At 70.4% G+C, this 57,049-nt stretch carries 49 protein-coding genes and 4 pseudogenes (2 of these 53 cut by a window edge); 19 read left to right on the top strand and 34 right to left on the bottom strand.

From position 1 onward, the window contains the following. Both ABZ873_RS07295 and ABZ873_RS07290 read left to right on the top strand, forming a co-directional pair. Positions 1–1,651 carry the 3' portion of an acyl-CoA dehydrogenase gene (locus ABZ873_RS07295; RefSeq protein ID WP_360866543.1) on the top strand. Its footprint begins 314 nt before the window's first position, so 1,651 of the gene's 1,965 nt are visible here — the last part of the coding sequence; the start codon falls outside the window, past its left edge; it ends in the stop codon at positions 1,649–1,651. A gap of 1,154 nt (positions 1,652–2,805) precedes the next feature. Continuing rightward, positions 2,806–4,326, top strand: a complete 1,521-nt coding sequence (locus tag ABZ873_RS07290; RefSeq protein WP_360866542.1) for a catalase — start codon at positions 2,806–2,808, stop codon at positions 4,324–4,326. Between the two features lie 1,055 nt (positions 4,327–5,381). Here ABZ873_RS07290 and ABZ873_RS07285 read toward each other — a convergent pair. The 4 genes from ABZ873_RS07285 to ABZ873_RS07270 all read right to left on the bottom strand — a co-directional run bounded on the left by ABZ873_RS07285 (position 5,382) and on the right by ABZ873_RS07270 (position 7,099). Further along, positions 5,382–5,585, bottom strand: a complete 204-nt coding sequence (locus ABZ873_RS07285; RefSeq protein ID WP_360866539.1) for a hypothetical protein — start codon at positions 5,583–5,585, stop codon at positions 5,382–5,384. A gap of 293 nt (positions 5,586–5,878) precedes the next feature. After that, the gene (locus tag ABZ873_RS07280; protein WP_360866535.1) at positions 5,879–6,037 is read right to left on the bottom strand and encodes a hypothetical protein; all 159 of its coding nucleotides are present in this window, start codon (positions 6,035–6,037) and stop codon (positions 5,879–5,881) included. 490 nt (positions 6,038–6,527) lie between these two features. Then, positions 6,528–6,791 (bottom strand): hypothetical protein, encoded by a 264-nt coding sequence (locus ABZ873_RS07275; RefSeq protein WP_360866532.1) that lies wholly within the window; start codon positions 6,789–6,791, stop codon positions 6,528–6,530. Continuing rightward, positions 6,788–7,099, bottom strand: coding sequence for a DUF6247 family protein (locus ABZ873_RS07270; RefSeq protein ID WP_360866529.1), 312 nt, complete (start codon positions 7,097–7,099; stop codon positions 6,788–6,790). Before ABZ873_RS07270 ends, ABZ873_RS07275 begins: the two co-directional genes overlap by 4 nt. A 177-nt stretch (positions 7,100–7,276) precedes the next feature. Here ABZ873_RS07270 and ABZ873_RS07265 point away from each other — a divergent pair, with 177 nt between their 5' ends. Beyond that, a complete protein-coding gene (locus ABZ873_RS07265; RefSeq protein ID WP_360866526.1) occupies positions 7,277–7,474 on the top strand; it encodes a hypothetical protein in 198 nt (65 codons plus the stop codon). Between the two features lie 2,657 nt (positions 7,475–10,131). Here the strand turns inward: ABZ873_RS07265 and ABZ873_RS07260 are convergent. Continuing rightward, complete coding sequence (locus ABZ873_RS07260) at positions 10,132–11,916, bottom strand: NlpC/P60 family protein (protein ID WP_360866523.1); 1,785 nt, start codon at positions 11,914–11,916, stop codon at positions 10,132–10,134. Positions 11,917–12,871: 955 nt separating this feature from the next. Between ABZ873_RS07260 and ABZ873_RS07255 the strand changes: the two are divergent. After that, positions 12,872–13,415 (top strand): annotated as a pseudogene (locus ABZ873_RS07255) (transposase); the annotation flags it as partial. A gap of 212 nt (positions 13,416–13,627) precedes the next feature. Continuing rightward, the gene (locus ABZ873_RS07250) at positions 13,628–13,804 is read left to right on the top strand and encodes a hypothetical protein (RefSeq protein WP_360866521.1); all 177 of its coding nucleotides are present in this window, start codon (positions 13,628–13,630) and stop codon (positions 13,802–13,804) included. Positions 13,805–13,967: 163 nt separating this feature from the next. Here ABZ873_RS07250 and ABZ873_RS07245 read toward each other — a convergent pair whose 3' ends face one another. After that, positions 13,968–14,393: a helix-turn-helix domain-containing protein gene (locus ABZ873_RS07245; RefSeq protein ID WP_360866518.1), complete on the bottom strand. Its 426-nt coding sequence runs from the start codon at positions 14,391–14,393 to the stop codon at positions 13,968–13,970. Between the two features lie 32 nt (positions 14,394–14,425). Between ABZ873_RS07245 and ABZ873_RS07240 the strand changes: the two genes are divergently transcribed. Both ABZ873_RS07240 and ABZ873_RS07235 read left to right on the top strand, forming a co-directional pair. Further along, positions 14,426–15,160 carry an NAD(P)-binding domain-containing protein gene (locus ABZ873_RS07240; RefSeq protein ID WP_360866515.1) on the top strand — a complete coding sequence of 245 codons (735 nt, stop codon included), beginning with the start codon at positions 14,426–14,428 and terminating at the stop codon, positions 15,158–15,160. Between the two features lie 255 nt (positions 15,161–15,415). Beyond that, on the top strand, positions 15,416–15,760 hold the full coding sequence (locus ABZ873_RS07235) for a hypothetical protein (RefSeq protein WP_360866512.1): 345 nt from the start codon (positions 15,416–15,418) through the stop codon (positions 15,758–15,760). Between the two features lie 168 nt (positions 15,761–15,928). Here ABZ873_RS07235 and ABZ873_RS07230 read toward each other — a convergent pair. Beyond that, a pseudogene (locus tag ABZ873_RS07230) lies at positions 15,929–16,162 on the bottom strand (mobilization protein); the annotation flags it as partial. Positions 16,163–17,694: 1,532 nt separating this feature from the next. Here ABZ873_RS07230 and ABZ873_RS07225 point away from each other — a divergent pair. The 3 genes from ABZ873_RS07225 (at position 17,695) to ABZ873_RS07215 (ending at position 20,059) form a co-directional block, all read left to right on the top strand. After that, positions 17,695–18,078 (top strand): hypothetical protein, encoded by a 384-nt coding sequence (locus ABZ873_RS07225; RefSeq protein WP_360866508.1) that lies wholly within the window; start codon positions 17,695–17,697, stop codon positions 18,076–18,078. A 180-nt stretch (positions 18,079–18,258) separates the two neighbouring features. Then, the gene (locus ABZ873_RS07220) at positions 18,259–18,459 is read left to right on the top strand and encodes a hypothetical protein (RefSeq protein ID WP_360866505.1); all 201 of its coding nucleotides are present in this window, start codon (positions 18,259–18,261) and stop codon (positions 18,457–18,459) included. Between the two features lie 1,111 nt (positions 18,460–19,570). Further along, positions 19,571–20,059: a hypothetical protein gene (locus ABZ873_RS07215; protein ID WP_360866502.1), complete on the top strand. Its 489-nt coding sequence runs from the start codon at positions 19,571–19,573 to the stop codon at positions 20,057–20,059. A 556-nt stretch (positions 20,060–20,615) separates the two neighbouring features. Here the strand turns inward: ABZ873_RS07215 and ABZ873_RS07210 are convergent. After that, entirely contained in the window at positions 20,616–21,095 is a 480-nt protein-coding gene (locus tag ABZ873_RS07210; protein WP_360866499.1) for an SRPBCC family protein, read from the bottom strand. A gap of 78 nt (positions 21,096–21,173) precedes the next feature. Here ABZ873_RS07210 and ABZ873_RS07205 point away from each other — a divergent pair, with 78 nt between their 5' ends. Further along, positions 21,174–21,764, top strand: coding sequence for a TetR/AcrR family transcriptional regulator (locus ABZ873_RS07205; RefSeq protein WP_360866496.1), 591 nt, complete (start codon positions 21,174–21,176; stop codon positions 21,762–21,764). Positions 21,765–21,807: 43 nt separating this feature from the next. Here ABZ873_RS07205 and ABZ873_RS07200 read toward each other — a convergent pair whose 3' ends face one another. After that, positions 21,808–23,745 (bottom strand): AfsR/SARP family transcriptional regulator, encoded by a 1,938-nt coding sequence (locus ABZ873_RS07200; protein WP_360866493.1) that lies wholly within the window; start codon positions 23,743–23,745, stop codon positions 21,808–21,810. Positions 23,746–23,857: 112 nt separating this feature from the next. On the opposite strand from ABZ873_RS07200, the gene ABZ873_RS07195 reads away from it, so the two are divergent. Together ABZ873_RS07195 and ABZ873_RS07190 are read left to right on the top strand one after the other, a co-directional pair. Continuing rightward, positions 23,858–24,742: an alpha/beta hydrolase gene (locus ABZ873_RS07195; RefSeq protein ID WP_360866490.1), complete on the top strand. Its 885-nt coding sequence runs from the start codon at positions 23,858–23,860 to the stop codon at positions 24,740–24,742. A gap of 38 nt (positions 24,743–24,780) precedes the next feature. Continuing rightward, positions 24,781–25,107: a hypothetical protein gene (locus ABZ873_RS07190; RefSeq protein WP_360866487.1), complete on the top strand. Its 327-nt coding sequence runs from the start codon at positions 24,781–24,783 to the stop codon at positions 25,105–25,107. Here ABZ873_RS07190 and ABZ873_RS07185 read toward each other — a convergent pair. The 4 genes from ABZ873_RS07185 to ABZ873_RS07170 form a co-directional block, all read right to left on the bottom strand. After that, positions 25,092–29,111, bottom strand: a complete 4,020-nt coding sequence (locus tag ABZ873_RS07185; RefSeq protein WP_360866484.1) for a hypothetical protein — start codon at positions 29,109–29,111, stop codon at positions 25,092–25,094. The two genes, ABZ873_RS07190 and ABZ873_RS07185, sit on opposite strands and share 16 nt — an antisense overlap. Positions 29,112–29,470: 359 nt before the next feature. Beyond that, positions 29,471–30,757, bottom strand: a complete 1,287-nt coding sequence (locus ABZ873_RS07180; protein WP_360866480.1) for a hypothetical protein — start codon at positions 30,755–30,757, stop codon at positions 29,471–29,473. Between the two features lie 71 nt (positions 30,758–30,828). Next, positions 30,829–31,728: an AraC family transcriptional regulator gene (locus ABZ873_RS07175; protein WP_360866477.1), complete on the bottom strand. Its 900-nt coding sequence runs from the start codon at positions 31,726–31,728 to the stop codon at positions 30,829–30,831. A gap of 134 nt (positions 31,729–31,862) precedes the next feature. Continuing rightward, entirely contained in the window at positions 31,863–32,396 is a 534-nt protein-coding gene (locus tag ABZ873_RS07170; RefSeq protein WP_360866474.1) for a YbhB/YbcL family Raf kinase inhibitor-like protein, read from the bottom strand. Positions 32,397–33,119: 723 nt separating this feature from the next. On the opposite strand from ABZ873_RS07170, the gene ABZ873_RS07165 reads away from it, so the two are divergent. Together ABZ873_RS07165 and ABZ873_RS07160 are read left to right on the top strand one after the other, a co-directional pair. Next, positions 33,120–34,316 carry an ALF repeat-containing protein gene (locus tag ABZ873_RS07165; RefSeq protein ID WP_360866471.1) on the top strand — a complete coding sequence of 399 codons (1,197 nt, stop codon included), beginning with the start codon at positions 33,120–33,122 and terminating at the stop codon, positions 34,314–34,316. A gap of 743 nt (positions 34,317–35,059) precedes the next feature. Beyond that, complete coding sequence (locus tag ABZ873_RS07160) at positions 35,060–35,485, top strand: hypothetical protein (RefSeq protein ID WP_360866468.1); 426 nt, start codon at positions 35,060–35,062, stop codon at positions 35,483–35,485. A 34-nt stretch (positions 35,486–35,519) separates the two neighbouring features. Here ABZ873_RS07160 and ABZ873_RS07155 read toward each other — a convergent pair whose 3' ends face one another. From ABZ873_RS07155 to ABZ873_RS07140, 4 genes and pseudogenes are all read right to left on the bottom strand, one after another. Then, complete coding sequence (locus ABZ873_RS07155; protein WP_360866464.1) at positions 35,520–35,969, bottom strand: hypothetical protein; 450 nt, start codon at positions 35,967–35,969, stop codon at positions 35,520–35,522. 1,260 nt (positions 35,970–37,229) lie between these two features. Beyond that, positions 37,230–37,543, bottom strand: a pseudogene (locus ABZ873_RS07150) (hypothetical protein); the annotation flags it as partial. A gap of 295 nt (positions 37,544–37,838) precedes the next feature. After that, positions 37,839–38,504: a response regulator transcription factor gene (locus ABZ873_RS07145; protein WP_360866461.1), complete on the bottom strand. Its 666-nt coding sequence runs from the start codon at positions 38,502–38,504 to the stop codon at positions 37,839–37,841. Next, on the bottom strand, positions 38,486–39,691 hold the full coding sequence (locus ABZ873_RS07140) for a histidine kinase (protein ID WP_360866458.1): 1,206 nt from the start codon (positions 39,689–39,691) through the stop codon (positions 38,486–38,488). The genes ABZ873_RS07145 and ABZ873_RS07140 overlap by 19 nt, the downstream gene beginning before the upstream one ends. A 153-nt stretch (positions 39,692–39,844) precedes the next feature. On the opposite strand from ABZ873_RS07140, the gene ABZ873_RS07135 reads away from it, so the two are divergent. Continuing rightward, complete coding sequence (locus ABZ873_RS07135; RefSeq protein WP_360866455.1) at positions 39,845–40,405, top strand: VanZ family protein; 561 nt, start codon at positions 39,845–39,847, stop codon at positions 40,403–40,405. 283 nt (positions 40,406–40,688) lie between these two features. On the opposite strand, the gene ABZ873_RS07130 is transcribed toward ABZ873_RS07135, so the two are convergent. From ABZ873_RS07130 to ABZ873_RS07105, 6 genes and pseudogenes are all read right to left on the bottom strand, one after another. Further along, positions 40,689–40,994, bottom strand: coding sequence for a hypothetical protein (locus tag ABZ873_RS07130; RefSeq protein WP_360866452.1), 306 nt, complete (start codon positions 40,992–40,994; stop codon positions 40,689–40,691). Positions 40,995–41,046: 52 nt separating this feature from the next. Continuing rightward, positions 41,047–41,429: pseudogene (locus ABZ873_RS07125) on the bottom strand (transposase); the annotation flags it as partial. Between the two features lie 344 nt (positions 41,430–41,773). Next, positions 41,774–41,932, bottom strand: coding sequence for a phage DNA packaging protein J (locus ABZ873_RS07120; protein ID WP_360866672.1), 159 nt, complete (start codon positions 41,930–41,932; stop codon positions 41,774–41,776). Positions 41,933–42,151: 219 nt separating this feature from the next. After that, positions 42,152–42,448 carry a helix-turn-helix domain-containing protein gene (locus tag ABZ873_RS07115; protein ID WP_360866449.1) on the bottom strand — a complete coding sequence of 99 codons (297 nt, stop codon included), beginning with the start codon at positions 42,446–42,448 and terminating at the stop codon, positions 42,152–42,154. A gap of 226 nt (positions 42,449–42,674) precedes the next feature. Next, positions 42,675–43,115, bottom strand: coding sequence for a DUF6003 family protein (locus tag ABZ873_RS07110; protein WP_360866446.1), 441 nt, complete (start codon positions 43,113–43,115; stop codon positions 42,675–42,677). 525 nt (positions 43,116–43,640) lie between these two features. Then, positions 43,641–43,802: a hydrophobic protein gene (locus ABZ873_RS07105; protein ID WP_069918507.1), complete on the bottom strand. Its 162-nt coding sequence runs from the start codon at positions 43,800–43,802 to the stop codon at positions 43,641–43,643. Between the two features lie 232 nt (positions 43,803–44,034). On the opposite strand from ABZ873_RS07105, the gene ABZ873_RS07100 reads away from it, so the two are divergent. Further along, positions 44,035–44,208 carry a CsbD family protein gene (locus ABZ873_RS07100; protein WP_360866442.1) on the top strand — a complete coding sequence of 58 codons (174 nt, stop codon included), beginning with the start codon at positions 44,035–44,037 and terminating at the stop codon, positions 44,206–44,208. Between the two features lie 247 nt (positions 44,209–44,455). On the opposite strand, the gene ABZ873_RS07095 is transcribed toward ABZ873_RS07100, so the two are convergent. Together ABZ873_RS07095 and ABZ873_RS07090 are read right to left on the bottom strand one after the other, a co-directional pair. Continuing rightward, positions 44,456–44,866 (bottom strand): hypothetical protein, encoded by a 411-nt coding sequence (locus tag ABZ873_RS07095; RefSeq protein WP_360866439.1) that lies wholly within the window; start codon positions 44,864–44,866, stop codon positions 44,456–44,458. Between the two features lie 113 nt (positions 44,867–44,979). Next, a complete protein-coding gene (locus tag ABZ873_RS07090) occupies positions 44,980–45,627 on the bottom strand; it encodes a hypothetical protein (RefSeq protein WP_360866436.1) in 648 nt (215 codons plus the stop codon). 203 nt (positions 45,628–45,830) lie between these two features. On the opposite strand from ABZ873_RS07090, the gene ABZ873_RS07085 reads away from it, so the two are divergent. Next, on the top strand, positions 45,831–46,025 hold the full coding sequence (locus tag ABZ873_RS07085; RefSeq protein ID WP_360866433.1) for a hypothetical protein: 195 nt from the start codon (positions 45,831–45,833) through the stop codon (positions 46,023–46,025). Positions 46,026–46,127: 102 nt separating this feature from the next. Here the strand turns inward: ABZ873_RS07085 and ABZ873_RS07080 are convergent, their stop codons facing one another. The 6 genes from ABZ873_RS07080 to ABZ873_RS07055 all read right to left on the bottom strand — a co-directional run bounded on the left by ABZ873_RS07080 (position 46,128) and on the right by ABZ873_RS07055 (position 52,414). Continuing rightward, positions 46,128–47,273, bottom strand: a complete 1,146-nt coding sequence (locus ABZ873_RS07080; protein ID WP_360866430.1) for a hypothetical protein — start codon at positions 47,271–47,273, stop codon at positions 46,128–46,130. An 836-nt stretch (positions 47,274–48,109) separates the two neighbouring features. After that, complete coding sequence (locus ABZ873_RS07075; protein WP_360866427.1) at positions 48,110–48,661, bottom strand: hypothetical protein; 552 nt, start codon at positions 48,659–48,661, stop codon at positions 48,110–48,112. Positions 48,662–49,429: 768 nt separating this feature from the next. Further along, positions 49,430–49,696: a hypothetical protein gene (locus ABZ873_RS07070; RefSeq protein ID WP_360866425.1), complete on the bottom strand. Its 267-nt coding sequence runs from the start codon at positions 49,694–49,696 to the stop codon at positions 49,430–49,432. 508 nt (positions 49,697–50,204) lie between these two features. Next, positions 50,205–50,405 (bottom strand): hypothetical protein, encoded by a 201-nt coding sequence (locus ABZ873_RS07065; RefSeq protein WP_360866422.1) that lies wholly within the window; start codon positions 50,403–50,405, stop codon positions 50,205–50,207. A gap of 336 nt (positions 50,406–50,741) precedes the next feature. Then, entirely contained in the window at positions 50,742–51,743 is a 1,002-nt protein-coding gene (locus ABZ873_RS07060) for an RNA-binding protein (protein ID WP_360866419.1), read from the bottom strand. A gap of 83 nt (positions 51,744–51,826) precedes the next feature. Next, positions 51,827–52,414: a TetR/AcrR family transcriptional regulator gene (locus ABZ873_RS07055; protein ID WP_360866417.1), complete on the bottom strand. Its 588-nt coding sequence runs from the start codon at positions 52,412–52,414 to the stop codon at positions 51,827–51,829. A 165-nt stretch (positions 52,415–52,579) separates the two neighbouring features. On the opposite strand from ABZ873_RS07055, the gene ABZ873_RS07050 reads away from it, so the two are divergent. Continuing rightward, positions 52,580–53,551 carry a chlorophyllase gene (locus ABZ873_RS07050; RefSeq protein WP_360866414.1) on the top strand — a complete coding sequence of 324 codons (972 nt, stop codon included), beginning with the start codon at positions 52,580–52,582 and terminating at the stop codon, positions 53,549–53,551. A gap of 69 nt (positions 53,552–53,620) precedes the next feature. On the opposite strand, the gene ABZ873_RS07045 is transcribed toward ABZ873_RS07050, so the two are convergent. The 3 genes from ABZ873_RS07045 to ABZ873_RS07035 all read right to left on the bottom strand — a co-directional run. Continuing rightward, complete coding sequence (locus ABZ873_RS07045) at positions 53,621–54,352, bottom strand: hypothetical protein (protein WP_360866411.1); 732 nt, start codon at positions 54,350–54,352, stop codon at positions 53,621–53,623. A 236-nt stretch (positions 54,353–54,588) separates the two neighbouring features. Beyond that, entirely contained in the window at positions 54,589–56,880 is a 2,292-nt protein-coding gene (locus ABZ873_RS07040) for a GAF domain-containing SpoIIE family protein phosphatase (RefSeq protein WP_360866408.1), read from the bottom strand. A 74-nt stretch (positions 56,881–56,954) separates the two neighbouring features. Then, positions 56,955–57,049: the 3' portion of an STAS domain-containing protein gene (locus ABZ873_RS07035; protein WP_360866405.1), read on the bottom strand. The gene runs 277 nt beyond the window's last position; the window shows 95 of its 372 coding nt (coding positions 278–372); its start codon lies off the right edge, out of view; it ends in the stop codon at positions 56,955–56,957.

Raw genomic sequence — 57,049 nt, 5'->3', positions numbered from 1 at the left:
CGATCTGTCGGTCCTGGTGAAGGTCGGCGTGCAGTTCGGTCTCTTCGGCGGCGCGATCCTGCACCTCGGCACCCGGCGCCATCACGACGCCCACCTGCCCAGGCTGATCACGGGCGAGCTGATGGGCTGCTTCGCGATGACCGAGACGGGGCACGGCTCCAACGTCCAGGCGCTCGGCACGGTCGCCCGGTACGACGCCGCACGCCAGGAGTTCGTCATCACCACGCCCGGTGACGAGGCGCGCAAGGACTACATCGGCAATGCCGCCCGCCACGCCGAGCTGGCGGTCGTCTTCGCGCAGCTGGAGGTGGCCGGAGAGTCCCACGGCGTGCACGCCTTCGTCGTGCCCGTCCGGGTCGGCGGCGAGCCCGCGCCCGGCGTCCGCATCGAGGACGACGGCCGCAAGATGGGGCTCAACGGCGTGGACAACGGCCGGATCCGGTTCGACGACGTGCGGGTGCCGCGCGAGGCGCTCCTGAACCGGTTCGCCGACGTCAGTCCGGAGGGCGTCTACGAGAGCTCGATCGACGACCCCCACCGGCGGTTCTTCACCATGCTCGGCACGCTGGTGCAGGGCCGGGTCAGTGTCGGCGGCGCCGGCATCAGCGTCGCCAAGGTCGCCCTGGCGGTCGCCACCAAGTACGCCGTGCGGCGGCGGCAGTTCTCGGCGGCCCCGGACGCCGAGGAGCAGGTGCTGCTCGACTACGGCCTGCACCAGCGCCGGTTGCTGCCGCTGCTCGCCCGGACGTACGCGCTGCACTTCGCCCAGGACGTGGTCCGCTCACAGCTGCACGAGGTCTTCTCCGGCATCACGGACGACGCCGAGGAGCGGCGGCGCCTCGAGTCCCGCGCCGCGGGGCTGAAGGCGCTCGCGACCTGGCACGCCACGCGGGTCGTCCAGGAGTGCCGCGAGGCATGCGGCGGCGCCGGATACCTCGCGGTCAACCGGTTCGCCGCGCTCAAGGCCGACAGTGACGTCTTCACCACCTTCGAGGGCGACAACCACGTTCTTCTGCAGCTCGTCGCCAAGGGGCTGCTCACCGATCAGGCGAGCGCGTTCGAGGACCTCGACCAGGCGGGCATGGTCCGCTTCGTCACCGGCCTCGCCGTCGAGACGCTCCTGGAGCGGACCTCCGTCCACAAGTTGCTCGAACGCGTACGCGATCTGCTGCCCGGCGGCGACGAATGGGACCGGGAGGCCGGACTGCTCGACTCCGACTACCAGCTCGCCATGGTCCGCTTCCGGGAGGAGCACATGCTGGCCGGCCTCGCCCGCCGGATCAAGAACGGGACCGACCAGAAGCGCGACCCGGGTGCGGTCTTCTCCCAGGTGCAGGACCATGTCGTCGCGCTCGCCCGCGCCCACGTCGAGCGGCTGGTGACGGAGGCGTTCGTCGAGAAGGTCCGCGCAATGCCCGAGGGCGGCCAGAAGGCCGCGCTGGCCTTGCTGTGCGACCTGTTCGCCCTGTCGACGATCGAGGCGGACCGGGCCTGGTTCATGGAGCACGGTCGGCTGACCGTGCAGCGCTCGAAGGCGATCAGCCGCGAGGTGAACGATCTGTGCGGCAAGGTCCGACCGCTCGCGCCCGACCTGGTCGACGCGTGGGGCATCCCGCCGGAAATGCTGCGCGCGCCCGATCTCCTGGGCTGAGCCGAGCGGGCCCGCGGCGCTGCGGCCGGGCCTCACGGGCTCGGTGCGGTTCCGGCGGGCGATGATCCTGCGCCCGGTGGCCTCCGCCTCGGCGGAACACCCGTCGCCCGTCCGCACGCGGGCCGTCGCCCACCCGATGCGGGTTGCGATCCGCTCCAGCACGACGACGGCCCACAGCACGGCCGGCGGCGGCTCCGGGTCGTGGCGGTCGGGGCTCAGCGACCTCGGCCAGGAGGGCGGCCTGCGGCTCGGGAAGCGGTACCGCCTTGTCGGGGACGAGGGACAGGTGCGCGCTCCGGTCCGTCAGCGGCAGATCGACGTCCGCCTCGTACGACGGCCGCCTCGTGCGACGGCCGGTCACCGACAACATCCCGGTCCAGCGGGTACTCGGCGACACCGCTGCACCCGCACGCACGAGCCGCCCGGAGCGCCTCGGCGCGCGGAGCGCGGAGCCCGGGCCGGGGGTGCACCGGCGACCACCAGGAGCACGAGGAACTGCACGCCATCGGTCCCCCAGGTTCGCGGCCCCGGCTGTGCGGCGTACCTCTGGCACTGTCGCTCGGCGCGGCGGCGGGCGAACTCGGCGGCGGCCTGCGTGCGCTCGACCTCGACGGCCGCGCTCTCGGCGTCGGTCGGTTCGGCGGTGGCGGCGCGAGCGGCGGCCTGCCATCTTCGCGGGGGCGCCGTAGTCGGTGCCATGGACCAGGCCGAGGCCGTCCGACACGGCGATGGCGGCGTGCAGGATGTCGGCCCGGCCAGGCGGTGTGGTCGTCCGTGTCGGCCTGGAGGACGAGCAGGGCGGGTGCGGGTCCAGACAGCACGCCGTCTCAGGACGCCCCTACGCGGTCACTGCGCTGTTCACACGCTCCAGCAGGTCCAGCAGGTCCAGGAGTTCCAGCAGGTCCGGGTCTACCGGTGGCATGCCCGGACACAGCCCGACCGGGTGGTAGGTACACGCATTCGCTGTTTCACCCGGAAGGTCCGCCGACGGGAGGCCGGCCGAGGTGACTGGCCGTACGTGCGTTTGCCATCGGCCGGACGGGGCTAGACGTAGAGCTGCGAGTGGTGGTCTTCGCGGAGCGGACGGTCACGGGGCTGCCACCGGGGACGCTCCTGAACCGCATCGGCGTCCTGCTTCGAGAGAGGAAGGCTCCATGACCAACGTGCCACCGGCCACCACCACCGATTCGGGCGCACCCGTCGAGAGCGACGAGCACTCGCTCACCGTGGGTCCCGGCGGGCCGATCCTGCTCCAGGACGCCTACCTGATCGAGCAGATGGCCCAGTTCAACCGGGAGCGGATCCCCGAGCGGCAGCCGCATGCCAAGGGCAGCGGCGCCTTCGGCCACTTCGAGGTGACTCATGACGTCAGCGCCTACACCAAGGCCGCCGTCTTCCAGCCGGGCGTACGCACCGAGCTGCTGGCCCGGTTCTCGACCGTCGCGGGCGAGCGCGGGAGCCCGGACACCTGGCGCGACCCGCGCGGTTTCGCGCTGAAGTTCTACACCAGCGACGGCAACTACGACATGGTCGGCAACAACACGCCGGTCTTCTTCGTCAAGGACCCGATGAAGTTCCAGCACTTCATCCGCTCCCAGAAGCGCCGCGCCGACAACAACCTCCGCGACCACGACATGCAGTGGGACTTCTGGACCCTCTCCCCCGAGTCGGCCCACCAGGTGACCTGGCTGATGGGTGACCGCGGTATCCCGCGTACCTGGCGGCACATGAACGGGTACACCTCGCACACGTACATGTGGATCAACGCCGCCGGTGAACGGTTCTGGGTGAAGTACCACTTCAAGACCGACCAGGGCGTCGAGTGCTTCACGCAGGACGAGGCCGACCAGATGGCCTCGGCCGACACCGATTACCACACGCGCGACCTCTTCGAGCACATCCGGGACGGGGAGTTCCCCAGCTGGACCCTGTACGTGCAGGTGATGCCGTACGAGGAGGCCGAGGGGTACAGGTTCAACCCGTTCGACCTGACGAAGGTGTGGCCGCACGGCGACTACCCGCTGATCCAGGTCGGCCGGATGACGCTGGACCGCAACCCCACGGACAACCACGCCGAGATCGAGCAGGCCGCGTTCCAGCCGAACAACTTCGTCCCCGGCATCGGCCCGAGCCCGGACCGGATGCTGCTGGGCCGGCTCTTCTCGTACGCCGACGCGCACCGCCACCGGATCGGCGGGAACTACCAGCAGCTCCCGGTCAACGCCCCGGTCGTGGACGTGCGCACGTACTCCAAGGACGGCGCGATGGCCTTCCGGAAGACGACCGACCCGGTCTACGCACCGAACTCCAAGGGCGGTCCGGCGGCCGACACCGAGCGGTACGGCCGGCCGCCGAGCTGGGAGGCTGACGGGGCGATCACCCGCAGCGCCTACGTGTCGCACGCCGAGGACGACGACTGGGGCCAGGCGGGCACGATGGTCCGCGAGGTCCTGGACGACGCGGCCCGCGACCGGCTGGTGGAGAACGTCGTGGGGCACCTCCTGAACGGGGTCACCGAGCCGGTCCTGGAGCGCGCCTTCCAGTACTGGTCCAACATCGACAAGTCGATCGGCGAGCGCATCGCGCAGGGCGTGCGCGCCAAGGCGGCCGAGAAGGACCCGAAGGCGGCCCAGCAGGGCAACCCGGCGCGGAGCAGCATGCAGGACAAGGCATGAGCGTTCGCGGACGGGCCTGCTCCGCGGGCGCGCGGACCTGAGCGCGGCGCCGCGGCACGGTGGGGACGGGCCCGGTGCCCGGTGCCCGGTGGGGCCGGCCACCCTTGTGGTGGCCGGCCCCACCGGTCCTTCGGCTGTCCGGCTCCGGCGAGCTCGTGCTGGTCGACTTGAGCTGCCTGACCAGGAAGCTGATCCGCCCCCTCAGGTGCTGGGCGGCTCGCGGGTGAACGCTTGGCCGTCGGCACGGTGCAGGGCGTCATCGACGCCCCACCCGCTATGTGTCACCGCCTTCGCCCCGTCCGACCCCGGGAACGTCTTGGCGTGGAGGGTCATGAGGAACGGGGATGGCATGAAGTACGGCAGCAGACCCGGCGCACCCGACGGAGGCCAGGGCGGCTCGGTGCATGGGCCCCTTCCCCGGCTCGGTCCGGAGCCCGTGCCGGGGTGTCCTCGGTGCGCGGTCGCGGCGGGCGGCGAGCCGTGTCCTGGCGGACGGGTGCCTGTCCAGGGTGTCCGGCTGCAACGTCGGGATCCGCCATCACCCCCAGGTCTGACCGGGGGGCGGGGTGATCGACCGGAACGCCATCGGACACCCCGTCCCAGGACGCGCACGGCAGACCGGGATCCTGCGGGACGTCGACCGAGCAGCAGGGTCTCGGCGGACGGGCGTAAGTGCACTTACGCGACGCCGCGTCGCGCACACGATGTACCTCGGACGGTTCCTCGCTTGCCGTCGAGGAGGTCGTTCCTGCGCTCCGTGAAACGACTTACGGAGGTACTTCAGAAGCTGCGGGTGCCGCTTGCGCTGATGTACCTCGGAGCGGGGTCTCGGGCAGTCCAGTACAGGGCATTGCGCTACGGTGGGGTTCGGTGACGTGAGTGCCTCACGCGGCTGCGGCAGCCAGGATTCTGAGCATTGTCAGTAGCTCGCGGCAGACTGATGTCACGCAGTACGGCGGCCTCTGCCCGGCCTGCAAGCAAGGACAGAGACCGCCGCGGGATGTACCCGCACCTCGCGCCTCTTGGTGTCCTACCACCAGGGGGCGCGTCGCGTTTTACAGGTGGCTGACGAGCATCTCGTACAGCCACACCAGGCACCGGAAGAACCAGTGCGCGGTCTCGTCGGCGGCGTCGGCCAGGACGGCCTGGACGAAGCCGGCGAGCAGGATCTCGCGAACGGTGGTGCGGCCCTCACCCCGGACAGGCGGCCGGCCTTCGTCCTCGGAACCGTTGGACGTCGGCTTGTCGCTCTCCGGCATGGGAGCCCCCCAATCAGGACCGCCGCGCTGCAACTAGGGAGCCGGGGCGACGGTCCGTCAAAACCCGGTTCTCCAGAAGCTGCACGAGCCTCCGAATGGAGTACGCCAAGGCTATCCGGCGCGAGTGACAGATCTGGGGCACGCACAGGTACGGTCGCGCGAAGCGCAGGCGCGCCAACGAGCGCGACGCATCGGCATCGCAGGACGCGAGCCCGCGCCCGCTGGGTCCCCGACCTGGCCTTACCTGCCCGAAGCCCGTGGCACGGCGCCCCACCTACGATGACCTCGCACGGTCACGAATGGTGTCCTCGAGCTTCGCCTTCTTCGTGTCGGTGGTAGCCCTTTCCGGTGTAGCCGTGCATGATCACCAGCCGCCCGACGTGCGCAAACGGCGTCCCGGTCTCATGACGGAAGGCCGATTCTTCGATCTGTTTGCAGGTCCCGTCGGCCATGCACCCGCTCGATGATGTCCCGGCGGTAGACGTACGGATCTTGCCTCTCTGCCGCGCGATGCAAAGCGCCCTTCCCGCCCACGAGGACCTCGGAGTTCTTGTAGATCACCGGCGTCCGACGTCTCGACGGGCCAACCACCTGGCCATACGGCTGAGTCGAGACCTGGTACGACAGCTCGTCGAGCCAGAGAAGAGGCGACGTGACTACTGTTCTGAAGTCCTCGACGTCCTCGACCACGAAACCACCGACGTCGGAGACGTCTTTGGAACCGAACTCGGCGATGTCCAGACAGCCCCAGCCCCAGTCCCCGACCGCGTGCAGGACTCCATTTGCCGTTGGCTACCGGATCCGGGCGGGGTTGGCCACGGCCACGGTGCGGCGGCCCGTGCCGCCCTGTCACGAGTGGAACGTGACGAAGCGGCCGCCATCGGCACCCTTGCTGCCACCCGCTACCCACCGCCCTCGCAGTACGGCGGCCACAGACAGGGCCTAACCGAGCCAGACGATGCCCAGCACGGAGAGCCGCCGGGTGAGACGGTTCGCCACATAGACCACGGAGAGCTGACCAACGGCCGCGGCACGGACGTCCTCACCCTCCGGGTCACCGGCGTTCCACTGGGGCCAGCCCCACGGGGAGCGCACCGCGATGTCCAGGACGTCGCGGACCGTCTCCCGGGCCGGCTCGGGGAGCTCGGCGAGGGTCTTGGCGGCCTGCGGGGACAAGCGCACCGCCCACGGCTGTTCCTCGGTCACGGGCGGCCGCCGAGGGCATCGTCCAGGTCCATGAACTCGGAGTCGTCCTGGCCGGAGTCCATGAAGGCGTCCACGGCCGGGGCCGCGGCAACCCGAAGCTGCCAGGTGCGCACGACCTCGTGCAGCGGGGTCAGGCTGAACGCGTGGCGGGCATCCTCCAGCGCCCTCGTCCAGTCCCGCTCGAAGGCCGGCACCCACTGCTCCGCACGCCGGTCTGCCCGGAGCTGGGCAAGGAGTTCCGCAGGGGCGCCAGGCGCGGGTGCGTACGGGGCGGCGGGGGCGGGTGTGTGGTCGGGCTGGGCGCTCATCGGCTCCTCCTCGGCGGGGTGCTACTGCCACCGTAGAGCGGGGGGAGCCGGGCTGGGCAGGTTCCGGCGGAGCAGTCGGCGGCAGGTCTGGCGGGTGGTGGCCAGCGCAGGTTCAAGAACCCCCACCCCGATCTGTCATCTTGTGAACGTCATCGTCCGCACAGGACGGATCTGGATGTGGCGGTTGCCCTGACCAAGCTTCTGTACGAGGACTTCGTCAGCTATGGAACCGACGGCAGGAACATGCGCCTTGATGACGAGGGCGTGGTGCTCGTCATCAAGGCGCACGGTGCTGTCGTGCGGCGGCTGGCCTTGGAGGCGCCTGCGTGGCCGTTTCGAACCTTCGACGGCCCACAGGGCTTCGACACCTATTGACGTAAGAACGACATGAGCGGCAGTTGGCAGGCCCGGCGGGACTGCGTCGAAGGCATTCTCGGTCCGACCCGGACGCGTTGGAGGAACTGCGGAGCTGGAGTACGAGAGCCGCTTCAGGCAGATGCCTGGCGGCAGCTTCAAGAAGCTGATCTTCGCCGCGGTCGGGCCCAAGCCGGAGATCGTCCTGCGGGACGCGGTGAACAACGACGTCGAGACAGTCCGCAACGCCGAGAACTGCCTGGTGTACTCGGACCCGCTGCCACCTCACGGCCTCACCTGGCGTCAGATGATCGCCTGGTGGCGCACCCACCATCAACCCGACGCGGATGAGAAAACGGCAGCCGACGCCTCTATCGCCTCCTGTACCGGTCTCTGGACTCACTCCCCGAGCAGCTCGTGCTGCACACCTACTGCGCGGCCTACGCGGAGACCGGCGGCTTCGAACTTCCCGCGCTGATCCCACAGGTCTACCTCCACTACGACCCGTACGCGCGCAAGAGCGGCAAGCAGTCCGGCGCGCAGTACCGGCAGCGACTGGACTTCCTCCTGCTCGCACCCGATCGCTCCCGGATCGTCATCGACGTTGACGGCGTCCGGCACCACGGACGCAAGAACCCACCCGATGCCGAGGGGCGGGTCACCCACACCGCCGGACCGCAGCTGTACTCGGACATGGTCGCGGAGGACCGGCGTCACCCAGCCGACCCCACCGCGACGGACTGCCCCCGAGTCCAGAGAGCGTCAGAACATCCGCGCTTCCCGCGACGGAAGAAGCTAGGGGCCCCGACCGGCCCGGGGGGGGTGGGCCGGGTCGGGGCCGCGCCCCAACCCGGCGGGGGGTTCCGGGCGGGGCGGCCAGGGTGTGGGGCGGGAAGGTGGTCGCCTCACGGCGGAGGGCTCTGCGGGGCTTCAGCCGAACGATCTTCCCCACACGCTATCGGTCAGGCCCGGGGACACAGTCCTCTCCACTCCCACACCCCGCACGTGGACGAACGGTCAACCAAACCGGAACGTTCCCTCCTATAAGAGGGATACCGCCGCACTGGTCAGAAGGTGACGGGAACACGCAGACCGAGAGCAACCGCTGCCCGCCGGCACCCCGCCCGGACCGCAACAAGCTCCGCCCACACTTCCGACCCCGGTCGCTCCCCCGCAGCCGCAAAGGCCCTTGGCGGCCGCGGCGTGCAGCTCGGCCCGCGCCGTCGGACCGTCGCCCGGGAGCACCATGATCTCGGCGGCGTCCGTAACCGCGCCGACCAACCGCGCCACCTCGACCGGCTCGGACACCGACCGGTGGAGATAAACTCCGAGCATCCCGGGCACCCACCTGGCGAGGCCGCCCCGGATGTCCTCGCACAACCCGTCGACACCTGCGTGCGGGCCCTCGATTGCGATGCCGGCGCTCATCTCCCCATGGTCTCCGCCACCACCGACATCCCACTCGATACCGCGGCGTGCACGCAGCAGTGCAGGCCGTCGCCCGGTGAGGGCGACGGCCCGTGCGGTCATGTCACGCAGGACCCCGACACATCGTGCGGGTGCGGTCGCGGTCCTGGCGGCGGCGGCCCCAGGTCTCGGTGTCGACGGTGCGGCCACGGTCGTCGCGCAGCGTCGCTGTGTCGGAGCCGTTGTGCCTGACGTAGTTGGCCTGTCGCGCAACGTCTGGGCCGGTCCGGAGAGACGGAGCGCAGCGGTTTCCGATATCCCGGCAGTGCCCGGCAAGTTCAGCAGTGGCGCGGTCCCCCGGTCTCTCTTGCGGGTGAGCAGAGGCGTAGGACAGCCACAAGGTTGAACATGTTCAGTTCTTCTGTAAGGCTTAGTCCTGGAGTGGGAGCGGAGGCGTTGGTGCGTCGGCTCCTGATGGCGACATAGCCATCACCAACACCCTCACCCACGCCTGCCGTTATGGGATTCGCGGCCGCATGCAAGGGGTTTCATGTCCATCCAGGTTCCGCCGCCCGGCCCGCAGCCACCGCCCGGATACACCATGCCCCTGCCCCCGCCTCCGCGGACGGAGATCGGGGCGGTGAAGCACATCGGCATTTCCTGCGCCGCCTTTACCGCTGTCATGGCACTGCTCACATGGCTTCTTGTGCTGATGCCGTTCTCCCGAAGGCCGCCAAGTCGACACCGCCCGCCCTGCTCGAGGCCGGGTCCGGCCGGCAGCACGTCGAGGTGGGGCCCCGCCCCTTCCGCTGCGGCCGATCTCACCGAGAAGCAGCACCGCGCTCAGCACCATGCTCGGAGCTACGGCACCGCGAGCGCAGGTCAGACACCTTGGCGTGGATGCGAGGGCAGAGCCTCAGTTGGCATGCCGGCCAACTGAAGCGCCGATTCAGCTGGCCGTTTGCCCCGGCCCCGAACCGGAGCGCTCGCCGCCTTCATCACCGGCAGCACCCCCTCGGCCACCTCATCGCCCCCACCGCCGGACAAGGAGCAGCGATGTCGGAACGACATCGGAAAAGTGATCGCCGCCATCGGCCGTGAGTGGACGGGTCCGGCGGTAACGACGGCGCGCCAGGGACATCATTGACCTGCCGCGATCCCGTGCCGTCCGTGACTCGCCCGGGTGTCACGACGGCAGCCCGAGAAGTCCGCTGCTCACTGCGCCCGTCCGCCGACGCAAGTTCATCCGGCGCCGGCGGACACTGCCTGCATCAGATGCGGTGGACCGTGTGGAGTTTCTTGGCGTAGGTGCCGAGGCCGTCGAGCAGGGAGGCGCCGCCGAGGTCGGACATGGTGGGTCCGTGGCCGGTTTTGCGGCTGGAGAGGAAGCGGCGCTTGCCGGCGGTGTCCACGCCGAGGTAGATGCCGACGTGGTCGACGGTGACGGTTGCCGTGTCGTCGCCCGAGTCCGCGTTGAACAGGAGCAGGTCGCCGGGCTGGAGCTGCTGGGCGGTGGGCGGGTTCGTGCCGTCCGTCTGGTCGATCCGTACGCCAGGGGTCTGGTCGACCATGTGGCGGGACTTGCGCGGGATGCGGGTCCTGGTGGTGTCCTCGCCGGCGGCGAGGGGGATGCCCATGTGGTAGCCGTAGACCATGCGCGTGTAGCCCGAGCAGTCGAGGTTGCCGACCTGCTTGGAGGACGGGCCCGTGTAGGTGCCGTCAGGGAAGGTCCAGCCCAGGTTCATGTACTCGTGGAAGTCCGCGCCCTCGTACCGGTAGCCCTGCGGGTCCAGGTAGCCGTAGCCGGCCTTGCCCATGACCTGCTTGCCCGTCGCCGGGGTGGCCGATGTGGTCACGGCGGGCGCTCCCGCGAGGAACGCGGCCGCGTGGGCCAGGACATCGGGGCTCGGTGAACCGGCCCAGCCGCGGATGGTCTGCTCCAGGGCCGGGGTCCAGGTCCCGTCGAATGCGGCGGGCAGGACACGCACCCAGGTGCTGTGGGTGACCGCCGGCGGCTGCTGCCAGGTCGCGGCGTCCACTTGGAAGCGGCTCACCACCAACTTGACCGGAAGGTTCGTGCAGCCCTGGTTGGCCAGCGCCCGCAAGCCCACCCGCCCCTTGGGGAAGGTGCCGTCCGTGACGTCCACGGCCCAGCCGGGGGGCTCGGTGGTGTCCGTGCGCCAGGCCCTGACCTGGATGCGCGCCCCCTCGCGGCGGACGCGGATCGTCCAGTTCGTGCCGGCCGCGACGCCGGTGGCGAGGGTGGTGGCCGTCGTCAGCTGGGTGACGGTGTCCGCGACTTCCTTCTCCAGCCGCAGTTCGACTGCGCCCGAGGTGAGGAAGGACAGCCTCGCGCGGTAGTTGTTGTGCGTGTCCTGGTAGCCGAAGGACAGGGCGTATGAGCAGGCTTGACCGGTGGGCACCTTGTCGAACTTCGCCACCGCGCGGACGTCGACGTCAGTGATCTCGTCGTCCCGGAGGGTGGCGTGACGGCTCGCGTAGTCGGTGGTGAGCGCGATGACGGCGCTCCCCGGAACCACTGAATAGTCGGTGTCGGCCGGCCCCAGGGTGGACCAGCTCCCGCCGGCGGGGGAGGTGCCCCAGTACTTTCGGTCCGCGACGGGAAGCGCCAGGTCGGGGAGCGTGCGCTGGAAGTCGTCGGCGAAGGACTGCTTGTTCTCGGTAAAGGTTCGCTGGGGGCCGTTGAGGACGACGGTACGCGCGCCCTTGGTGAGGACTGCGACGCGCTGGGTTCCGGAGGTGACCTCCAGGCGCTCCGGCACGCCGGGCAGCACGTTCGTGGTGAAGGAGCCGAGGGCGATCTGGGTGAAGTAAGCGGGGTCCAGAGGGCCGAGCGTGACGGAGGACCGGGGCGAGGTGAGGGACGCGGGAGCTGCCGATGTTGCTGCCACCGTCGCCGGCGCGGCCGGGAGGGACGGTGTGCGTGCCGGGGCCGTGGGTCTGGGCGCGGCGGCAGCACTCAGGGTGCCGAGTGGGACGGAGGCGGCGGCAGTGGCGAACACGGCGAGGACATTGCGTCGGGATGCGTGTGACATGCAGCAATGATTCAACTGGTGCCCATCTCGACGAACTTCACCCCCCGGCGATGCCCTTTATTATGGATAACCTGGCCGTTTTGCCGAGATGTCCGTAATGGGCCACCGAGATTAGATACTCTTCCGGTGTCACTCGCCACGCGAAGGAGCCTCAGGCGCGTAACCGCCCGGGGCTGATTGCCGCGCGGCGTCATCAGAACCGTTGCAGAGGGCTGACGTCGACTCGACCTGGGCGTGGGAAGCTCTCAGGCACGTCGACAACGGTGTTTCGGGCTGATCCGCAACTACAACTTCGCGAGCTGGTCCCACACGAAGCGATTCGGATTGCTTCGAGTGCCACCGGCCACCCAAACGGGCTTGCGACGCTTCACTCTTCTTGGACACCGCACCATTGGCTCTGAGGCTTACGCAGGTGGAAATCTCGTCTTCACCTTCATCGAGAACGAGCGCATCGTCTGGCTCGACATCTCATGTACCCGACGCGGCATCGCTAGAAGAAGCTACATTTGCGGCAGGCGCCCACAGCCTCCACCGCCTACCCGACTGATTCCAACCCGCCCAAATTCATGGCCGAGGAGTTGGCTAAGGCCGACTGATCTCTCTCGCTGCCCGGAGGCCGGCAGGCCGCCCGAACAGCCGAGCGCTTTGTGGGGACGCCCTGCCAGCCGCCGCGTGCAGTTCGGCCAGCGCGGTCGCACGATTACCAGGAGCTCGACCGCGTCCGCGACCATCGCCACCAGCCGCGCCAGCTCCGCCGCCCGTACACCGTCCCGTGCACGTGAACGCCGAGCAGCCGGGACGCCCACCGTGCGAGGGCGCCCCGTATCTGCTCGCACAGCCCGTCGATCCCCGCAAGCGGGGCCGCCGGGCGTTATACCGGCGCTCATCTCCCCATGGTCGCCACCACCTGGGTGGCGAGAGGCTGCGGAAGGCGGATCGGAGTGCTGTCGAGACCACCGTCATCAACTCCCGGTCGGTAAAGGCCGCAGAGACCGTCGGCCGCGCCCGCGAGGCTACGACGCCGCGAAGAAGATCAACGGCCGGGGGCGTCACCTGGTCGTGGATACCAACGGCCTGCCACTGTTCGTCATGGTCACCCGGCCGACATGACCGACCGCGACGCGGCGAAGGAAGTGCTGTTCCGGCTGCGGCTCATGCACCCAGAGAACACGATCGTCTGGGCTGACTCCGCATACGCGGGCCAGCTCGTGACCTGGGCAAGGAAGTACCTGGACCTGACGGTGAAGACGGTGAGCCGGCCCAAGAGCGCGGTCGGCTTCGTCGTCCTGCCCCGCCGCTGGGTCCTCGAGAGACCGCTGGCCTGGGTCGTGCACGCCCGCAGATACGCCCGCGACTACGAGCGGCTCGTCCAATACTCCGAAACGTTGATCACCTGGGCCGCGATCACCCTCATGACCAGGCGGATCACCCGCCTCCGGTCCCCCGGGCCAGCCAACCAGCCCCTCGCGAGCACACCCGCGGCTGACCGGGATACCACCACCCCGCCCCCAGACCAGCCCGGCCCGATTCCCCACTCTGACACGGCCCGTTCTAGGCGAAGCTTCAACCTCTTCGCCTCACCAGAACGAGCGACACTCCCCCACTCGACTACGCCGGAGCCGGGGTTGCCGGGGCGCCTCCAGACTCCCGACTCCCGACGCTTCCCGGCAGTGTTCCGCACCGACCCACCGCTCCTGGTCGTTGACAGGGCATGAGCGATTCCATCAAGCACTGGCCCGCACCTGACGCCGAGGAGACAGAGGACGAACTGGCCACGAGGGAGGAGCAGGCCGAGGCGGAGCTGGGCCACAGGCTGGCGGCGCACTACGACTGGCCCGTCGAGGTCCTGGAAGCGATTGAGGTCACCGGCATGGGCTGCTCTGACTGACCTTCCCCGCTCCTGGGCTACGTAGGCCACATGCAGGAGCAGTTGTTGCCGGATTCTGGGAACGGCCGCGGGAGGCTGCCGCGGGAATTGTTGGCGGGAGACAGGCACGGGGCCTGCATGCGCCGGCAGCGCTGACCGAGTCCCGGGTGGTGGAACGTCCTGGCTAGCTCCTGTCCAGGCGATCTTCCCGGGGTGCGAAGCGGGCCTGGGCCGCCATGACGGCTTCGGTGTGGCGTCCGGCCCACGCGCCCATCGCATGGATCGGGCCCAGCAGCGCGAGGCCCGCCTCGGTGAGTGAGTAGTCGACGCGCGGCGGGGCCTCGGCGTATGCCTTCCGTGCGACCAGGCCGTTGTACTCAAGGCGGCGCAGGGCTTCGTTGAGGACTTTGGGGCTGATCCCGCCGATGCGGGTGATCAGCGCGCGCGGCCTCATAGGTCCGCTCTCGCCGAGGATGTACACGATTACGCTGTCCCAGCGGTTCGACAGGACTTCGAAGGCCACCCTCGCCTGGCAGTCCGCGGCGTATTCGCCGCCGCCCAGGTCCTCGCCGAGACCTTGTTCGCCTACCACTGCCGCCGTGTCGCTCATACGATCATCCTGCCCAGCCCGATGCACACCATGTGGTGTGCATCGGCGCGCCTAGCGTCCTTTCCGTCAGACCTCGCAACTCTCGCGACACGGACGACAGGAGCAAGCACATGCGCATCGGCATTCTCGGTACAGGAGCGATGGCCACGGCCCTCGGCGCGGCCTGGGTACGCGCGGGCCATGACGTCCGGGTGGGCGGTCGGGACACCGAAGCGGCCGCCCGCACCGCCCTGCTCACCGGCGCCTCCGAGCACGGCAGCCTCGCCGATGCCGCGGCTCACGGCGAGGTGGCGCTCCTCGCCGTACCGGCCGAAGCGGCACCACAGTTGGCCGGCGAACTGGCCCCCCTGCTCGCCGGGCGAACGGTGATCGACTGCACCGTTCCCATGGCACCGGGCGGGGACGGCCCGACCCTGACCACGGGCGGCGCCACCTCCGTCGCCCGGCTCGTCGCGGACGCCGCCCCCGGCGCCCATGTGGTGAAGGCCTTCGGGGTCTGCCACGAGAGCATCTGGACCCTGGACCGGCCGGCCTTCGAAGGAGCCCCACTGGCTGTCCCGTTCTGCACTGATCAGCCGGCCGCCGCCACGCGGGTGGCGGAGATCATCACTTCCATGGGCTGCACGCCTCTTCCCTCCGGTGGGCTCGATCGCGCTGCCCTGCTGGAGGCCACCGCCGTCTTCGCCATCGGCGTCTGGTGGTCGGGCGCCGAGGCCCGCTTCGCGTTCCCTGCCCCGGCCCTGGCCCCGGGGGCTGTCGACGACTAGCCAGCACCTGTCCGTCCGACCTCGCGGGGCTGGGGATCAAGAGGGTCCTGCCACATCCGTCGCGCTTCGCACGTGAGCACAACCGCGGTCCCGAAGGAAGCACAGAGGTGCGCCGGTGGCTGAGCGGGACTTCGGGCTGCGGAGCGCATGCCCAGCCGCGGGTGTGCGTGGTCCCGGTCTCCCAGTCCTCGAAGAGCGGGAGCCTCTTCGGTACGCGGTCCGGGTCCAGAGCGCCTGCGTCTCGTGGACCTCGCCGTGCTGGATGGCGTGGACGCGGCCCCGTTTCATGTGGCGCTGCTTCGGGGCCGGGCTGGTGAACGGGGCGAGGCGCTGCCAAGTGTCGGCGGAGACCCGGGCCAGGATGACCGTGCCGAACAGCTCGTGCGGCGCTGCTCCGAGCCCGCGCCGCTCAACTTCGAGATCGTCATCCCCGCCGCCGCGATGTGCCCCGGACACCGTCTCCGCGACGCGGTGACGGAGGGCACCGAACCCGGCGAGAAGGCCCACGCCCTCACGGTCGGCGTCCGCGCCCCGGCTGTCGCCCGCCACCGGAGCGCCCACGGTGTCGAGGACGCGGGCGACCTGCTGGTCGCCTCCTAGCCCCCAGCCCCGAGCCGGCCGACGGCGGCGGCACCCTCCCGGACGACCAGGCACCCGAACGATCCGCGGAAGCCGCCGGCTGACCACCTCCCGGCCGGGACCCGCGGCGCGACCGGGTGGCCGCCAGCCTGCAGCTGGAGGACCAGGCGCACCGGCTGCATCTCCCGGCTACCGATGCCGATGCCGATGCCGATGCCGGGCACGATCCGCCTCGGGTGCCGCGCCGGTCGATGAGTTCCGGGAGGCGGCAGGGGAGGGTACGCCGGTCGTGTCGGCGGATAGATCGGCCGCGCGACGCACACGCCAGACCAGTACGTCGCTGGCCGAGTCCGCGGTGCCCAGTTCTCGGCGCCCGGCCACTTCGGCGAGCAGGGCGGCGGGGTGCGCTGCAGATTCTGCATCCCGTGCGTCTGCCCGGGGGCCATACGGGGCCGTCGTCACCGCGACCGGTGGCGACGAGGCGGTCTCGTACGGCATCGACACCGCCTCGCGCACCGTGCGGTGGACACAGTCCGGGCCGGAAGCCGTCCACACTGGTACGGGCATGGCCGTGGGCCTCTTCCACGCCGAGCCGCTCACCTACTCCCGCTCGGCGTCGATCTCGCCGCCGGCACTGAGAAGTGGCGCGGGGAAAAGACCCTCGCCGCGATCACGGACGCGGCCCGGCCCGGCACTTTCCGGATCGCGGGCCTGGAGGTCGGCGAGAAGGACGACCGGCTGCTGGACGTCACCACCGGCACGGCCCGCGCCACCATGCCACCGGGGCTGCGCTCCACCGGTTGCACCCACGACCGCGTCGCGACGCTGGTATGCACGCGCGGCTTCACGGTGGTGGCCGTTGATGCCGCGTCCGGATCTCTGTTGTGGTCCCTCAAGCCCGACGAGGCGGGGCGCACGCCCCGACAGTCACCGCGGTCTGGCACGGACGCGTCTACGGCCGGACAGTGCACGGCCCCGTGGCCCTGGACGCGCGGACCGGCGCGGACTACTGACGATCGCATCCTCGGAATCGAACGGCGACGAGAGCCTCACCTGGGCGCCCCGGAAGGACCAGGCCGCAGCCACCAGCACTGACTGCGCAGGCCAGTACCCCTCACAGCCGACCAGGCTGGAAGTGGGCAGGACGGACAACATGCAGATGTACGTCTGTCCGCCCTCCCCCGAACACCCGCACACCGACCTAATCCAATGGGCCCTCCATTGATGACAACACCGCTGCGCACACAAGTCCGGTGACACCAGCCCGAGCACCGGGTGCATGAGCAGGGGAAGGTCGGACGGCTTCGCATCACCGCCCGACCGCCGCGACCGGCCCGACCAGGCGCCCGCTCGCCCGCACATCCGTCGACGCCGCCCGCTGGAAGCCCCGGCCTGTGCGGCGACGGCCTGGAGGAATCGCCCGTCACCAGGCCGACTCCGAAGTTCTCCGTGGCAGGGAAAGGGGAGGATCCGTGGGGCCAGAACCGACAAGGGGCGAACAGGATGGCGATGCGCGACTGCAGCCCATTGGCGCCAGGCCCCGGCAGTGCTGGGGGGGGAGGCGGGAGCTGCCCCCGGGCCGGGTTCGGCGGAGATGTCCGCTTACCTCGCGCGGCGACGGGGCGTCGTCGCGGCCGTCCGGGAGTGCTGGCTGGCGGAGGTGCCCGTAGTACCGGTGCGTCGTCGTCCGACTGAGAAACTCCGCCCGTCCGAGGACACGGGTGGGACGGCATTCGCCGTGGTCAACTACCTGTCCGATGCCTCTTGCATCCGGCTGCCCTTCGCCATGAGGTTCACGCGGTGGCATGCCATCGGCGGTGACCTGTCCGATGGGGGGACAGAGGAACGGTTCGACGGCTTCATCACTTGCCCTCTGCGCCCCGGCCCGGGTGGTGGTCTGTCGCGTCCGTGCGAAACCGTGCGGCAATCGGCCCGCCCGCTGACATGATCGGGTCATGAACGACACAAACGGGGAAGGTTTGTACCGGCAGCTCCTGGCCGCCGTGGCGCTGCTGGCGGCACCTGCACCCGACCAGTTGGCCTGGCTGGAGAAGCATGCCGTCCCGGTCGACGAGATCGCCCTGAACTTCGACGACGCCGCCGTGATCGCACCGCAGCTCGGCGACGAAGGGTGGCTCGCCCCCGAAGCGCTGGCCGACATCACACGCATGAACGGCCTTCTGGACCGCCTGACCGCGGACGAGGGCTCCACCGTCTGGACCGGCCAGGGACTCAGGACACACGACCATTGGAAGCGAATCCGTCAGGAAGCAGAACGGTTCCTCCAGGCGGAAGGAGAAACGGAACGAACGTTGCCGTTTGCCCAGACACTCCACTGACGACCGAGCACGACGGCCTCTGCCCCGGGATCTCACGCCGAGCCCGTCAGAGACAACTCGGCACGCCCGCCGGCCTGGGAGTCCACGGGGCGCAGCGGTGATGACTGGTGCGACAGCCGGCCTATGACTTCCAGCAGCCCTGCGCCCACGGGCGCGCGGCCGCACGAGTGACCCCCGGCAATGGCGCAGCTCACCACCGAGGAAGCCCTCGGCGAACTCTACGGGCACGACCTGGACGCCCACTGCGACACGACGCAGCTACGCGACGGGCTGGCAGACCTCGTCCCCCCTGTCGAACTCGAAAGGATCATCGCAGCGGTCGGAGCGACCGGTGACGAGACAGTCAGCTACGAAACGGTCGTCGCACTCTGGAAGACCTGAACCGCATCACGCACTCCGCAGCAAGGGCACCCGCCGAGTCAGCCCGGCCAACCACCGCGCCCCAGAGTGCGGGCGGCGAGCAGCGGCCACTGGCGTGAGCCGATCAGCAGGCTGGGCTTCCCGCTCCGGCAGGGCCTCTCCGTCAATGTGACCATCTGGGAGTGCGCGGCTGGCTGCGCCCTCAGCTACTTCAGGGCACGGGGCCGGTTGCCGAGTCGAGGTCGAGGTGGTGGGGAACCGTCGGGCCTCGGTCAGCGGGCCCCAGACCCGCCTCGCATCCGAACTCGCGGCCGCAGGGGCGGGCGTGACCCACGGATCAATGGCCTGCCCGCCCGTGGCGCAGCAGCAGGCGTAGCAGCGGCGGCCCCGGTGCTCGGGGCGGCAGGCGCGGTGAGGGCGAGCCCGGCCGGGCTGCGGGCAGGAGCGGAGGCGAGGTTCCGTCGGGTGGACGTTGCCGACGGATCGCCGGCCGGTACCCGCGCGCCGGCCGCGGTGCGGGAGCCGAAGCGACGGCGCCCGCCGTGGGGGGCGGGGGTGCGCGGCCGCGGCAACAGCGGTGACGGCCTGGTCCACACCGGCCCCGGCGGGGGCATCGGTGAGGATCCGGGCGGCATCGATCCCCGCGGCATCCAGGCGGCCCATCGCGGCCACGATGTCGGGCCAGGCCGGTGAGGAGAGGATCACGTCGCCTCCCGTACCTTCCTCTACAACAATCCCGAGACCAGGGCTGCCATCGCCTCTGCGATTAGCAGAGGCGACAGACCACCGGACCCAGTTGCTCGCCAACCAGGACGAGGAGCGCGGAGCAACCTGGCGCGAACGCGCACTGAATGCAGAAGACGCCCTCAACACACGACCTTGAAAGCCCGCCCCGCCGAACCCGCACCGAAATTCTGGCCCCTCCGGCCCAACTTCTCCACGGCCCCGTCCGCACCGCCCCACGGCGGACGGGCCGTCCGGGGCACTGCCGAAAGACGCTGATCAGCGCAGCTCAGCAACTGCCGGAGATCGCCTCCCACGCCCAGGGAGATCCTGCAGCGCCGTCGGGCGACATGCGCCAGGGCCTCTCGCTGACGAAATCGAGTTGCGTCACGTTCCTATGCTGAGGTCTATGACCGCACAGAACACCTTCGCGCATCCCCGCTGGGGCCTTGAGTTCCATTGGTGGGCTGTGGATCCGGCACGTCGTGTCGGTTTGTTCTACTCCGCCTTCGGACCTGTCCCCGCCGCGGCCAATGCCCACGTGGTGGTCATGGACGATGCGACAGCTCAGGCCAAGGCACTACACCCTGAGTGGTTTGGTACACAGCACTGCAGTGACGATGAGTGCCCTGAGACGCACTGCCCTGTCGAGTTGAACCGGGGGCCGTACTTGTTCACATGGGACGAGGAGTACGACGACCGCTACACACGCTATGGCGTTCCGAAGGCGCCAGTGCTCGCTTCCGAACTTCCAGGCCGCCTGGCAGCGGCCGCCCTGCTCGTCGAGGTCGACTTCCTCTTCGAACAGGCCGCCCGGATTGACCTGAGTTACCCCGGCGGCAGGGAATTCTTGTCGGGCGCAGCGACGACGGGTAGTCGGTCCCACCAACGCCCCTGACTCACCCAGCGGAACAGCCCGATGCACGACAAGGCCGTTTCGGCGGTGTCCCCGGCCTGCACAAGCCAGAGCAATCGAACCGCTGCCCTCCCGCAAGTGCGCAGTCACAGACGAAGGCATCCGATTCGAGCACCGCACCTACGACGGCCCCGCACTCAACGGACACCGACACCCCTCCACCGCCACGGACGGCAAATGGAAGGTCCACCGCAACCCCTACGAGCCGTGGCAGTGCTGGGTCAGGCCCCCTGACCGCTGGGCATCGGTCGCGTGGATCCACCGGAGCCTGGTGTCCAGGCCGTTCACCGACACCACCTGCCGATACATCCGCAGCGTGGTCACAGGTGGTGCAGACCGGGCGGACCACGAGGAACTCCTCGCCTGCCACCTGCGCGGTGATCACCCTTGGTGGCTGTCCCGCCGCAGTCACTGCCTGCGGCGTTGCAGCACGATCGAGGGGCGGTCTCCGTGAGGCCGCCCCCGGACGGCCGACGTACCGCTGCAATGCCGCCACCCTACGAAAGGGCAGCTCAGACAGCGAGATCCTGCTGGCGTACTAACCGCGCCGGGCCAGGGCCGCGCGCAGCAGGCGGACGTACGGGCTCCACCGGGCGGGCCGGGGCGGTGGTTCGGCGCGGTCCAGGCCGTCCTCCACCAGGGCGTCGTGCAGTGGGCGGTAGAGGAGGGGCCAGGTCAGGCGGGCCACTCCCGTGGTCCGCATGGACAGCGTGTGCCGCAGGAGGGTGTGCCGTGCGTCAACGGGGATCACGGTGAACTCGTGGAAGCCGTGGAATCCGGGCGGCCCGGTGAAGACGAACCGCACCCGGCCGCCGGGCTCGTAGGCGCTGACGGTGTACCGGATCGGCCCGTGCCCGCCGGCCGATCCGGGCGACAGTCCGCGGTCGAGCCGCAGGGCGGGCCAGTGAGCCGACGGCCAGAGCCGGTCCGCGGGGCCGGTGGAGAGGGTGTCGAGAAGCTCACCGATCGCGTCGGCGCCCGCCGCGATCAGGCGTTCGTGCACGTTGTGAACAGCCATGTGTCTCCCTGCGGGCAGAGGTCGGACGAGTATTGGAGAGCTGCCTCTAATATGTCATTGGAGGGTACTCTCCGATTCATGGCCCGGCCACCCCGTTTCGACAGCGACCAGCTCCTCGACGCCGCCGTCCGGCTGGCCGCCGCCGGGGGGCCCGCCGCTGTGACCATGTCCGCCGTCGCCCAGGCGGTCGGCGCGCCCAGCGGCTCCGTCTACCACCGCTTCGCGGGGCGTCCGGCGCTGCTCGCCGAGGTGTGGCTGCGGACCGTCGAGCGGTTCCAGGAGGGGTACGCCGAGGCCCTCGACCGCGAGCCCGACCCGCACCGGGCCGCCCGCGCGGCCGCCCGGCACGTCGTCGCCTGGAGCCGGTCCCACCCGCGGCAGGCCGCGCTCCTGCTGCACGGCCCCGAGGAGTTCGGGCGGGCCGACTGGCCCGCGGAGCACCGGGCACGGGCGGACGGCGGCAACCGCCGCATGCTCGCCCGGCTGGCCGCGCTGGGCACGGCCCTCGGCGCGACCGGCTCGCGGGACCGCGAGCGGATCGCCCTCGCCGTGGTGGAGGTTCCGCTGAGCGTGGTCCGCCGCCACCTCCGAGCCGGCGAACCGCTCCCGCCCTACGCCGAGGACCTCGCCGAGGAGAGCGCCGCGGCGCTGCTCGGCGCCCCCGGCTAATCCGATGGGGACGGGCCCGGGCTCGCGGAGTGCGGTCGCTCGCTCAGCCCGCCCCGGCGCATGCCTGCGCCTCTGCCAGGTACCGCGCTACCGGGCCCAGGGTCAGCATGCCGCCGGCGGCGCCGGCGTGTTCGGTACGGGCATCGCGCAGGGCAGCCGCAGCGTGCGTGGCGATTCCGCGCTCGCCGAGGCGTACGGCGGCGCGGGCGGTCAGGCACCACATGGCCTCCTGCATGTGGTCACGCGGTGGTTCGGGCGCCGCGGCGAGGGCGGCCCCGGCCTGCTCGCGCCGGTCCTGGGCCAGCAGTACCAGGGGGCGCGTCCAGGGCCGGTACGGGCCCCAGTCGAGGTGCGGGTCGGTGGGCGCGGGCCGGTCGTGCAGCAGGCGCAGTCCCAGGAGGGCGAGCGGGAACAGGCCGCGGTGCAGCCCCGGCATTCCGGCCGTCCGGAGGGCGTCCTCGGCAGCGCGGTACTGCGCTGCCGCCGTGGCGGCGGCCGGTCCGCCGGGTTCGGCGCTGCGGGCGGCCGTGACCCGGGCCCTGAACCACCCGGTGAGGACGGAGACGAGGGGCGCCTCGGTGGTGGCGGCGAGCTGTTCGGCAGCATTGGCGTGCGCTGCCGCGGCGTCGAGTTCGCCGAGGGCCGAGGCGGATTGCAGGCGGACGAGCCGGCCGAGTACGGCGAAGTTCGGCAGCTCGTGCCGCGTGGACAGGTCGAGGATCTCGGCGCCGGTCCTGTCCCGTGCCGCCGCGAGCCCGGGGCGGGTGAAGGACTGCAGGAACACCGCGTTGAGGGCGAAGGCCAGCAGGGCCGGATCGGCCAGTTCCCGTGCCAGCGACTCGGCCTGACGCGCCGCCTGCCGCGCGTGCTTCAGCTCGGTCGCGGAGAGGTCGGCGCAGCGGCTCTCCACGGCGACCGTGGCCAGGAGGCGGGCGCGCAGGTCGGCGGGGCCGTCGGGGCCGAGCGCGGTGAGCGTGCGTTCGGCGGCCGCGACGACGGCGCGGGACTGCTCGGGGTCGTCGGCACGGCTCCAGATGGCGGGCACGTCGTAGGCGCCGATGATCCGGGCGGTCAGGGGGAGGTCTCCCGTGCGTTCCGCCGCCTGGATGGCGGCGAGGCGGTCACGCCGCGAGCGGACGAGGGCGTCGCCGCCCGCCAGTGCGAGGGTGCGGGCCAGGTCCACGGTGGTGCGCGGGCCGAGCCTGGCGCCGGGGCCGGTCCACGCGGTACGGGCTCCTCCGGGAGGCGCGGACCCGTTGAGGATGTCCGCCTCCAGGCGCTGCAGGTCGCCACCGGGGTCGAGTCCGAGCTGGCCGACGAGCATCGCGCGGGCACGGCGGAGGGTGGCCAGCGCGTCGGCCTGGCGGCCAGCGCGGTACAGCGCGCGGGCGAGCAGCTCCCAGGCCGGCTCGCGCCACGGGTGTTCGGCGACATGGGCACCGAGTTCGGCGACGAGATCAGCCCCTTCCCCGGAGTCGAGGAGGATGCGGGCGCGCAACTCCGCACCCTCCAGCCTCAGTTCCTCCAGCCGGGTCCGCTCGCGCTGCGCCCATACGGAGCCGGTCACATCGGCGTAGGCGGGTCCGCGCCAGCCCGCGAGCGCCGCGCCGAGGTCGGTCACCGCGGCGGGGTCGCGGCGGGCCCGGGCCAGCGTGTCCTGGAACTGATGGACGTCCATGTCCTCGCGCGGCAGGCGCAGCGCATAGCCGGGACCCTCGGTGACGATGACGCGCGGCGGACTGCGGGGCGGCCGGTCGGGTTCGAGGGCGCGGCGCAGCGCGGCGACGAACGTACGCAGAGCGCCGACCGCGCGGACGGGCGGATCGGCCCACAGGTCCTGGACAAGGGTGTCGGTGGTCACCATCCGCCCCTCGGCGGCGACGAGCCGGGCGAGTACCTCACGATGGCGGGGTCCGCCCAGGTCAACCGGGCTGCCGTCGTCATGGAGGGCCCGCACCGCACCGAGCACGTCGATTCGCATGCCCCCATCCTCCGTGCCGGGGCCCGGCTGCGCCCAACCGTACTGATCGGCTGCTGATCGCCGTCGCGCACGCTGAGCCGGTCACGTCCCCGACCCCAAAGGGTGGTCCCTCATGACGCTCACCATTCCCGGCTTCGACCACGTCCGCCTGCCCGGTGCGGACGGTGTGGAGCTGGCTGCGGCTGTCGGCGGCAGCGGCAGCGGCAGCCCGGTCGTGCTGTTGCACGGTTTTCCCCAGACCCACCTGATGTGGCGACACGTCGCCGAACGGCTCGCCGACGAGCACGCGGTGATCTGCCCCGACCTGCGGGGCTACGGCGCCAGCGACAAGCCTGCGGCCACCGACCCCGGTGTGTACGCCAAGCGCACCATGGCCGCCGACGTCGTGGCCCTGGCGGCGGCGCTCGGCCACGAGCGCTTTGCCCTCGTAGGCCACGACCGGGGCGCCCTGGTCGCCTTCCGGGCGGGGCTGGACCACCCGGAGACCATCACGCACCTGGGCCTCCTCGACGTCGTGCCGACGCTCGACATGTGGAACGTCCTGCACGGCGTCTCGGCGGCGGTCGGCTACCACCTCTACCTGATGGCGCAGCCGCCGGGCCTGCCGGAGGCGATGATCGCGGGCAGCGCGGACGCGTTCTTCGGCTCCTTCCTCGACGCCTGGGCCAACGACCCGACCGCCATCCCCGAGGAGGTACGTGCCCACTACCTGCGGGCGAGCGCCGCGGCGGTGGCGTCGATCGTCGCGGACTACCGGGCCTCGGCGGACATCGACGTCACGCACGACCAGGCGGACCTGGACGCGGGGTCGCAGCTGGCCATGCCCGTGGCGGTCGTCCAGCAGGACTGGGGCGCGCGGCTCGGCTACGACGCCGCCGGGGTGTGGAAGGCGTGGGCGCCGGACCTGGACCACCGTCTGACCCGTGCCGGGCACTTCATGGCCGAGGAGGCCCCCGACGAGATCGCGGCCATGATCCGTGGCCTGCTGACCCGCTGAGCCTCCTGCGCTCGGCGCCGTCAAGGAAGCCCTTGAGCATGCGCGGTACGACGCATGGCATGCGTCCCGGTACGAGGGACCTGGCCGACGGCCTCCGCGGCCCTGCGGAGCTCGCGGAGTGGGAGCGCATCGTCCAGCTGCTCGCCGAGGCGCCGGCGGGCAGCGTTTACGCCCCGGACGTCGACGACGTCGTCCAGGCCGAGCTCGCCGCCGACGCCGCGGCCGCCGCCCAGGGGGCCGAGCCGCGCGAGCCGCCCGGATCGCGGCCCGCGCCGACGAGCTCCAGGTGCTGCGCTGCCTCGGCGCCCGGGACCGGGCGAGCCGGACGACGGCGACGAGCTCCCCGGTGTCAGGAGGTGAAGTAGCCGTTCAGGTCGGCGATCACGTCCGTGGAACCGGAGTTGTTGTAGAACGTCACCCGGCCGTTCACGACGGGGACGACCACCAGGTTGGCGACGGTCTGCCCGGCCGTGTAGTTGAGGTTGGAGACGCCCGGCCGTGCCACCCCGTGGGGGTGCACGATCAGGTGGCTCGCCTCGGTCGGGTTGGTGACCGTGACGTTCAGGACCACCGCGGTGACCCCCTGCGCGGGCACGCCCGCGACCCCGGTCACCTGGAGGCTCACCAGCCCGCCCGGACCCACGGCCCCGGCGCGGGCGCCGGTGCCGGTGCCGTCACGGGTGTCGAGGAGGCGGACCGGGCCGGCCGCGGAGAAGGTGGATCCGGTGGCCGCGTAGTAGCCGGTGACATCGGCGATCAGGTCCACCGAGCCGGAGTTGTTGCGCAGGTCGACCTTGCCGTTGACGACCGGGACGGTCACCAGGTTGGGGACGATCTGCCCGGCCGTGAAGTTGAGGTTCGACACGCCCGGCGCCGCCTGGCCGTTGGGGTAGACGGTGACATGTCCGGCCTCGGTCGGCTGGACCGCCGTCACGTTCATGACGACGGCGGTGACCCCGCTCGCCGGGATCCCCTTCACGCCCGCGACCTGAAGGGTGACCACCCCGCCGGGCCCGACCCGCTGCTGCTTGGCACCCGTACCGTCCCGGGTGTCCAGGAACCGCGCGGGCGTGATCGGGTTCAGCGCGGAGCCGGCCCCGGCCTTGTCGGTGTAGTAGCCGGTGACATCGGCGATCAGGTCGACCGATCCCGCGTTGTTGCGCAGGTCGACCTTGCCGTTGAGCACGGGGACGGTCACCAGGTTCGGGACGATCTGTCCGGGTGCGAAGTTGAGGTTCGACACCTTGGGCGTGGCCTGCCCGTTCGGGTAGACCATCACATGCCCGGCCTCGGTGGGCTGGACGGCGGTCACGTTCATGACGACGGCGGTGACCCCGGTGGCCGGGATCCCCTTCACACCCGCGACCTGGAGGGTGACCACCCCGCCGGGCCCGACGCGCTGCTGCTTGGCACCCGTACCGTCCCGCGTGTCCAGGAACCGCGACGGCCCGTGCGGCACGAACCGGCTGCCCTTCTGGACGGGGGCGGGGGCCGTGACGGTGTATGCCTTGGGCAGGTAGCCCCGGGACGGGACCCCGGGGGTGTACTCGACGCCGTCGAGCAGCAGGTCGTACTGTCCGGGTTCCAGCCCGTTCGTGTCGACCTTGACGTACAGCTCCTTCCCGTCGTTGTTCGCGGTGACCGCCTCCAGGACCCGCTCCGGGGAGCCGGCGCGGACCAGCCTGAGCTTGCTGCCGAAGGTGAGACCGGTGCCGCTGACGATGGCGTCGGTACGCGTACCGGCCATGCTCGTCGACGGGCTGATGCCGGTCGGGTTCGGTGCCGGCGGCTCGACGCAGCCCTCCTGGCATGCGCCCTGGAAGGCGAAGTCGACAGGGGTGCGTGCCCGCTTGGGGCTCAGCAGCAGCACTGCCTGGCCGGGTGCCGCGCCGGCACTCGTCGAGCAGCTGAAGGCGAACCGGTCACGGTCGGCCGTGCACCCGTACCCGGCGGTCTCGGAGGTCCATCCCGGGCCGCTCATCAGGTCCAGACCCGGCTTGTCGAACTCCGTGGTGCTGGTGGTGCCGGTGACGGCGATGGTCTGGCCGGCCCTCATGTCGATCACGGCGCAGTAGGCGCTGGAGGACTCGGAGAGGGTCCCCCTGCGCGTCGGGAAATCGTTGACCGAGACGCGGTTGGCGGCGCATTCCGGGGCCCAGCCCGATGCCGTGCCCACCCGCCAGGTGTCCAGCTTCGCGGCGACGGGGCCGCTGTGTGCCTTCTCGGGTCCGACGATCGCCACGTAGGACGTCGAGCCGGTGACACGGCAGGAGCCGGTCTCGCGGCACACGGCGCGGCCGTTGCCGTCGACGACGGTCAGCGGGGCGGCGTCGTAGTACGGAACGTCCGGGGTCCGCGCCGCGATCCAGAACTTGTCCGTGGCGGCACCGTTCACCCGCACGCAGCGGGTGTCCAGGGGGGACGCCAGGCCGAAGGCGAGGGAGGGCCCGCCCGTCTTCGTGGAAGGCGGTTCCGCGCACTGCGCGCCGGAGGACACGTCGCGCCGCACCAGGCGGTACGTCTCCGTTCCGCCCCGGGCGGTGGCGGAGCTCTCGAGCAGGACCGTGTACGGCTCACCGGGCGCCAGGGCGCAGACCTCGGCCGTGGAGGGGGACGAGGTCCTGCACCTGATGTCGCCCGCCGCGTCGACCAGCTTGACCGTCGCCGTCACCTCCCTCGGGGTGCCGGAGACGTGGTCGAGCAGCTCTGCGGTGGAGTGGGCGTTGCCCGGCACGCTCAGGCATGCCTGCGACCTGTTGAAGGCCACCGACACCTCGGCACCCCAGGTGCTGTTGCCGAACGTGGACTGCGGCCACGGGGCGCAGCCCTCGGCCTCGCCGGTCCGGTGGAACACCAGTCCGAAGGTCGCGGGCGCGTCGCTGTTCCTCAGCACGGCACGGAACGGGCCGGTGCCGGTCAGCTTGCAGATGGTGCCGGAGTCGCACTGCTGCCGGGCCCCGGACGCGTCGTACAGCGTGTACGCGGCGTAGCTGCCGCCGGCCGGCGGCCGGTTGAGCACGTAGAGGCCCTTGCCGCCGGCGGTGGGCAGGGTCAGGCAGAGTACGTGCCCGGGACCTGTGAAGCTGCCGGTGGCCGGTCCGGCCGCCAGGCCGTTGTCGTGGGTCGGGGTGCAGCCCCTGGTCTCCCTGGCGGAGTGGAAGGCGATGCCGAATGCCTTGAAACCGTCGCTCTGGGGGTTGGCCGACCAGGTGTAGTCGCCCGGGGCCAGGTCGCAGACCTCGTACCGGGGGCAGCCGGGCACGGTCTCGCCGGCCTGGGACAGGAGCGGCGACGCGCCCGGGTGGACGCCGGTGGCGACGGCGGTGGCGTAGGTGTATTCGGCGGCCTGGGTGACCCGCAGGACGCGGCAGTGCTCCGTCCGGGTCAGGTCCGGGAGGCTCCCGTACGCCTGGGGCTCGACCACCGCGCAGCCCTCCGGCTGGGAGAGCCGGGCCACGGTGTAGTCGTAGTCAACGGCCTTCCCCGAGGACTGCAACGCCGAGATACGGAACGGTGCGGTGCCCGTGAGCTTGCAGTCCACGGCGTAGGACGGGCGGCCCCTGGACGTGCAGACCTCTTTCCCCGAGGCGTCGTACACGCTGTGCAGGACCTCGTGGCTGCTGCTGTAGGCGCGCAGGACGTCACCGGCGGCCAGGTCCAGGGTGTAGCAGTCGCCCGCCGAGCCGGCCGGCAGCGAGCGGTGCAGCACGGTCGGTGCGCCGAGCCTGTGGTCGGCGGCGCCGACGGCCTTGCACGCGGTGGAGGAGAGCAGCGGGGTGTACGACACGGAGATGCCGTTCGCCGTGCTGCTCCTGTCCGTGACCTGCACCGTGTACGTCCCCGCCTGACCGGTGGGGCACCGCAGCGCCGGGTACGTGGGGTGGCGGACGCTCTCGCAGGTGACGGCGGCGCCGTCGGGCGCGATCAGCTTGGTGCTGGACGCCTGTGTCGTGACGACCTGGAGCATGACCAGGTCCTTCTGCTGCGGCAGGGCGAGCGAGAAGGACGCCATCTGGGACGGGTCCACGGTGCAGGTGACGACCGTGTGCGGAGCGACGGTTGCCGGACAGGACTCGGCGAGGCCGCTGCTCTGCTGGAGCGTGCGTACGGCCGCCTGGTGGTCGGCCGTGGGATCCGGCGTCGGCGTGGCCTGCGGACCCGCGGCCTTCGGCGGGGCGGCGGCCGGGGTGGCCGCGGTCGGTGTGGCGGCCGTGGTGGCGGCGGGTGCCGCGGGGGCCGCGGCGGCGGTGCCGGTCTGACCCGCGAGTGAGGCCAGCAGGGCGAGCAGCAGGGTGCCCGAGGCGGCTCTCGCGCCGGCCCGCCGCCCCCGTCTGCTCCGCCCTCTTCTGCCGATCGGCAGCAAACTCATGAACCCCCCAGTTCTGATGGGCCCGACCCCCGTGACCTCGGAAGCTTCGGGCAGCCGGAGTGTAGCCCCCGCCCGTCGCGCACCATGATCCGGGCCCGGCTCCGCACGGGGCGTGCGGGCTATCGCTCGCTCGGGAGGCGCGGTGATGGCGGCGCTAGCCGCCGGTCGGGCTTGAGCAGTTCCGCCCACCGGGCCGTGCCCACCGCACTGATGCGGCCTGGTCGGCCTCCACCGCCCGGTAGACGCCTGCCCCGCCCCGGCTGACGGAAGCGCTGGTTGATGCCTCCCACGCCTGCGCGTCACGGCGGGGGTGCCCGCACGACCTCGCGGGCACCCCCGGACGCGGCGAACCTGCTGGGTCAGCTGAGGCGTGTGTCGACTGCTTCGCGCCACGCTGTGAACTCAGCGAACCAACGATCCGGTACCTGCTGAGGATCCTGGAGGTAAGCGCTGGCTCGCGGCCATCCGCCGAGCCGGCGAAGGCCGGGTTCGCCCAGGGTCAGCAGCGCGGTCCGCGGGTAGCGTGCCACGCGCTGTGCCAGTCGGGTCTTGATGAAGTCAAGGAGTGCGTCCGCTGCTGCGAGGGCGGCTTCGGCTTCCCGGTAGGTCGGGCGGTAGCCGCGGTGGACCACCCGGTTGCGCAGTGCGGCCACTGCGTGTGTCCAGTCGTGGACGGGGCCGGGGTGCGTGCGGTTCCAGTCTCCGCCGAGCCGGGGTGCGTACTCGGTCCGCACGCGGGTGGCCAGGCCGCCGCCCCGGGAGAAGTCGAACACGGCCACAGCCTGCTCGACCGACGGTACGTCCAGCTGTTCTTCCCACAGCATCAGGGACAGGGTGCTGGTGAGGACGATCTCCGCGAACATGGCGGCCTGGACGACGGCGTTGCGGTAGTCGCCATCGCGGCGGAAGGCACGGCGCGCTTCGGTGGCGCGCTCCATCGCGAGTTCCAGGGGCGATCCGTCCCACAGACGCTGGAGGTGCGCGTTGAGGCGGGTCAACTGGTCCTCGTCGAGGACGGTGGCGAGCGGGCTCGTTGGGGGCGTCAGGGGCATCACGCCCATCGCGCCGTCGGTGTAGCTGCCGGTGACGGTCCGGGCGAGCCAGAGGGCCACAGCTATCTGCTCCGGAGCGGCCACCGGGTTGCTGTGAGGCAGGACCATCCCGGCCGTCGAGGAGACGTCGGTCAGGACATCGAAGCAGCGGGTGAACGTCTCGCGCAGGACTTCTTCCTGCGGTTCCAGGTGGTCGGCGCCCTGGATGGTGACCATCTCCACCACGGTGCGGTACGCGTCGACCGTCGCGTCAGCGAAGACCTCATCGGGCAGGGGCTTGCCAGTGATCTCCGCGCAGACCTGCGTCAGGGCGGCCAGGTACATGGGGCCCGCGCTCTGGCGCTCCCGGAGCTGCCAGAACTTCAGCGACACGAATGGCCTCCCCTGCGTGGCAGACGCCAACACAGGCCCGTCCGGGAAGGGACGCATCTCCACGCCGTCGAGGCCGCCGACCGTGCCGGGCAGCATCTTGGTGATCACTGCCCCGTGCGGCAGCGGGCAGGGAAAGGGCAGAGCCACCAGGTAGGTGAGCAGCAACGGGCCCGCCGTGGCCTGATCCTCATCGGCGGGGTCGGGCTTGCCGGGCTGGTTCATCGGAAAAGCGTAGGACCGAACACGCCGGCATCGGGACGGAATTTCCCGTACCCGCTCACCGGCGTCGCCCGTCAGGCCGTCGCGGCCGCGGCCGTGGCGTGATCGGTGTGGGCTCGGATGCGTGCCGCGTCCGTGCGGGGTGGGGCGCCGAACTGCCGTTTGTACTCGCGGCTGAACTGCGAGGGGCTGTCGTATCCCACGCTGGAGGCGACGCCGCTCACGTCGTGCGGGCTGCGGGCCAGCAGCAGGCGTGCCGCCTGCAGCCGGATCTGCTTCTGGAACTGGATCGGGCTCATCGCGGTGACCGACTGGAAGTTCCGGTGGAACGCCGAGACACTCATCCCGGAGGACCGGGCCAGGTCTTCCACGCGGAATGACTGGGCGTAGTGGTCGCGGATCCAGCCCACGGCCCGGGTGATGTGCGTCAGGCCGCTGTCCGCCAGGCCGAGTTGCCGGACGGCTTCGCCCTGCTCCCCCGTCATCAGCCGCCACAGGATCTCCCGCTTGGCCAGGGGGACCAGTACGCGGCGGTCGCGCGGCCGGTCCAGCAGGCGCAGCAGCCGTACGATCGCGTCGATGAGCTCTGCCGGCGCGTCGCTTACCGTGATCCCGGGCCGGGCCGACCGGGTCGGAGGCGGCAGGTCTCCCGGCCCGGCGCGCAGCATCAGTTCCGCGATGACAGCGGGCTCCAGTGTCATACCGAAACCGAGTTCCGGGCCCTGGGCGATGCGTCCGACCACCGGCAGGTCGGCCGCGGTGACCAGGTACTGGCCGACGCCGTATTCGTACACCCGGTCTCCGAGCGCGAGCCGCTTGGCTCCCTGGGCGATGACCGCGAGCATCACGCCGGACATCGCGTACTCCGGCTCGGCACCCGGTTCGGCCCGGCAGATCCGGACGCCGTCGATGGCCGTGGTCAGATCGGGCCGCGCATGGCGGCCCAGCAGGTCGCGGAGCTCGTCGAGGGACATGCCCCCATCCCACCACGGGACCTGCCGGATCCCCGCGCGGGGAGCAGGATCGTGCCAGAAAGCGCGGCGATCGGGCGCGTCCTCGGGCTGGGGAAGGGGGCCGGGGGGGCGGAGGCGTGAAAGCGGGCGTGCGCCTACGACCCTGCGCCCGGCTCCTCGTAGTGGGCTATCAGCCGCCCGCGGGCGAGGGCGTGGAAGCGCAGGTGGAACCCCACCAGCGCCGGCGTCGCGTCCGCATCCGGGCCCAGCTTCTCCTGGTCGACGGCGTACACCGTGAACACGTACCGGTGCGGTCCGTCCCCTTCCGGAGGCGCGGCCCCTCCGAAGTCCCTGCTGCCGTAGTCGTTGCGCACCTGCACGGCGCCGGCGGGCAACCCTGCGAAGCCCCCGGTTCCGGCCCCTGCCGGCAGCTCGGCGACGTCCGCCGGGATGTCGAAGACGGTCCAGTGCCAGAACCCGCTGCCGGTCGGCGCGTCCGGGTCGTAGCACGTGATCGCGTAGCTGCCGGTGCCCTCCGGCCCGGCCGACCAGGCGATGTGCGGGGACGAGTTGCCCTTGGCGTACACGTGGCCGTCCGCGAGGGTCCCGCCGTCGCTCAGGTCCGTACTGCTCACCGACAGCTCGGGCACCTGCGGGTGAAAGTCGTGCGGCAGCGGACGCCGTGGCATCTGATCACTCAACTTCTTGGTCCTTCTTCGTGTGGGGAAGGGGTCCTCCCCGGGGGCCCGGGGCACGTGCCCATCGGAGCACGAATCCGGCGTGGAGGCGGGTGTCGCTGGGAGGATCGTGCAAGAAGCCGCAACCTTTGCCCGTCACGAGGGTGATGCCCCGGACGGGGCGCTCGTGCGAAGGAGCAGCATGCAGGTGCCCCCCCCTCTCTGCAGTCTGACCGTGGCAGGTCACGAGCCTGGGCAAGGAGAAACGCAGCGGGTGCACACCAGGGGAGCGCACCCGCACCCCGCCGATGCCGTCCGCTCCACCCCGGTGCGCTCCACCCGGTGAAGTGGATGCTCGGCCGGTGTCGTCCGTTCGCACCGGGTGGACTCCAGTCGGTGCGAACGGATGCGGGGGACATCGCCGGTGCGCACCATCGCACTTCCTGCAGCGCCTCGTCGGGTGACGGCCCAGAGTCCGCAGCGACTCCGCGAGCCGGAAGCGTGTCTGGGCCTCCTGACCCGTGCCGACGGCGCAGGAGGGCGAAGGCCGTGACGATCACGACGGCGGCAAGCGCCAGCAGGATCGCGCTCTCGTACCAGTAGCAGCGGCCGGCGCCGTCACGGTGAGCGGCCCGGCCAGGTGGTCACCATGCACGAAGACCAGTCCGTGGCAGGCACAGCAGTGCAGAGAGAGCAGAAGAACGGTGCACGCGAACAACCATCTGCCCAGTTCAAGTGTCTGGTGGGGCGAAGAAACGTTTCCAGGGGGTTTTGTCTGTGCAGTTGTCCCGGATCGCAGCAGCGGTCACCACCGCAGCTCTTGCTCCGGCCGTCCTCATCGCGTCACCGGCGTTCGCCGCCGGTTCGGACGCTCCGGCCGCCGGCAACCCGCCGGCTCCGACCACGCCGGACCAGTCCGTTCCCGACCAGGCCGATGAGGACCGCAAGAACATCCTCGCGATCATCGCTCACCCGATGGCCAGCGAGCACATGAAGGAAGCCGGCCGAAAGGCCATCGCCGACGGCCCGCAGGCCATGAGGAAGTTCATCGAGGTAGACCAGCACAAGATCCGCATCGACGACTACCGCGTGGCCATCATGCGGCTGAGCCACGATGCAGGCCCCGCCCTGAAGGCGGGCATAGAGACGGTCTTCAAGGGCGGGGAGACCTTGGAGCAGTTGCGCCACTTCTACGAGGTGACTCAGCACGAGCTGCGCGATGAGGACAACAAGGTCGAGATCGCGCGGCTGATCGGCACCGGCGGCACGGCGGTGAAGGAGGCCGGCAAGAAGGCACTCCAGGGCACCCCCGCCGACCGCACTGCCTTCCTGAAGACCGGCCGGTACCTCGCCCAGGCTTCGGACGACCGCGTCGAACTGTCCCGCATCGACGAGGGCTGGGACGGTCCGATCCTGAGCGAGGCGATCAGCAAGCTCCTCAACGGGTCGCCCACCCCGGCACAGCTGCGTCACTTCCTTGAGGTGACCCAGCACGAGCTGCGCGACGAGGACAACAGCGTCGCTATCGCCCAGATCATCAATGGTGGCGGTCCCGAGCTCGTCAAGGCGGGCCGCGCCGCGCTCAAGGGCACGCCCGCCGACCGGGTCGAGTTCCTGAAGACGGGCCAGCACGAAGCCCGGGCAAAGGACCAGGCTGCCAAGGACAAGGCGGACAAGGACAAGACCGGCCCGGGCCAGGAGGGCAAGGACCAGGGCCAGGGCACCGGCTCCGGCCAGGGCTCCGGCTCCGGCTCCGGCTCCGGCTCCGGCAACACCACTGTCGCCGCCCAGGGCGGCAGCGGCGCGCCTCTCGCCGCAACGGGCGCGGGCGACAACACGGCCCTGATGGCGGGCGGCGCGGGCACCGCCCTCGTCGCCGGCGCCGGTCTCCTGCTCGCCGCCCGCATGCGCCGGGCCGGCGCGAAGGTCTAACCGGGATCGCCCGTCGCACGCCTGCCCACCAAGGGCCGCCACCCGCGAGGGTGGCGGCCCTTGGTCGTGTCCGAAGCAGAACAGGTACGCGCCCTGTACCGCGACGGCCAACTCCCCGACAACATGGTCCAAGCCCTCGACTCTCTCGGGATGCGCTGGACCACGCACACGGGTTGACCGGACCCGGTCGTGCCGGGCGCCCTGCGGCTGGTGCCCGGGGCCGGGATGTGGTGGTCAGTGCCAGGACCCGAGGAACGGGTTGCTACACCGGCGCCGGCTCGGCGCAGGCCCCGCTGGCTCCAGATCGCCGGGGAGGTCGGCGTACAGGGCGGGTCGTGCAGTTGCATCGGCGTCGTCATAGGTGGAAGGGACACGCCGAGTGGTAGCACGGCCGGGACATCGCCCCCCCGGGTCGCTGACGTTCGGCGTCAAGGTCACGTACCGGTCCACGACGTCCCAAGGGGTCGGAGGCGCCTGTGCCAGAAACCGGGTGGGCAGCTTTCACGTGGTGAACACGAGCACGCACGCGGCGAACACCCGGACCCGGCCCGGGCGGGGTCGGGGCCGATGACCGCGCCGGGTGCACGGCCTCGCCACCCCCTGGCGCGACATCCCCAACGCCCTCACCGGCCTGACCGCCACCACCACCAAGTAGCCAGCGCGGCGTCGTCCACGCCAGGACACTCCAGGATCATCTCATCGTAGCCACCGTGACTGTGCACGCATTGAGCCAGACTTGGTGGATGGAGACGAACGCCCCGTGGACACTGGCAGTTGCATGGGACTGGATGGAGGAATCCGCGCGGTCCGCCGATGCCGCGGTGCAAGGAACCAACTCGTGGGTTCCCCCTGTTGCAGAGGAGTTGGTGCTGGCGGCCAGGGCGAGCATGTTGAGCCAGTGGTATCCGTTCACCAGCCACAACTATCTTCGGTTCGTGGATGGACCCGCGTTCTGGATGCCTGGCGCACAAGGCGACGGGAACGAGATGGCGGGGTCCGTCTCCTTCGACACCGGCGGGCCGGAGAGCAGTCCCGTCTTCCGAGTCTGGAGCGGCCTCCTCCTCAGGAAGCCCGACCCCGTACTCGTACTCGCCACTCCGAATGCTGCCGAGGCCGTAGACGCGCTGTTAGGGCTACTACCAGCTCACGACGTGGAGAGCCGACCGTAGCGGCGTCGTCTCGAACGGCATTTCAGGACAGTCCTTAGTTATACTTTCGTGCCAACGCCTGGAACTGCGTATTCTTGTTGAGTCCGGGGAATTTTTTCGGGAGGATTTTCAGGGTCGAGATTGTGAAGACCCTCACGGCATCAACAAACTGCTGGTAGCCTACTGTTCCTTGCAATTTCGAATTGAGTCGAATGCTCACAGTATCCCCTCTTCTCTCGAGGAGAAAATCGACTCCCGCATCCGCTACGCAGTAGCGAGCACGTTTGACAGAAGCCAGTTCCTTCGAAGCTGCAGTCATGCCGAGCGCGAAGTCGAGAACTGGAAAAACTCCGCTGCAGTCAGTCCCTTCCATGGCAAATGTGACGGGCCCCTGAGATGCCTCATGAGTTAGGTCGTAAAGGTCCGCCGTCGCAAAATCCATCTTGCCTCGCGGCCCCCTGTCGTGTCCGACAGTTGCTTCGAGTGAGAAATCAAGCTCGATCACTGTGCGCCTTCCGATGGCCATCAGCTGGGATGGGCTGTCCACACGGTCCGCCTGCCCAAATCGCCGGGCCAAAGAGTATGGGCCCAGGTACCGGCCTGGTGGGCGCTGGGAGCTCAAGGGCGGACAGTGGCAGCGCTGCTCGCCCAACCTGAGAGGCTGGCCTGGGACGAGGTCCTCACCCACACCTGTCCCGTCCCCTCATGGGCCGACAGCGTGTAACCACCAGGCGACCTCACAACGCGCGACCCGGGAAGCACAGGCGATCGCAGACAGACGCGACAGGGATAAGCGGGCGCACATCCCAGACCAGTTCAATCAGCCGACACGTCCAAGCACCGCTGCATATGAGCGGCCACCGCGCCTGAACCTTGCGAAGAAACAGGTGACACGACCTGATCACCCCACCAGCCAACTGGCAAAGCCACAGGTCAGGACCCTGGTCCAGCACGAAGCGCACCATCACTGCAGCAGCCGGCACTGCGATCCCCTACCCACCGCCGCATCCCAACTGATCAGCACAGGGCAGAGCACCAGCCACTGATCGGAAAGACCGCCCGTGGACGTCGCAGCGCTCACGAAGCTCCGCATCGACTGGGCCCAGCAGCCTCAAGGCCGCGAAACTGGATTGGGCCGGCAGCGATCCTTGGAGAGAATCCCGGCATGCTCACGCCCACCGCTGAAGAACTCCTCGTGTCTGTCGGGGGGGCTGTCCCCCGATCAAGCGCAGCAGATCGGGGACCAAGTCGATGAATGCCGAGACCTGCTGATGGCTGGGGCCGGCATGGACACCGTCCAGCAGCACCTGAAGGACCAAGGTCCCCATCATCCGCGCGATCCTGATCACCACCAGGCTCATCGGCGATCACCCCAGTAGGCTGCGGGCCGCACGCGAGATCGTCGAATGCAGCCCCGCCCGCACACCCGACACCGCATCCAGCAGGCCAGGGCACCCCGCAGCCTCGTAGCCCGCCGCCCCACGTACGGCAAAGGGACGAGCAAGGCACAGCAGGCGTTCCAGCGCGGGCAGTACGCCCGCGCGCAGTGGGTCGTACGCGAAGGCGCGGACCGGCCCATGCCCCGCGCCGACGGCGAGGAGATCGCGGTCGACGGCGAGGCCCAGCCGGTGCCCGTGAAGCTCGGCGTATGGATCACCGACACCGGGAGAGGTTCGGCCAGGAGCAGCGGGAGGCGCTGCGGTAGCTGGGAGTCGAGTGGGCGTGACGGGTGTGGTCAGCAGCCCACGTGTCTGCCTCAGCGAGATCAGACTGCGCGAGCGGGCTGAAAAGTCCCTGCTGCGGTGAACGCGTTGGTGATCGGCGCGATGAGCGAGGCGAAGCGGCGGGCGCCCGCAGAGCCAATCGGCGCCCATAGCGTGGCGCAGGCTCGTCCGTCTCCGCTTCGATGCGCTCGCGTGCCGCACTGCCGGCGTCGGTGACCATGGCGTTGGAGTCGAGCCAGCCGCGCGCGACGAGGCGTGCCGTCGCCGCGTTCCCCTCCTCGTCGTCCCACTGGCGGGTCACTCGGACGAGATCTGTGGGGAGGCGGCCGGTTGCGGTGTGCAGAACGAAGCAGTCATCCAACGGACACCCGGGCTCCCGGCTCGCGGCGCGGGCGGAGGGGCGGACGGGCGGACGGGCGGAAGATCCGGCCGAGTGATCTGTGGGCCGGGCCGTCGCACGGTATGTCCCGCCGGGACCGAACGGCACGCCGGTGGATACCCGTACCCTCGACGGCTCTTCGTGGGGAACTCCCATGCTGGAATGCGGGCGGTGCGACCTGAGGGCCCAGGTCACCCGCCGGACGGCATGGGCGCTCCAGGCTCTATGCCCCAGCAGGTGGTCTGCCTCGTTTCCGTGCCCGAAGCAGGACTCACCCGCTGCGTCCCGCGAGTCCGGTGCGCCATGCCCAGGCGGCGATTTCCACGCGGTTTCTGGCGGTGAGTTTGGCCTGGATGTTGGTGAGGTGGGTTTTGACCGTGCCGATGGTGATGCACAGGGCTGTGGCGATCTCGGCGTTGGTCATGCCCTCGGCCAGCAGCATGACGACCTCCTCCTCGCGCGGAGACAGCCGGGTGGCGGGCTCCGGCCGGGAAGAGGACGTACGGAGCTGCTTCAGGAGCCGCACGGTGATCGACGGGCTGACCATGGCATCGCCGGCCGAGGCCGCGCGGACCGCTTCGGCGAGCAGACGCGGCCCGGAGTCCTTGAGGATGAATCCGCAGGCACCCGCTTCCACCGCACGGGTCAGGTATTCCTCGTCGTTGAAGGTGGTCACCATGACGACCTGCGGCCGGTGCGCGGTGTGGGGCCGCGTGAGCTGGCGCAGCGCGTCGAGGCCGTCCAGGCGGGGCATCCGGATGTCCATGAGGACCACGTCCGGCCGGTGCAGGGCGCTCATCTCCAGGGCGTGGAGGCCGTCCTGGGCGTGCGCGACGACGTCGATGTCGTCCTCGGCGGAGAGGATCATGGCCATGCCGGTACGGACGATCTCCTGGTCGTCGGCGAGAAGTACCCGGATCACGGAAGATCCCTCCACACGCTGCTGACGGGAATCCGGGCGCTTACCCGCCACTGTCCCTGGTCCGCGGGGCCCGCCTGGAAGGTGCCGCCCTCGGCCGTGACGCGTTCTTCGAGCCCGATGAGACCGTACCCTGCCGTGTCTGCGCCGGTATCGGCCTGGTCGTTGACGATGTCGAGTTCGGCGGTCCCCGAGTGGACGCGGAGCGTCACGGACACCTTCCGGGAACCCGGTGCGTGCTTGCGTACGTTGGTCAGTGACTCCATGACGACCCGGTGCACGACCACCATGGGCGCCGCGGGCAGGCTGGCGACAGGCCCCTCCTGCAGGAAACGGGCCCGCCCACCGCCGGGCAGGGCGAAGTCCGCCACGAGCGAGCGCAGCTGTTCCACGTCTCCCGCCGGTACGAGCGCGGCCTCGGTACGAAGCCCGCTCACCATGTGCCGCAGAGCCCTGAGCGCCTCCGCGGCAGCCTGTTCGATCTGCCCCAGCGCGGAGGTGGTCATCTCCGGCCTGGACGCCGCGACCACCTGGGCTCCCTGCGCCTGTACGACGATGCCCGTCACATGGTGAGCCACGAAGTCGTGCAGATCCCGGGCGAAAGCGAGCCGCTGCTCAAGACGCACCTGCTCGGTGTGACGCCGACGCTCGACAGCCACCAGCCGGGCCACGAGCGCCCCCACCAATGCGGCGCACACGCCGAACGCGCAGAACAGCGCCACGAGAAGGCTGTTCTCGCTCATCTCCACGGCAACCGGCCGCAGGACCACCGCCGCGCACAGCGCAACGGCAGCCACGGCGGCCGGCCAGGCGGCGCCGTGCCGGACGGTGAGGGCCAGCACCACGATGAGCGCGCTGATCTCGAACAGGGTGTAGGCGTCGGCGCGCCCGGCCGACCATTCCCCCTGATCCGCCGCTACGCGCATCCACGCACTGCACCCGAGAGACACAGCACCCGCGATCCCACCGGCCGCCGCCAGCACCCGCGGCCCCACGCGCGACCGGCGCAGCCCCCACACCGGCACCACCAGGAAGGGCGCCGCGGCCGAGAGCCGTACCTGCTGGGCGAGAGCGGACTCGTACACGCCGCTGCGGTAGTCGACAGCGAGTGCCAGCGCCAGGACGGTCCCCACGGCGGCGACGCCGAGGCAGACCAGCACGCCACGCACCCATGAGGAGCGCCGACGGAGAAGGAGGGAAAGCATGCCCGCAGCCTACGGAACCGGCGGCCTCGGGCCCCTCTGCCGAAAGTCGTAGTGGCCCCACCCGGTTTCCGTCCATCGGCAGATCCGGAGCGGCACCCCGCACGGACACGATCGCTCCAGACGATCCGCACACGCTCGCCGCAGGAGTAGAACGTGAACTTCCAGACCCAGATCCCCACCGCTGCCGTCCTCGGCCCGGCGCTCCTGATCTTCGCCCTGTTCGCCCTCGCCCGCCGGCGGGGCCACATCCCCGGGTGGCGCGGCGGGCCACTGGTACTCCGGGCTGTCACGGCGCTCTACGCGGCGGCGGTCGTCTCCATTACGGTCTTCCCCCTGTGGGTCTATGGCGGCGCATACCGCAACGAGGCACCCTGGACCGGCCAGATTCAGCCGATCCCGCTGCTGATGGCCGACGTCTCGATGATCCCCAACGTCGTCATGTTCGTCCCGCTCGGCTTCCTTCTGCCCTTGCTCTCCCACCGCCTCACCCGTGGCAGCACCGTCGCCGTCTGCGCCCTCGCCAGCCTGGGGATCGAGCTCGTACAACTGCTGCAGTACATCACCCTCGGCCACGGACGCGCCGTCGACATCAACGACCTGATCGCCAACACCCTCGGCGGCCTCCTCGGTTACGCCGCCCTGCGCACCGCACAGCGCACGGCCGCCGCACGCGCCGTACTGAACACGCTGTCCCCGTCACCCAGCACCGCCTGACGGGCCGGCAAGGAGCGCACGGGACAGCGCGGACCGTCGGCGAGCGGTCCTTCGGCGAAGCCGTTGCGGGCGTACAGGCCGGGCTCGATTAAGGCCCCAGGTGACGGTCCTCTCCGCCCGGCCGTGCTGATCTCCCCAATGGAGACGCGGGTGCGGGGACGAGCGGGCGGCAACGTAAAGCACCGGGTTCGTCAGCGTCGCGTCCTGGCCGCAGGCCCATAGCGTGAGCAGACCTCTGGCCCACGGCTACTGCGGGGGAACGACACCCCATGCAGTGGAGTCGTCAAGCGGCAGGGGGTCCGCCGCCCCATCGTCCGCGCAGAACCTCGGCCCAGTCGCCTGCTTCCGGACCCGGATCCTCCCACGGCGGTACCGGATTGGGAGCCGTCTCGATCAGGTGCACGAGGGTCCAGGCGACGCCGTAGCAGTCGTCGGGGCCGAAGCATGTGGCCAGGGCGGCGGCCTCTTCGCACGTGACAGGGCGGGAGATCGCCGTCAGCTGGCGTTCACGCCGGTCGATCTCTTCCTCGCTCGCATCCCGGTCGGGAAGCGGTCCGTCGGCAACGAACGTCTGCACTTCGGGTCTCATGACCGAATGATCGTCTCCCCCGCCGCCCCGGGACAAGCTGCCCCGTTCTGCTTCACGCGGTCGCTGTTCCTGCTGGCTGGGGCTCTGTGGGGAAGGCGATCGCTTCATCGAACATGACCTGTGCCGAGAGGCAGTGATGGAATTGGCCGAGCATCCGGGTTGAACAGGTGCCGTAGTGCCTGCATGTGCCAGTCCCCAGTGGTCCGCCGACGCCGGTAGTGGGCGTCGGCACCGGCCGAACCGCCGAGGGAAGCGAAGGCCCAGAGGTGACCGACGTGGTTGAGCCGGTTGTTCTTGACGAACCGGCGGCCGACGTAGTGCCGTTTGCCGGAGGCCCGGGTGATGGGGGCCGCGCCCGCGTATGCCTTCAGCCCTCCAGCCTCCAGCGGTGGCGAACCGAGCGCGGTCATTGCCGATCTCCGCGAGGATCCGTGCGCAGTGCTGGTCGATCTGGTCTCCAACCCGCGCCTCACCTCCCGGGTCGACGACTTTACCAAGGCCCGCAAGCCAGATCGGCAGCATCGCCCGGGCCGCCGCGCGGCGGGCAACCCTGCGACGCTTCCTCGCTCTCGACTCCCAGTCGGGGTGCAGTCCGGCCCTATCTCCGGATGCCGCACCGCCTCGGCCTCTTCATGATCATCACGGGGCAGGATCCCGGAGGGAGATCGCGCTCCCGGCGGTGGGCGTACGGTGCAAGCACCCCGGCGCCGCACACCCCGAAAAGGGGGCCCTGGACCGGCGAGGCACTCGGCCGGTCCCGCGGCGGACTGAGCTCGCGTTCACGCTGACCGGCGGGAGCCGGTATCCGTACGAAGCGGCGCGGGCCTGGCCGGACGTGCACCCGACTGCTGCGGGTGGTCGGCGACAAGGGCTGCTCTTCCGGCAAGATCCGCTCCTACGAGCGGCAACGTGGCATCGCCGGCGCCATCCCCGACCATCGACCAGATCAACCGACGCCTACGACGAGGCGAAATCCTGTGCCGCCTCGACCGTGAGGGCTACCGGCGCCGCAAGGGTCGTCGAACGCTGCTTCAACCGGCTCAAGCAGAACAAGGCCCTCGCCACCCGCCACGACAAACGAGCCCGCCACTACCAAGCCCTGGCCACCCCTCGCCTGCCTGCGGCTATGGCTTCGCACCTGACATTGCGGGCACGCCTCAGGGGATGATCGTCGTCTGGAGGCCGCCTACCGTGGCGGCGCGGCGGCGGGCGGGAAGGCGCTTGACTGCGTGGTCCACCCCGCAGAACAGGTCCGACACCGGGATGCCGTAGTGCGCGGACAGCCGGTCGAGGTCGGCCAGCGTCCACGAGGACTCCCCGGACTCCCCCGACTGCTTGCGCGAGACCTGCCCCTGACTCAGCCGGAGGCCCCGGCCGAGGTCGGCCTCCGACTCCCCCGTGGCGTACATCAGCGCCGCGACGGTCAACCGCAACAGGGCCTCCGAACTGGACATACGGGCAACTCCCCTCACTTATAAGCTGGTTGCACAACAGGCAGCCGGTCCGGGTCCAGGGGCCGGAGCCTGCCGGCTCCCCGCAGTCCGCCTCATGGATGCCGCCCGAGACACCCGGGGATGAGCGAACGCCGCACCGCCGGCACGGGCCCAGTAGGTCCTCTCAGGTCCTGCGGGCCGCGGTTCTCCTATCGCACCGACGGCGCAGCGGACTGCGGCCTCACGGCTACCGGCTCTCCGGTCCTCGCCCGGCAAGATCGGACAACGTGTCCGTGTCCACGCCGGACAGTTCCACGATCCGCTGGACCGGCACCCCGGCGGCGAGTGCCCGTCGCATCAGGTCGTCCCTGTTCTCTTCGGCATCGCGGAAGGCGAGGAGTTCCTCCTCGACGAGGGCAACCGCATCGGTAGCCCCGGCATGCCGGACCCGCTCCAGCTCGTCGGGGCTCAGCGGGACTGGCAGCCGCTCCGCATCCTGGGGAATGAGCCCGGCCTGCTCCGGCGGCACCACCCGCACGGACGGGTCGGCGGCATCCACACCCTGCGCACCGAACCAGCCCAGTACAGCGGGAATACCCAAGCACTCCAACTCGCCCACCAGGGCCAAAGGGGTGCCGGGCCATCGGCTGGCGTTCCCGGCAAGGAACAGGTAGGCGTCTTCCACCATCGCGCGTCACTCTCCCAGGTCCGGCGTCCCTACCGGCCGGAGCCGGACCTGGGAACACAGGTCGTGATCATCCATCCGCACATGCCCCGTCCGGCACATTTCACATCACCGATGCCGCATCCAGTACCACCGACCTGGCTTGTTCGGATTGCGGGCGACCAAGCCGAAGCACGCGCGCAGCGGTTGGAGGTTCTTGGATCCGATACAGAAGGCCGATCCGTCGACCGCGACGAGCTTGTGCTGTTGGGCGTCGGGTTTGCCGTCCGCCCAGGGCGGCGCGTCGGGGGCGCGGTGGGCACCATGGCCGGGACGGCCGCCGTACATAGAGGAAGACAGGTTCCCTGCTGTGTCACGCCGACCGCCCCGGTGTGCCGCCGCATACCCCTGACGGGCCCATTCACCCCGACCTGATTCAAGAATTTCTGCCCCTCTACGGAAAGGCGCGGCGCCAAAGAGCAAATCAGCCGGTGGCCCACCCCCTTATCTGGGGGTGGGCCACCGGCGCGCGTTCTGAGCGGCTATTGGTTACCACCGGTACCAGCGGCCGCTACTGCCCTTGGGGCGGGCTACGAAGCCGATCAGCCAGATAACCAGAACCGCGATCGCGACCCACCAAAGGATCTTCACGGCGAAACCGGCACCGAACAGGATCAGGGCGAGCAGAAGAACAAGAAGCAGGGGAACCATGATTATCAACCTCCGAGGCAGCGGGTGCCCGATCATGCTCCCGGCATGCAGGACGACTTACCTGTTTCTTATCGCCGCACGCGGGCATACACGGAAGTTTTCGACGGGCCCACCCCACAGCCTTTCCCCGTTCAGGGAAATTTCGGCGGTTGCACGGGACGGAGGTTTACGGATGGGGATCGGGAGCACGAGAGCGTCACGACCAATCCGGTACAGCAACGAGGAGGTCCCGATGTCGGGCACGGAGAAGACCAAGGCGCAGGGCGAGCAGGCCAAGGGCAAGGTCAAGGAGACCGTCGGCCGCGCGGTGGGCAACGAGCGGATGACCGCCGAGGGCCACGCCGACCAGGCCAAGGGCAACGCCCGCCAGGCCAAGGAAGACATCAAGGACACCTTCCGCCACTGAGCGGACGGCGTCGTACGGCCTGCGGGCCGACACGCGGCAGGGCCCCGACCTCCACGCCCCCCGGAGGCCGGGGCCCCGTCATGTGCGCAGGCCCGGCTCGGTGCGGGATGCCGGCCGCGAGGCGTTCACGCGGGTGCGGATGACGGCGGAAGACCTCGACGTCGTGCAGAAGCACTGCCGTTTCCGCTTCCCGGTTCCGCCGACGTAGAGGTGACTGAACGGGCCTTCCTGTGGATCGGCCGCCTGCTCATGGACGGGCTCTGCGTCGTCGCCAGCCCCTTCCTGACCACGTACTCCGTGGAGCTGAGCGGGCAGGAAGCTGCCAATCGGCCAGGTCGCCGTCTCTTCCCACCCCCACCTTCACGTAGAGGATCCCGAGCTGGTGCTCCAGGCCCTGGACGAGGGCTGCGCCGGCCGCGCTGTGCCGCAGGTCGTGCAGGGTCCAGTTCGCGCCGAGCAGTTGGTTGGCACGGGTGAAAACCATGCGGGCCGCGTCGTACTCCAGAGGGCGGAAGGGCCGTCGCAGCGTCCACCACAGCAGTTCCGACGGGTGCTTGGGGACCATACCGCGCAGTTCTTGCTGGTAGAGCCGCAGCCACACGAACGCGTCGGCGGAGGCGGGAAGGTGCTGCAGGACCTGGCTGCCTTTGCGGACCACGCCGATCGTCTGGTCCCCGGGAGCGACCAGGCCCTGCGGGACGCCGAGCAGTTCAGAGGCGCGGGCGCCGGTGGAGATTTAGAACGCCATCAGAGCCCTGTCCCGGTTGTACTTCAACCCGGCGAACAGGTCGTTGAACGCCTGGTCAGGAATGATCCGCGGGGTCGGCTTGGGCTCCTTGGGCTGGTAGGTGCCCGGCGCGGGGGCTGCCGGAACGGCTTCATCGGGTTGTGATGCGCATTCGGATTCCCCTCGTCGGCAGCCCCGCCCTGCGGGAACGGGTTGATCAGCGGTCGGCCGTGGGTCTCCCGGTGGTATTCGTCGAAAGAGCGGATCACCGCGCGAGCGTGCCGCCTGGTCCGAGCGGCATAGTTCTCGCCGGGCGCGGCCTTCCCCGTGACCGGGTTCACCGAGCCCGGGGCGGGTGCGTCGGGCCGGCGCCGCCGGGGCGGCTTCTTCGTGGTCTTCAGCCACAACGCGAAGTCACGGGCCTCGACCCGGCTCGCCAGATGCCAGGGAACGTCCACGGCGCGTAAGAACCGGACCCACGCCAACAGCTCATAGGCGTACGACCGCAGCGACGTCGGACTCGCGTCGTCGGCGAGCATGTGGTGCAGGAACTCGCTGACCGCAGCGACCTCGGTGCCATCAGCGTCCAGGAGCCGGAAGGGCTGCAGAGGGTCATCGCTCTTCTCCACGCGGCCGACCCTCGCCACCTTCAGCGCCGCCACGTCCCGGACCGTCGTGCTGTGCTCTGGCATCCATACCTCCACGGGCCGACCTACTCGACGACACGCGATGAAACCAGATCCACCACCACACGCGCAGTCACCACGAACCGTCAACAGCAGCCACAACAACCCTGCCGTCACTATGAGTTGAGCCCGAGGAGGGCCCAATCTGGTTCGGTCAACGGGACATGCGTTGCTCGCTCCTCAGGCCCGAGCCAGCCCAGCGGCACCGATTGATCGAAATCCGCAACAACCTCGTCGCCCGCGTCATCGAAGCTGAGCGGGAGGGATGGCTCGGCGAGATCGAAGGGCTCCAGGTCAGCCTTGCCGGCGCGGAGGGCAAGATCGAACAGCTAGATACCGAGGACGCCGGGCGGAGCATGACCGTCGACCTGGGGATTCCAGTCTTCAGAGCTGGTGATCAATGACCCGTTTGCGGCCCTGGCGACAAGCCAACGGACCCAGCTGTCCGCGTCCTTATTGAGGTGTTCAGGTACGGATGGACGGAGTCTGTCGCTGATCTTGTGATGTCAGCCATCGAAGCGGATCCAGTCGACGGGCAGATCGGCTAGCGGTGCCAGGGCGCTTCGGTGGCTGGCGCCGGCCCAGACATCGAATCCTTCGCCGTCCTCGCTGCTGACATGCACGACGAGACCAGGGGCCACGTAGAAGTGAGTGGGTGCCCACGGCCAGAAGGGACGCAGGGGCACAAGGTGCAGCGCTTCAGTCAGCCGAGCGACCTGTGCTGCCGTGAGTCTGCGCGGCAGTGCCACGTAGTTGGCACTCATGGAAGCCTCGAAGAGGGAGAACTGGATCAGGAAGCCGCTGAGCGGTTCTTGTTCGGCGATCGGTTCCTCGTCGAATTCACCGAACCAGACAGTCGGATCGGCCTCAGGTCCGTCGAGGGTCCACAGGAGTGACCAGAAGAAGCCTCCTTGGTTCTCAACGCCGAAGACAAGCATCTCCCCCAGGTGGTCGGTGTGCAGGTCTGACTCGGGCAGGATGCTGTTCTGGGTTCCGCGGGCGCCCGGCCGCTGCCTCGCGAGCCGGTACAGCTGCCTCAGTCCACCAGGCAAGCACAACGGAGAGCGGGTGGCAGGTGGTTCGGTGGCGTCTGCGTCTGGATACCAGCCGGTGATGAACTGTTCCAGCGCTGCCGCACGATCGGCCTTCACGTTTCCGAGCCACTCCAGGCCCGGCAGGTCTACGGCGGGAAGCGGTGGGCGTACTCGGTTGAGAAGCTGTCGGCTCAGGGGTGCTTCCAAGCGCAGTTCGCAGTCGGTGAGAACACCGTCGGTCGTACTGGCCCGGCTCACCTTGGCAGTGCCGAGGTACAGGGCCTGCTCGCCAAGGCGGACCGCAATGTGGATCTGCAACGAGCTCTCGTCCGCGGCCCAGGGCGATCCCATCAGCCGCTCTGCGACCGAAGCCGGTGCGGGCCCGATCAGACGGACCTTCTCCGCACTCCACACACCGCTCCTGGCGGGCGAGTCACCCGCCTCCACGGTGATCACCGTCCCCGCCCGGCCTATGAGGATGCTGGCATCCCCCACCATGAAGCGCTCCGCGCTTACCGAGCCCCCGACGAGCACGGACACGTGCTCCTCATCGAGTACCAGCGCCGGAATTGCGGCGGAGCCCTGATCAGTCATCCCCGCATCATCCTCGACCACCACTGGGCATCCCTAATGTCTGCCGGCTGTAGCCATCACAAGATCAGCGTCAAAGCCTGTTCACGTGTACCCCGACAGCCACGAAGTTAGTTCGGAGAAGGTCGTTGTACAGCTTCGTCGGCAGCCGGAGACCACAGCCCCTCCCCCCCCCCAGCAGCAGATCGCACAGAACGTGTCATGGTCATGGACCCGGCGGAACGCGTCCAGCTCGATCGCTTCCAACGGCAGCATCAACGGCTTCTCTGATTTCGCCCCGCCCAGCACCGCCGTCTGGATCTGACGTTGTCACCCCGCACGAACCCACGCCTGTCGTCTCGGCTCACCAGCGACAAGGTCACTGCTCCGCCCGCTCGACCCGTTCGTCACGCTACGCCGGAGAAATCCACCAAGGCAGGAAGATGTGATCAGCCGTCACGCGCACCCACAGGCGGTACTCGCCGCGACTGAGGAACGGCGAAGCGAGCTGAGGCAGGATCACTGCTGCTCCCGACTGCCGACCGCGCTCTGCTCGGGCCCGGCAGGACGGCTGCTGCCGCTTCCGTGGCGGCAGGGCACGCTGATCGGCGCTGCCCACCGGTCGGCACCCGTAACGCCGTTCAGGCGAGAGGTCGTACTCGTCGTGGGAAACCGGCCGTAGTTCGACTCGTCGAGGTCTGCCGCCCACTGCGGGAACGCTCGTGCGGACTCGGGAAACCACCGAGCGGGAAGTGGCGACACGACCGGCCCGCCGGGGACGGGCGCTCATGTGGCTGAGCGCCGTAGGCGGCCCTGACGGACAGCTGCGTGCACAAAGCGCGAGCGGGGGTGCGGGGACGTGGTCGGGGCCGGCCGCTCGTCACTCAGGGCCGTGGGGACCAGGGGTCGTCGCTGTACGGTTCGGGCTGTTCCGGGTGGAGCATGCGGCGGACGCAGCGCAGGAGCCCCGGCTCGTTGCCGCCGGCGGCGGCCATCCAGGGCAGGGCCTCCATGGCGCGGGCGCGTTCTTCGGTGGCCAGGACGTCGATAGTGGTGTGCAGGGTGTCGGGGGCGGGTTCGTCGGTGAGGCAGAGCCAGCCGATCGCGGCGGCGAGGCGGACTTCGGGGGCCTGTGCCCAGTCCTGCCACACCTCGCGGATCCACGCGGTGGCCGGCGTGTGCGGGTGGGCACGTGTCGTCTCCGCGGTCGCGAGAACCATGGCGGCCAGGACCATGGGCTCCTGCTCCTCGGCGAACCGGTTGGTGAACGCGGTTCGGACCGTAAGGCCGGGGTCGGCCGCGGTGGCGAGAGCGTAGGAGGCGTCGATGCGCACGGCAGGGTCGAAGTCGTCGAGGAGAGGCAGGAGCATGGGGGTTCCGGCGGTGATCGCGGCTCGGGCGGCGGCCACCGACCAGCCTGCCGGGTAGCCGGTCACCTCGACGCCGTAGTCGTCGTAGTCGTCGTGCCGCGGGCCGGGGCGGTGGAGGAGGAATTCGGCGCGGGAGGCGACGCCGAGGTAGCGGGCGCGGGCCGGGGCGGCGAGACCGCCGAGGGGCGGCGGTGCGGTGTGGATGGTGCGGGTCGGTGGCGATCCGGATCAGGAACGGGACGGCGAGAGCGGCGGCCCGGCTGTCGTCGGCGCACATGCCGATCAGTACACCCATCGCGCGACGTGCCGGTCCGTCTGTGGAGCGCAGCAGGCGCACCGCCTCCCGGGCGTCCTCCCCGTGAGGGAAGTTTCCCCAGGGAAGGCCGTCGAGGACGGCTCCGTCGACGGTCTCGGGCCGGATGGCCGCCGTCACGGCCCGGATGTCGAATGGGCCTCCCACGAACGAGGCCAGATCCGCCCCGTCGGCCAGAGCCCCGCACATCGCGAACGTCGGATCGGTCCGCCAGTCGTCCCCCACACCACACCCCCGTCGAATCCACCAGAGACTGGATCATGCGCGATCCGGACCAGGTGGAGCCACCGGCCAGTCGGGGCGCTGCACGCCGCAGACCATCATGAACCCGGAAACCCCAGCTCAGCACGTCCCTGCAGGAACCCTTGCGTCCCGCGATCAACGGGTGCTCGCCGTCGCGTTGCCCTACCGGCACCGGGCCGGCTCGTAGGCGCTCCTGCGATGGGCCCGGGGCGTCGGGGTCACGGGCGGTCATGCCCGGCCAGCTGCGGGGACGGTGCGGCCGGTCGCGGCGCGGCGAGTCACAGGGCGGCGAGGAGTTCCGGGAGGGTGCCCTCGAAGGTGGGCAGGCGTTCGGTCAGGGCCGTCCGCTGCTCGGGGGTGAGGTCGGCGAGGAGTGCCTTCAGCGCGGTCGTGGCGGTCTCTTCCACGTACTTCGGGAACGGCCACAGGGCTCGTCCGGTCCACCAGTCCGTCAGGGCGTGGGCGGGGCGGGCGAGCCGTACGACGTCCGCGATCGAGACCTCGGGATGCCAGTCCTCGCCGTCGGGTGTGGCGGCTCTCCCCACCCGGAGGGCGCTCAGGCACTCCCCGGACCTGTGCGCCTTGTCCCCCATGCGCGGTGCGCCGGCCTGCGGACGAGCCTCCCTCGGGCGGGATGCCTCCGTGCCGGTCCGGCCGAGCGGAACCTGCTGCCAGCTGAACACTTACCGGCTCCGGCCCCGCCGGAGGCTCGTGTCCGTCCATCAGGAGCAAACCCGCTGAACATCGTGTGGGGCCCGTGACCGCTGTCACGGGCCCCACCACGCTTCCATCGCGGGAGCCAGGCGGCGACCGCGGCCCGGTCCACCGCCGTACGCCTTTGAGTAGGTCTCCGTTGCTGCGCAGGACCCTCAGCGATCGGTCGGCCTTGCGGGCCGCTTCATGGTGCTCGGAACGGTTGTGGGCGCGCTTGCGGATGACGGCGGGGAGGAGGCGGACCTCAGGAAGGGGACTGACGGCCCACCCAGAACAGCGCAGCCATCAGCGGCGCGCTGCCCATGGGCCCCGGGGAAACGGAACGCGGACCAGCACTCGTCAGCCGCGCCTCTTGGCTGCGCCCGGCGGCGTATAGAACTTGCGGGCGGGGGACAGCTTGTCGAAGTTCGCCTCCCGACGAGCCTGCTCCTCGATCTGTAAGCCCTGCAGGTTCTTCGTCCGCGTGGCTCTGTCACTCCACAGTAGGAACACGACAAGTGCGGCAACAGGCAGTCCCAGACATGCGTAGAAGACGATCATGACGTCCCAGCCCCCTGACGTAGATCAACAAGTGTGGTGAGTCTGCTGCCGCCCGCGGCACGCGTCAAGGATCCGGGGACGACGCTCCGGGTGAGTGATATCGACTACCGGTTCAGCAGCTTGCTGATGCGACTGGTGGGGCTTCTCATGCCCCGGCGCCTTCCGCACGCATCCGCAGCAGCACATGCCAGATCGCGGAGCGTTCGCCAAGGAGGGGAAGGATGTCCGCGAAGCGAGGGACTGAGCTGAGCTCTGCCGGTGGGAGGAAGTACGAGACCTGGCCTGGGCGGACAGGCTCGACGCACGGCACCGGCTGCCCGTCTTGTGCGAGGCCGGTCACCACCGGGCGCGCAGTACGCCATCACTGTCGGGCAGGGTGGCGGTGAACAGTGGGTGGCGTTCGTCGAGGTCGAGGGGCAGGGTGGAGGCAGCCTTTGCGCCGGCCGCGAGGGCGGCGAGCGCCTGGTACTCGGTGTCGTCGAAGATCGCGTGGGCGATCGTCCCGTCCTGTGCCTCCCAGACGAACTCCACGGACCCCTCCTCGGGCAGCGCGGCGAGGACCGCGCCGACGTCGGGCGTCAGCGCCGGCCAGACCGTCAGCAGGGCGCGCGGGGTGAGGACGGCGCGTACCGCATCGAGGTTTCCCTCCGTCAGGCGGTGCCAGCGTGCGCCGTTGCGCACGTGGCTCTCCTCCAGGAGCACCGTCCGATCTGAGGCCAGCATCGCGCGTACGCGCGCCCAGAAGTCCGCGTCGGCGACCTCCGTGGCGCTCGGTTCCTCTTGCTCGACGGCGTAGGGCGAGCAAGGGAACGGTTCCGGGAAGAGGCCGAGTTCGCGGGTGCGGGCCACGGCCTCCGGGGAGAGCTGGTCGCTTCCGACGTACACGTACTGATCCCATCCGACGTGGACCGCGAAGCTGTCCCCCGCTTCCAGCCGACACCAGGCGCCCTGGTCACGGAGCATGGCCCGCACCAGCTCCAGAGCAACCGGGAGGGAGACCTCCGCGCCGTCGTGGTAGCCGGTCAGGTCGGGCGGGAACAGCCCGCCGAGGCCATGTCCGGCAGCGGGCGGCGCCCCGCCGAAGTGGACGAGACCGGTGACCGCGGGCTCGCGGATCTCCAGCCGACCGATGCCCGCCTCCTCGGCGAAGGCGGCGATGGCCGCGAGGTACGCAGCTTCCACCGGCCCGTGGTCACTGACCGTGTCCTCCGCGCCGGTGTAGTGGCCGCGCTCGTCGCGGTCGGCGGGGTCGTACTTGGTGATCCGGTAGACGAAGGACGGCGGCACGCTGCTCCCCTGGGCGGTCGAGAGGACGGCCAGCGTACTGGCAGCGGGCACCCGGAGGGTGTGGCCCCCTGGGGCTGGTCTTCTCGGCCTTGATCGGATCAGGGCCGTCCATGGAAGACGTCTGCGGGAGACGCCTATGGGAGGCGGAGCCCCTGGAGGAGCAGGTCGATCAGTCGTCGGGGGTCGTAGCGGGGGTCGGTGTCGCGGCCGATGCAGAGGTTGCCGATGCCGCGCATGAGTTCGTACGGCTGGACTCCGGGCCTGGTCTCGCCGGCGTCGACGGCGGCGTCGAGCAGCTGGGCGCAGACGGGCATCAGCCGGTCGAGGAAGTGGGTGTGGAGGGTGGCGAAGCGGTCGCTGTCGGACTGGAGGGCGTCGGCGAGGCCGTGCTTGGTGACCAGGAAGTCGGTGAAGAGTTCGACCCACTGGTGGAGGGCGTCGAACGGGGTGGGGGCGTCGGCGAGGAGTTGGGGGCCGGCTTCGGCGCAGGCTTCGATCTGGTGGTGGTAGACGGCGGTGACCAAGTCCGCGCGGGTGGGGAAGTGGCGGTAGAGCGTTCCGAGTCCGACGCCCGCCTGGGCCGCGATCTGTCGGATCGGTGCGTCGATGCCTGAGGTCACGAAGACCTCCGCGGCGGCTTCGAGCAGTGTCTGCTGGTTGCGCATCGCGTCCGCTCGCTTGCTGCGGGCGGATGCTCCCTTGGCCGGGCCTGCTGTGGGCACCGCGCTCTCCTTCCAAAGAGTGTTGACGAAGCGGATCAATGTTCCGTATCCTAAATGGAACAACGATCCGCTTTCAGCTTAGCTGATGGCGGGAACTCCGTCATACCTGCTGCCCCCGCCCTGAGCGGTCGGGCGGCGGCGGGATCATCGAAGGGCATGCGCATCATGAGTGGATCTGCCTACACAGCCGACACCTTCCCCTCGCCCACCCCTGTCCTGTCGGTCAGCCCGGTGGTGCTGGCGGCTCCGGGCCGCGCCGTGGACCTCCAGGTGCGCGTCTCGGCGCCGGTGACCGGGAGCGAGCTGCCGGTCATCCTTCTCTCCCACGGTCTCGGCTTCTCGAACAATCTCTCCTCGCTGAACGGCTACGCCCCGCTCGCGAACTTCTGGGCGTCGCGCGGCTTCGTCGTCATCCAGCCGACCCATATGGACTCCAGGACACTGAGCCAGGGCCCCGACGCCGTCCCCGATGCTCCCGGCACCGCCGCGCCCTGGCGTACCCGGGCCGAGGACATGACGCGCATACTCGACCAGCTCGACGTGATCGAGGACGCCGTCCCGCAGCTCGCCGGACGTATCGACCGGAGCCGGGTCGCCGTGGCCGGGCACTCGATGGGCGGTCACACCGCGAGCCTGCTGCTCGGCGCCCGGCTCACCGACCCTCACGACGGGACCACAGTGGACCTGGCCGAGCCGCGGATCAAGGCGGGCGTGCTGCTCGCCGCGACCGGGCGGGGCGGCGACGCGCTCACCGAGTTCACGGCCCAGAACTACTCCTTCCTCCTGACGACCGACTTCTCCACGATGAGCACGCCCGCGCTCGTGGTCGCCGGCGACAAGGACGACTCCGCCTTCCTGACCGTCAGCGGCCCGGACTGGCACACGGACCCCTACGTCCTCTCCCCCGGCCCGAAGTCCCTGCTCACCCTGTTCGAAGCGGAGCACGGGCTCGGCGGGATATCCGGATACGACGTCGCCGAGACCACGGACGAGAGCCCGGAGCGGGTCGCCGCCCTGGCCCACCTCGCCTGGGCCTACCTGCGCAGCGAGCTCTACCCGGGCGACTCCGCCTGGCAGACGGCCCGCGACGCACTGGCAGCCGACCCGAGCCCGCTGGGACGGGTCGAGTCCAGGTAGGTCCGGCCCGCGTGGGCGTGACCGGAAGTCAGCCGTGGGCCGCGGCTCGCTCCTTCGGGCGTGCCCTGGCTAGCGGCCCAGGGCTGTGCGGAGGGTGATGCCGTAGTGGGTCCGGAGGCGGCGTAGCTCCCAGACGGACAGGGCCGATACCGACAGGGGGGCGCCCGTCAGGAAGAGGAGCCATACGGTCTGCGGGGCGTTGACCGGAGGGCCGTCGATGGACTGGAGGACCGACATCGCCAGGACGACGACCGGGGAGAGGAGGGGCGGCAGGACCTCGTGGATGTCGGCGGTGCGGAAGGAGTGGTGGACGCACAGCACCGAGGAGGTCAGGACGAAGGGCATCAGGAACAGGGAGGTCAGACCGATGAGCAGTCCCCCGAGGAAGCCGAGGTCGCCGGCGCCCGCGAACAGGAGGTCGCGCAGGTCGGAGTGGAGGGGGAAGGCCAGCAGGGCCGCAGCGCCGAAGACGGCGCCGAACGCCGTCAGGGGGCCTGCCAGCCGGCGGCGGTACCGGGTGCGCAGCGGCGGCCGGGCCGCGAAGACGAAGGCACCGACCGCCAGCGGTCCGACGACCATCAGCACGGCGGCGGCGATCAGCATCTCGGTGAGCTTGTCGTTGATCACGTCCCCGGCGCCGCGGCGCAGCGAGTACGCGTAGAACAGCCAGGCCGTGGCGCCCAGGCCGATGCAGGTACGGGCCACCTGGGCGCCGGAGATGGCGGGGTCGGCCAGCCGGTCCTCGCGTCTCGGGCGCTGGAATCGGGCGGCCGTGACGAAGGGGGCCAGCAGTACGGTCACGCAGCCGTGGCGCGGTGTGCCCTCCCGGTACGCCGGCGGTCTCCCGTACGGTCCAGTGGTGCCCCGTCCCGCCGGGGACCTGCCGTCCGGCTGGCGCCCGTACCCGTCCCGCCGTGCCATGCGGCGCTCCCCTCCCCCGAGTTGATCAAGAACGAGAGGGGACAGTACATCACCGGGTCATCACCGCATCACCGCATGACCGCATGACCGCATGACCGCATGACCGCATCGCCGCATCACTCCGGAGCGGGCCCGGCCGGGGCCGTCGGGGGCTCGGTGGCGGTCAGGACGAGGACCGCTTGGTCGTCGTCGATGTCTTCGCCTTCGGTGAAGGTGCGGACGGCGTGGGTGAGGGCGTCGATGATGTCCTGCGCGGCGGGCCGGGCGGGGAGGCCGCTGACGGCGTCGGTGAGGCGTCGGTCGTCGAACATCTCGCCGTCCCGGCGGCGTGCTTCGGTGATGCCGTCGGTGTAGAGGACCAGGCTCTCGTGGGGTCGCAGGTGCAGGTGGAGGGGGGTGACGTGGGCGTCGGGGGCGATGCCGAGGAGGGCTCCCTGGGCGTCGACGGTGCGGGCGGTGCGGTGGGTGTCCAGGTGCAGGGGCGGGGTGTGGCCTGCTCGGACGAGTTCGATGGCGAGCCCGGTGGGGGTGGGGGTGAGCTGGCCGTAGACGAGGGTGACGAAGCCGGTGCCGTGGCTGCCGGGCCGTTTGATCAGGGCCCGGTTGACCGCCTTGACGACGTCCTCGGGGCCCGGGAGCAGCGGGGCGACGGCGCGGGCGGTGTGGCGGACCAGGGCGGTGGTGGTGGCGGCGATGGCGCCGCGGCCGCACACGTCGCCGAGGAGGAACGCCCACCGGCCGTCGTCCAGGGGGAAGACGTCGTAGAAGTCGCCGCCGATGTCGAGGCCCTCGCCGGCGGGGTGGTAGTAGGTGGCCACGTCGGCGCCGGGGACCCGGGGCAGGTCGGGCAGGAGCAGGCCGGCCTGGAGGTCGCGGGCGAGGGCGTGGCGGTGGGTGTACTGGCGGGCGTTGCGGGCGGCGGAGGCGGCGCGGCGGGCGAGTTCCTCGGCGAGGGCGACGGTGTGCCCGTCGAAGCTGTACTCGCCGGTGGACAGCAGGGTGACGGTGCCGAAGGCGCGGCCGCGGTCGGCCAGCGGGACGCACAGGTAGCCGGTGACGCCCAGGTCGTGCCAGGGGCCGGGGCCGGTGGGGGTGCGGCGGGCGACCTCGCTGGTGGCGGAGGCCAGGACGCGGGCGACGGCGTCGTCGGCGGCGTCGTAGACGGGGATGTGGGAGGCCAGCAGGTCCTGTTCGCGCCGGGTGGGGGCGGCGGTGGCCACGCGGCGGACCCGGCCGCTCTCGATGACGTCGACGGCGCACAGCGGGGCGAGCCGGGGCACGCAGGAGGCGGCCAGGCGGGTCAGGGTCTGCGTGGCGTCCAGGTCGGAGGCGAGGGCCGTGCTGGCCTCCAGGAGGAAGGCGAGGTCGTCGCGGGCGGCCTTCTCCCGGGCCTCGGCCGCCTTGCGGGCCTGCTCCTCGCGGTGGCGTTCGATGGCGAGCGCGGCGGTGCCGGCGAAGACCCGGGCCAGGGCGAGGTCGGCGTCCTGCGGGGCGCGCGGGGTGCGGTGGTACATGGCGAAGGTGCCCAGCAGCGCACCGTCGCGGGCCAGGATGGGCGTGGACCAGCAGGCGGCCACGCCGGCCTTGTCGGCCAGGTCGCGGAAGGCGTCCCAGAACGGGTCGGTGCCGATGTCGGTGACGATCACGGGCCGGCGCCGGTGGGCGGCGGTGCCGCAGGAGCCCACGCCCTCGCCGGTGGCGATGCCGTCGATGGCCTGGTTGTAGAAGTCGGGCAGGCTGGGCGCGGCGCCGTGGCGCAGGTGGCGGCCGTCGGCGTCGGCGAGGAGGACGGAGACGAAGACCTCCTCGGGGGCGAGGTCCTCGATGGCCCGGGCCATGCCGTCCAGTACGTCGGCCAGCGGGGCCTGCCGGGCGATCTGCTCCAGCAGCACCCGGTGCTCGGCCGTCAGCCGCTGGGCCTGCTTGACCTGGGTGGACTCCACTCCGATCACGCGGACGCCCATGACGTTGCCGCCGGTGTCCAGGCGGGGCTCGTAGGAGAAGTCGAAGAATCCCTCGCGCGCGTCCGCTCCGATGCCGAGCAGTACGCGGGCCTCGCGGGCGGTGTAGGGCTCGCCGGTGCGGTAGACGCGGTCCAGGAGGGTGATGAAGCCCTGCTCGACGAGTTCGGGCATCAGCTGGCCGATGGGCAGGCCGGTACGGGTGCGCTCGGGGCCGCCGATCGTTTCGAAGAAGGCGGGGTTCGCCGTCTCCAGCATGTGGGCGGGGCCGGCGAGGGAGGCGAAGAGGGCGGAGGACTGGCCGAAGAGGGCGCGGAGGTCGTGGTCGGGGGCGGCGGGGCCGGTGGCTGCGGGGTTGGCCAGGCCGGTGGCGCTCGCGGGGGCGGTGGTGCGCGCACCCGCTGTCCCGGCAGGCTGGGGGGCGTGGGGCCCCGGTACGCGCTTCATGTGTTCTGCCTCTTCATCGACTGTGCCATGCCCTGCCGTGCCGTCCGCTTCGGCGGCCGCTCTGTCATGCCCGCTCATGCCCGTTCTTGCCGCTCATGCCCACTCGTACCGCTCATGCCCGCGGCCAGCGCCTGATCGGCGTCGGCGTACACGGAGAAGACCTGGTCCA

The sequence above is a fragment of the Streptomyces sp. NPDC047014 genome (assembly GCF_040644195.1).
Classification (GTDB): domain Bacteria; phylum Actinomycetota; class Actinomycetes; order Streptomycetales; family Streptomycetaceae; genus Streptomyces.
Note: the sequence above shows the minus strand (reverse complement) of the source record. Positions and strands in the feature narration are given on the sequence as shown.

Coding starts and splice junctions, on each gene's coding strand:
- ABZ873_RS07290 (WP_360866542.1), top strand. CDS start 2,806: ATGACCAACGTGCCACCGGCCACCACCACCGATTCGGGCGCACCCGTC.
- ABZ873_RS07285 (WP_360866539.1), bottom strand. CDS start 5,585: ATGCCGGAGAGCGACAAGCCGACGTCCAACGGTTCCGAGGACGAAGGC.
- ABZ873_RS07280 (WP_360866535.1), bottom strand. CDS start 6,037: ATGGCCGACGGGACCTGCAAACAGATCGAAGAATCGGCCTTCCGTCAT.
- ABZ873_RS07270 (WP_360866529.1), bottom strand. CDS start 7,099: ATGAGCGCCCAGCCCGACCACACACCCGCCCCCGCCGCCCCGTACGCA.
- ABZ873_RS07260 (WP_360866523.1), bottom strand. CDS start 11,916: ATGTCACACGCATCCCGACGCAATGTCCTCGCCGTGTTCGCCACTGCC.
- ABZ873_RS07250 (WP_360866521.1), top strand. CDS start 13,628: ATGAGCGATTCCATCAAGCACTGGCCCGCACCTGACGCCGAGGAGACA.
- ABZ873_RS07245 (WP_360866518.1), bottom strand. CDS start 14,393: ATGAGCGACACGGCGGCAGTGGTAGGCGAACAAGGTCTCGGCGAGGAC.
- ABZ873_RS07225 (WP_360866508.1), top strand. CDS start 17,695: ATGAACGACACAAACGGGGAAGGTTTGTACCGGCAGCTCCTGGCCGCC.
- ABZ873_RS07220 (WP_360866505.1), top strand. CDS start 18,259: ATGGCGCAGCTCACCACCGAGGAAGCCCTCGGCGAACTCTACGGGCAC.
- ABZ873_RS07215 (WP_360866502.1), top strand. CDS start 19,571: ATGACCGCACAGAACACCTTCGCGCATCCCCGCTGGGGCCTTGAGTTC.
- ABZ873_RS07210 (WP_360866499.1), bottom strand. CDS start 21,095: ATGGCTGTTCACAACGTGCACGAACGCCTGATCGCGGCGGGCGCCGAC.
- ABZ873_RS07205 (WP_360866496.1), top strand. CDS start 21,174: ATGGCCCGGCCACCCCGTTTCGACAGCGACCAGCTCCTCGACGCCGCC.
- ABZ873_RS07200 (WP_360866493.1), bottom strand. CDS start 23,745: ATGCGAATCGACGTGCTCGGTGCGGTGCGGGCCCTCCATGACGACGGC.
- ABZ873_RS07195 (WP_360866490.1), top strand. CDS start 23,858: ATGACGCTCACCATTCCCGGCTTCGACCACGTCCGCCTGCCCGGTGCG.
- ABZ873_RS07190 (WP_360866487.1), top strand. CDS start 24,781: ATGCGCGGTACGACGCATGGCATGCGTCCCGGTACGAGGGACCTGGCC.
- ABZ873_RS07185 (WP_360866484.1), bottom strand. CDS start 29,111: ATGAGTTTGCTGCCGATCGGCAGAAGAGGGCGGAGCAGACGGGGGCGG.
- ABZ873_RS07180 (WP_360866480.1), bottom strand. CDS start 30,757: ATGAACCAGCCCGGCAAGCCCGACCCCGCCGATGAGGATCAGGCCACG.
- ABZ873_RS07175 (WP_360866477.1), bottom strand. CDS start 31,728: ATGTCCCTCGACGAGCTCCGCGACCTGCTGGGCCGCCATGCGCGGCCC.
- ABZ873_RS07170 (WP_360866474.1), bottom strand. CDS start 32,396: ATGCCACGGCGTCCGCTGCCGCACGACTTTCACCCGCAGGTGCCCGAG.
- ABZ873_RS07160 (WP_360866468.1), top strand. CDS start 35,060: ATGGAGACGAACGCCCCGTGGACACTGGCAGTTGCATGGGACTGGATG.
- ABZ873_RS07140 (WP_360866458.1), bottom strand. CDS start 39,691: ATGCTTTCCCTCCTTCTCCGTCGGCGCTCCTCATGGGTGCGTGGCGTG.
- ABZ873_RS07130 (WP_360866452.1), bottom strand. CDS start 40,994: ATGAGACCCGAAGTGCAGACGTTCGTTGCCGACGGACCGCTTCCCGAC.
- ABZ873_RS07120 (WP_360866672.1), bottom strand. CDS start 41,932: ATGGTCGGGGATGGCGCCGGCGATGCCACGTTGCCGCTCGTAGGAGCG.
- ABZ873_RS07115 (WP_360866449.1), bottom strand. CDS start 42,448: ATGTCCAGTTCGGAGGCCCTGTTGCGGTTGACCGTCGCGGCGCTGATG.
- ABZ873_RS07110 (WP_360866446.1), bottom strand. CDS start 43,115: ATGGTGGAAGACGCCTACCTGTTCCTTGCCGGGAACGCCAGCCGATGG.
- ABZ873_RS07105 (WP_069918507.1), bottom strand. CDS start 43,802: ATGGTTCCCCTGCTTCTTGTTCTTCTGCTCGCCCTGATCCTGTTCGGT.
- ABZ873_RS07100 (WP_360866442.1), top strand. CDS start 44,035: ATGTCGGGCACGGAGAAGACCAAGGCGCAGGGCGAGCAGGCCAAGGGC.
- ABZ873_RS07090 (WP_360866436.1), bottom strand. CDS start 45,627: ATGCCAGAGCACAGCACGACGGTCCGGGACGTGGCGGCGCTGAAGGTG.
- ABZ873_RS07065 (WP_360866422.1), bottom strand. CDS start 50,405: ATGATCGTCTTCTACGCATGTCTGGGACTGCCTGTTGCCGCACTTGTC.
- ABZ873_RS07050 (WP_360866414.1), top strand. CDS start 52,580: ATGAGTGGATCTGCCTACACAGCCGACACCTTCCCCTCGCCCACCCCT.
- ABZ873_RS07040 (WP_360866408.1), bottom strand. CDS start 56,880: ATGAAGCGCGTACCGGGGCCCCACGCCCCCCAGCCTGCCGGGACAGCG.